This is a genomic window from Streptomyces sp. NPDC050416 (assembly GCF_044458845.1).
Classification (GTDB): Bacteria; Actinomycetota; Actinomycetes; order Streptomycetales; family Streptomycetaceae; genus Streptomyces.
Map to the genome: position 1 here is coordinate 165,138 of NZ_JBITII010000012.1, position 55,613 is coordinate 220,750.

53 protein-coding genes, 4 pseudogenes and 1 riboswitch (1 of these 58 only partly in view) are annotated in these 55,613 nt (G+C 71.8%); of the genes and pseudogenes, 29 read left to right on the forward strand and 28 right to left on the reverse strand.

The window, feature by feature from the left end; genetic code table 11:
* Positions 1–760: the final stretch of a diguanylate cyclase CdgB gene (cdgB, locus tag ACIBL4_RS32210; protein ID WP_399415298.1), read on the forward strand. 902 nt of this gene lie to the left of the window's left edge; the window shows 760 of its 1,662 coding nt (coding positions 903–1,662); its start codon lies beyond the left edge, outside the window; it ends in the stop codon at positions 758–760.
* 119 nt (positions 761–879) lie between these two features.
* Positions 880–1,824 carry a CBM35 domain-containing protein gene (locus ACIBL4_RS32215; RefSeq protein ID WP_399415299.1) on the forward strand — a complete coding sequence of 315 codons (945 nt, stop codon included), beginning with the start codon at positions 880–882 and terminating at the stop codon, positions 1,822–1,824.
* Positions 1,825–1,908: 84 nt separating this feature from the next.
* Here ACIBL4_RS32215 and ACIBL4_RS32220 read toward each other — a convergent pair whose 3' ends face one another.
* From ACIBL4_RS32220 to ACIBL4_RS32235, 4 genes are all read right to left on the reverse strand, one after another.
* Positions 1,909–2,289: a hypothetical protein gene (locus ACIBL4_RS32220; protein WP_399415300.1), complete on the reverse strand. Its 381-nt coding sequence runs from the start codon at positions 2,287–2,289 to the stop codon at positions 1,909–1,911.
* Positions 2,290–2,381: 92 nt separating this feature from the next.
* Positions 2,382–3,311 (reverse strand): 1-phosphofructokinase family hexose kinase, encoded by a 930-nt coding sequence (locus ACIBL4_RS32225; protein WP_399415301.1) that lies wholly within the window; start codon positions 3,309–3,311, stop codon positions 2,382–2,384.
* A gap of 123 nt (positions 3,312–3,434) precedes the next feature.
* The gene (gene nagA / locus ACIBL4_RS32230) at positions 3,435–4,646 is read right to left on the reverse strand and encodes an N-acetylglucosamine-6-phosphate deacetylase (protein ID WP_399415302.1); all 1,212 of its coding nucleotides are present in this window, start codon (positions 4,644–4,646) and stop codon (positions 3,435–3,437) included.
* Positions 4,646–5,587, reverse strand: a complete 942-nt coding sequence (locus tag ACIBL4_RS32235; protein WP_399415303.1) for an ROK family protein — start codon at positions 5,585–5,587, stop codon at positions 4,646–4,648. The genes nagA and ACIBL4_RS32235 overlap by 1 nt, the downstream gene beginning before the upstream one ends.
* Before the next feature lie 132 nt (positions 5,588–5,719).
* On the opposite strand from ACIBL4_RS32235, the gene ACIBL4_RS32240 reads away from it, so the two are divergent.
* Positions 5,720–6,973, forward strand: a complete 1,254-nt coding sequence (locus ACIBL4_RS32240; RefSeq protein WP_399415304.1) for an ABC transporter substrate-binding protein — start codon at positions 5,720–5,722, stop codon at positions 6,971–6,973.
* A gap of 35 nt (positions 6,974–7,008) precedes the next feature.
* Positions 7,009–7,254, forward strand: a complete 246-nt coding sequence (locus ACIBL4_RS32245) for a DUF3263 domain-containing protein (protein WP_399415305.1) — start codon at positions 7,009–7,011, stop codon at positions 7,252–7,254.
* A 360-nt stretch (positions 7,255–7,614) separates the two neighbouring features.
* On the opposite strand, the gene otsB is transcribed toward ACIBL4_RS32245, so the two are convergent.
* The 3 genes from otsB to ACIBL4_RS32260 form a co-directional block, all read right to left on the reverse strand.
* Positions 7,615–8,469 carry a trehalose-phosphatase gene (otsB, locus tag ACIBL4_RS32250; RefSeq protein WP_399415306.1) on the reverse strand — a complete coding sequence of 285 codons (855 nt, stop codon included), beginning with the start codon at positions 8,467–8,469 and terminating at the stop codon, positions 7,615–7,617.
* Positions 8,470–8,476: 7 nt separating this feature from the next.
* On the reverse strand, positions 8,477–9,865 hold the full coding sequence (locus tag ACIBL4_RS32255) for a trehalose-6-phosphate synthase (RefSeq protein WP_399415307.1): 1,389 nt from the start codon (positions 9,863–9,865) through the stop codon (positions 8,477–8,479).
* Between the two features lie 73 nt (positions 9,866–9,938).
* Positions 9,939–10,883: a glucosyl-3-phosphoglycerate synthase gene (locus ACIBL4_RS32260; protein WP_399415308.1), complete on the reverse strand. Its 945-nt coding sequence runs from the start codon at positions 10,881–10,883 to the stop codon at positions 9,939–9,941.
* A 155-nt stretch (positions 10,884–11,038) separates the two neighbouring features.
* Positions 11,039–11,193: riboswitch (SAM riboswitch) on the forward strand.
* 15 nt (positions 11,194–11,208) lie between these two features.
* Between ACIBL4_RS32260 and thrC the strand changes: the two genes are divergently transcribed.
* The 6 genes from thrC to ACIBL4_RS32290 all read left to right on the forward strand — a co-directional run bounded on the left by thrC (position 11,209) and on the right by ACIBL4_RS32290 (position 18,647).
* Positions 11,209–12,495: a threonine synthase gene (gene thrC, locus ACIBL4_RS32265; RefSeq protein WP_399415309.1), complete on the forward strand. Its 1,287-nt coding sequence runs from the start codon at positions 11,209–11,211 to the stop codon at positions 12,493–12,495.
* A gap of 110 nt (positions 12,496–12,605) precedes the next feature.
* Positions 12,606–12,881, forward strand: coding sequence for a ubiquitin-like small modifier protein 1 (locus ACIBL4_RS32270; RefSeq protein ID WP_010035955.1), 276 nt, complete (start codon positions 12,606–12,608; stop codon positions 12,879–12,881).
* 447 nt (positions 12,882–13,328) lie between these two features.
* Positions 13,329–13,532 carry a cold-shock protein gene (locus tag ACIBL4_RS32275; protein ID WP_010035953.1) on the forward strand — a complete coding sequence of 68 codons (204 nt, stop codon included), beginning with the start codon at positions 13,329–13,331 and terminating at the stop codon, positions 13,530–13,532.
* A 543-nt stretch (positions 13,533–14,075) separates the two neighbouring features.
* Positions 14,076–15,698, forward strand: a complete 1,623-nt coding sequence (gene groL / locus ACIBL4_RS32280; protein WP_356926237.1) for a chaperonin GroEL — start codon at positions 14,076–14,078, stop codon at positions 15,696–15,698.
* Between the two features lie 183 nt (positions 15,699–15,881).
* Positions 15,882–17,009: an NADH:flavin oxidoreductase gene (locus ACIBL4_RS32285; protein ID WP_399415310.1), complete on the forward strand. Its 1,128-nt coding sequence runs from the start codon at positions 15,882–15,884 to the stop codon at positions 17,007–17,009.
* Between the two features lie 87 nt (positions 17,010–17,096).
* Complete coding sequence (locus tag ACIBL4_RS32290; RefSeq protein WP_399415311.1) at positions 17,097–18,647, forward strand: carboxylesterase/lipase family protein; 1,551 nt, start codon at positions 17,097–17,099, stop codon at positions 18,645–18,647.
* Position 18,648: 1 nt separating this feature from the next.
* Here ACIBL4_RS32290 and ACIBL4_RS32295 read toward each other — a convergent pair whose 3' ends face one another.
* The 5 genes and pseudogenes from ACIBL4_RS32295 to ACIBL4_RS32315 all read right to left on the reverse strand — a co-directional run bounded on the left by ACIBL4_RS32295 (position 18,649) and on the right by ACIBL4_RS32315 (position 22,068).
* The gene (locus ACIBL4_RS32295) at positions 18,649–19,218 is read right to left on the reverse strand and encodes a hypothetical protein (RefSeq protein WP_306965910.1); all 570 of its coding nucleotides are present in this window, start codon (positions 19,216–19,218) and stop codon (positions 18,649–18,651) included.
* A gap of 14 nt (positions 19,219–19,232) precedes the next feature.
* Complete coding sequence (locus tag ACIBL4_RS32300; protein WP_399415312.1) at positions 19,233–19,913, reverse strand: Uma2 family endonuclease; 681 nt, start codon at positions 19,911–19,913, stop codon at positions 19,233–19,235.
* A gap of 59 nt (positions 19,914–19,972) precedes the next feature.
* The gene (locus ACIBL4_RS32305; RefSeq protein ID WP_399415313.1) at positions 19,973–20,824 is read right to left on the reverse strand and encodes a hypothetical protein; all 852 of its coding nucleotides are present in this window, start codon (positions 20,822–20,824) and stop codon (positions 19,973–19,975) included.
* Positions 20,825–21,033: 209 nt separating this feature from the next.
* Positions 21,034–21,246 carry a DUF397 domain-containing protein gene (locus ACIBL4_RS32310; protein WP_399415314.1) on the reverse strand — a complete coding sequence of 71 codons (213 nt, stop codon included), beginning with the start codon at positions 21,244–21,246 and terminating at the stop codon, positions 21,034–21,036.
* Positions 21,230–22,068 (reverse strand): annotated as a pseudogene (locus ACIBL4_RS32315) (helix-turn-helix domain-containing protein). Before ACIBL4_RS32315 ends, ACIBL4_RS32310 begins: the two are co-directional and overlap by 17 nt.
* A gap of 114 nt (positions 22,069–22,182) precedes the next feature.
* On the opposite strand from ACIBL4_RS32315, the gene ACIBL4_RS32320 reads away from it, so the two are divergent.
* Positions 22,183–22,344, forward strand: coding sequence for a hypothetical protein (locus ACIBL4_RS32320; RefSeq protein WP_399415464.1), 162 nt, complete (start codon positions 22,183–22,185; stop codon positions 22,342–22,344).
* A gap of 217 nt (positions 22,345–22,561) precedes the next feature.
* On the forward strand, positions 22,562–24,601 hold the full coding sequence (locus tag ACIBL4_RS32325; protein WP_399415315.1) for a hypothetical protein: 2,040 nt from the start codon (positions 22,562–22,564) through the stop codon (positions 24,599–24,601).
* 10 nt (positions 24,602–24,611) lie between these two features.
* On the opposite strand, the gene murQ is transcribed toward ACIBL4_RS32325, so the two are convergent.
* Entirely contained in the window at positions 24,612–25,553 is a 942-nt protein-coding gene (gene murQ, locus ACIBL4_RS32330) for an N-acetylmuramic acid 6-phosphate etherase (protein WP_399415316.1), read from the reverse strand.
* Positions 25,554–25,599: 46 nt separating this feature from the next.
* Positions 25,600–26,502: a MurR/RpiR family transcriptional regulator gene (locus ACIBL4_RS32335; RefSeq protein ID WP_086848209.1), complete on the reverse strand. Its 903-nt coding sequence runs from the start codon at positions 26,500–26,502 to the stop codon at positions 25,600–25,602.
* A gap of 55 nt (positions 26,503–26,557) precedes the next feature.
* Here ACIBL4_RS32335 and ACIBL4_RS32340 point away from each other — a divergent pair, with 55 nt between their 5' ends.
* Both ACIBL4_RS32340 and ACIBL4_RS32345 read left to right on the forward strand, forming a co-directional pair.
* Positions 26,558–26,941 (forward strand): hypothetical protein, encoded by a 384-nt coding sequence (locus tag ACIBL4_RS32340; RefSeq protein ID WP_399415317.1) that lies wholly within the window; start codon positions 26,558–26,560, stop codon positions 26,939–26,941.
* Positions 26,938–27,225: a DUF4031 domain-containing protein gene (locus tag ACIBL4_RS32345; RefSeq protein WP_399415318.1), complete on the forward strand. Its 288-nt coding sequence runs from the start codon at positions 26,938–26,940 to the stop codon at positions 27,223–27,225. The genes ACIBL4_RS32340 and ACIBL4_RS32345 overlap by 4 nt, the downstream gene beginning before the upstream one ends.
* On the opposite strand, the gene ACIBL4_RS32350 is transcribed toward ACIBL4_RS32345, so the two are convergent.
* Together ACIBL4_RS32350 and ACIBL4_RS32355 are read right to left on the reverse strand one after the other, a co-directional pair.
* Positions 27,198–28,250, reverse strand: a complete 1,053-nt coding sequence (locus ACIBL4_RS32350; protein WP_399415459.1) for a GNAT family N-acetyltransferase — start codon at positions 28,248–28,250, stop codon at positions 27,198–27,200. The genes ACIBL4_RS32345 and ACIBL4_RS32350 overlap by 28 nt on opposite strands.
* A gap of 34 nt (positions 28,251–28,284) precedes the next feature.
* Positions 28,285–28,947 (reverse strand): hypothetical protein, encoded by a 663-nt coding sequence (locus ACIBL4_RS32355; protein ID WP_399415319.1) that lies wholly within the window; start codon positions 28,945–28,947, stop codon positions 28,285–28,287.
* Positions 28,948–28,994: 47 nt separating this feature from the next.
* On the opposite strand from ACIBL4_RS32355, the gene ACIBL4_RS32360 reads away from it, so the two are divergent.
* The 4 genes from ACIBL4_RS32360 (at position 28,995) to ACIBL4_RS32375 (ending at position 33,000) form a co-directional block, all read left to right on the forward strand.
* Positions 28,995–29,672, forward strand: coding sequence for a maleylpyruvate isomerase family mycothiol-dependent enzyme (locus ACIBL4_RS32360; protein WP_399415320.1), 678 nt, complete (start codon positions 28,995–28,997; stop codon positions 29,670–29,672).
* A 146-nt stretch (positions 29,673–29,818) separates the two neighbouring features.
* Complete coding sequence (locus ACIBL4_RS32365; RefSeq protein WP_399415321.1) at positions 29,819–30,511, forward strand: copper homeostasis protein CutC; 693 nt, start codon at positions 29,819–29,821, stop codon at positions 30,509–30,511.
* 127 nt (positions 30,512–30,638) lie between these two features.
* Positions 30,639–32,177, forward strand: a complete 1,539-nt coding sequence (locus tag ACIBL4_RS32370; protein WP_399415322.1) for a BTAD domain-containing putative transcriptional regulator — start codon at positions 30,639–30,641, stop codon at positions 32,175–32,177.
* Between the two features lie 82 nt (positions 32,178–32,259).
* The gene (locus ACIBL4_RS32375; RefSeq protein WP_399415323.1) at positions 32,260–33,000 is read left to right on the forward strand and encodes an SDR family NAD(P)-dependent oxidoreductase; all 741 of its coding nucleotides are present in this window, start codon (positions 32,260–32,262) and stop codon (positions 32,998–33,000) included.
* Positions 33,001–33,079: 79 nt separating this feature from the next.
* On the opposite strand, the gene ACIBL4_RS32380 is transcribed toward ACIBL4_RS32375, so the two are convergent.
* The gene (locus tag ACIBL4_RS32380; protein WP_399415324.1) at positions 33,080–35,134 is read right to left on the reverse strand and encodes a HelD family protein; all 2,055 of its coding nucleotides are present in this window, start codon (positions 35,132–35,134) and stop codon (positions 33,080–33,082) included.
* Positions 35,135–35,429: 295 nt separating this feature from the next.
* Between ACIBL4_RS32380 and ACIBL4_RS32385 the strand changes: the two genes are divergently transcribed.
* Positions 35,430–35,618 carry a hypothetical protein gene (locus ACIBL4_RS32385; protein ID WP_307175948.1) on the forward strand — a complete coding sequence of 63 codons (189 nt, stop codon included), beginning with the start codon at positions 35,430–35,432 and terminating at the stop codon, positions 35,616–35,618.
* A 14-nt stretch (positions 35,619–35,632) separates the two neighbouring features.
* Here the strand turns inward: ACIBL4_RS32385 and ACIBL4_RS32390 are convergent, their stop codons facing one another.
* Positions 35,633–37,276: a DNA repair helicase XPB gene (locus tag ACIBL4_RS32390; protein ID WP_399415325.1), complete on the reverse strand. Its 1,644-nt coding sequence runs from the start codon at positions 37,274–37,276 to the stop codon at positions 35,633–35,635.
* A gap of 131 nt (positions 37,277–37,407) precedes the next feature.
* Between ACIBL4_RS32390 and ACIBL4_RS32395 the strand changes: the two are divergent.
* Together ACIBL4_RS32395 and ACIBL4_RS32400 are read left to right on the forward strand one after the other, a co-directional pair.
* A pseudogene (locus tag ACIBL4_RS32395) lies at positions 37,408–38,349 on the forward strand (TIGR00645 family protein); the annotation flags it as partial.
* A 112-nt stretch (positions 38,350–38,461) separates the two neighbouring features.
* A pseudogene (locus ACIBL4_RS32400) lies at positions 38,462–38,596 on the forward strand (ATP-binding protein); the annotation flags it as partial.
* 325 nt (positions 38,597–38,921) lie between these two features.
* On the opposite strand, the gene ACIBL4_RS32405 reads toward ACIBL4_RS32400, so the two are convergent.
* On the reverse strand, positions 38,922–39,053 hold the full coding sequence (locus ACIBL4_RS32405) for a hypothetical protein (protein ID WP_356926258.1): 132 nt from the start codon (positions 39,051–39,053) through the stop codon (positions 38,922–38,924).
* 176 nt (positions 39,054–39,229) lie between these two features.
* Positions 39,230–41,764, reverse strand: coding sequence for a helicase-associated domain-containing protein (locus ACIBL4_RS32410; RefSeq protein WP_399415326.1), 2,535 nt, complete (start codon positions 41,762–41,764; stop codon positions 39,230–39,232).
* Between the two features lie 153 nt (positions 41,765–41,917).
* On the opposite strand from ACIBL4_RS32410, the gene ACIBL4_RS32415 reads away from it, so the two are divergent.
* Positions 41,918–42,940, forward strand: a complete 1,023-nt coding sequence (locus ACIBL4_RS32415; protein ID WP_399415327.1) for a hypothetical protein — start codon at positions 41,918–41,920, stop codon at positions 42,938–42,940.
* A 59-nt stretch (positions 42,941–42,999) separates the two neighbouring features.
* Positions 43,000–43,641 (forward strand): HAD family hydrolase, encoded by a 642-nt coding sequence (locus tag ACIBL4_RS32420; protein WP_399415328.1) that lies wholly within the window; start codon positions 43,000–43,002, stop codon positions 43,639–43,641.
* On the opposite strand, the gene ACIBL4_RS32425 is transcribed toward ACIBL4_RS32420, so the two are convergent.
* A complete protein-coding gene (locus ACIBL4_RS32425; RefSeq protein WP_399415329.1) occupies positions 43,620–43,868 on the reverse strand; it encodes a hypothetical protein in 249 nt (82 codons plus the stop codon). The genes ACIBL4_RS32420 and ACIBL4_RS32425 overlap by 22 nt on opposite strands.
* Before the next feature lie 163 nt (positions 43,869–44,031).
* Here ACIBL4_RS32425 and ACIBL4_RS32430 point away from each other — a divergent pair, with 163 nt between their 5' ends.
* A complete protein-coding gene (locus tag ACIBL4_RS32430) occupies positions 44,032–44,415 on the forward strand; it encodes a cold-shock protein (RefSeq protein ID WP_010035896.1) in 384 nt (127 codons plus the stop codon).
* Positions 44,416–44,438: 23 nt separating this feature from the next.
* On the opposite strand, the gene ACIBL4_RS32435 is transcribed toward ACIBL4_RS32430, so the two are convergent.
* From ACIBL4_RS32435 to ACIBL4_RS32450, 4 genes are all read right to left on the reverse strand, one after another.
* On the reverse strand, positions 44,439–45,287 hold the full coding sequence (locus tag ACIBL4_RS32435) for a 1,4-dihydroxy-6-naphthoate synthase (RefSeq protein ID WP_399415330.1): 849 nt from the start codon (positions 45,285–45,287) through the stop codon (positions 44,439–44,441).
* Positions 45,277–46,026 carry a futalosine hydrolase gene (locus tag ACIBL4_RS32440; RefSeq protein WP_399415331.1) on the reverse strand — a complete coding sequence of 250 codons (750 nt, stop codon included), beginning with the start codon at positions 46,024–46,026 and terminating at the stop codon, positions 45,277–45,279. The genes ACIBL4_RS32435 and ACIBL4_RS32440 overlap by 11 nt, the downstream gene beginning before the upstream one ends.
* 23 nt (positions 46,027–46,049) lie before the next feature.
* On the reverse strand, positions 46,050–46,523 hold the full coding sequence (locus ACIBL4_RS32445; protein WP_356926263.1) for a DUF2771 domain-containing protein: 474 nt from the start codon (positions 46,521–46,523) through the stop codon (positions 46,050–46,052).
* Between the two features lie 129 nt (positions 46,524–46,652).
* Positions 46,653–48,086 carry an MFS transporter gene (locus ACIBL4_RS32450; protein ID WP_399415332.1) on the reverse strand — a complete coding sequence of 478 codons (1,434 nt, stop codon included), beginning with the start codon at positions 48,084–48,086 and terminating at the stop codon, positions 46,653–46,655.
* Positions 48,087–48,368: 282 nt separating this feature from the next.
* Here ACIBL4_RS32450 and ACIBL4_RS32455 point away from each other — a divergent pair, with 282 nt between their 5' ends.
* Entirely contained in the window at positions 48,369–49,283 is a 915-nt protein-coding gene (locus ACIBL4_RS32455) for a DUF3027 domain-containing protein (protein WP_399415333.1), read from the forward strand.
* 144 nt (positions 49,284–49,427) lie between these two features.
* Here the strand turns inward: ACIBL4_RS32455 and ACIBL4_RS32460 are convergent, their stop codons facing one another.
* The 3 genes and pseudogenes from ACIBL4_RS32460 to ACIBL4_RS32470 form a co-directional block, all read right to left on the reverse strand.
* Positions 49,428–49,589, reverse strand: a complete 162-nt coding sequence (locus ACIBL4_RS32460; RefSeq protein ID WP_399415334.1) for a hypothetical protein — start codon at positions 49,587–49,589, stop codon at positions 49,428–49,430.
* A complete protein-coding gene (locus ACIBL4_RS32465) occupies positions 49,589–49,816 on the reverse strand; it encodes a hypothetical protein (RefSeq protein ID WP_399415335.1) in 228 nt (75 codons plus the stop codon). Before ACIBL4_RS32465 ends, ACIBL4_RS32460 begins: the two co-directional genes overlap by 1 nt.
* Positions 49,817–49,833: 17 nt before the next feature.
* Positions 49,834–50,148, reverse strand: a pseudogene (locus tag ACIBL4_RS32470) (helix-turn-helix domain-containing protein); the annotation flags it as partial.
* Positions 50,149–50,261: 113 nt separating this feature from the next.
* On the opposite strand from ACIBL4_RS32470, the gene ACIBL4_RS32475 reads away from it, so the two are divergent.
* From ACIBL4_RS32475 to ACIBL4_RS32490, 4 genes are all read left to right on the forward strand, one after another.
* On the forward strand, positions 50,262–51,137 hold the full coding sequence (locus ACIBL4_RS32475) for a helix-turn-helix domain-containing protein (protein WP_399415336.1): 876 nt from the start codon (positions 50,262–50,264) through the stop codon (positions 51,135–51,137).
* Complete coding sequence (locus tag ACIBL4_RS32480; RefSeq protein ID WP_399415337.1) at positions 51,134–51,325, forward strand: DUF397 domain-containing protein; 192 nt, start codon at positions 51,134–51,136, stop codon at positions 51,323–51,325. Before ACIBL4_RS32475 ends, ACIBL4_RS32480 begins: the two co-directional genes overlap by 4 nt.
* A 60-nt stretch (positions 51,326–51,385) precedes the next feature.
* Positions 51,386–54,532, forward strand: a complete 3,147-nt coding sequence (locus ACIBL4_RS32485; protein ID WP_399415338.1) for a sacsin N-terminal ATP-binding-like domain-containing protein — start codon at positions 51,386–51,388, stop codon at positions 54,530–54,532.
* A gap of 173 nt (positions 54,533–54,705) precedes the next feature.
* Positions 54,706–55,572, forward strand: a complete 867-nt coding sequence (locus ACIBL4_RS32490) for a calcium-binding protein (RefSeq protein WP_399415339.1) — start codon at positions 54,706–54,708, stop codon at positions 55,570–55,572.
* The last annotated feature ends 41 nt before the right edge of the window (positions 55,573–55,613 follow it).

Consider the following 55,613-nt stretch of genomic DNA (forward strand, 5'->3'; position numbering starts at 1 on the left):
GGTCAGCCTGCGCAACAGCGTGGTCGCGGACGCCGCCGACGGCCCGCGCTTCCTCCTCACCCACGTCGAGGACATCGAGGAGCGCAAGCGCCGCGAGCTCCAGCTCGCCCACCGCGCCTCCCACGACTCGCTCACGGGTCTGCCGAACTCCGCCGAGCTGCGCTCCCGCCTGTCCGCACGGCTGTGCCAGCGCGCCGCGCCGTCGCACCCCGGCATCGTCGAGTCCCACGACGCGGCCTTCGGCCACCCCGCGTTCGACGCGATCGGCCACGCCTTCGACGCCGGGCCGAGCACCGAGCCGTTCGACGCCTACGACCACCATGTGCACACCGTCGCCCCGGACGGCGACCGCGACGACGGCACCAAGGGCCTCGCCGTCCTCTTCTGCGACCTCGACGGCTTCAAGTCGATCAACGACCGGTTCGGGCACAACGCGGGTGACGCGGTTCTCATCGAGGTCGCCCGCCGGCTCAGCAACGGCGTCCGCGACGGCGACACCGTCGCCCGGCTCGGTGGTGACGAATTCGTCATCCTCGCCGACGGACTCGGCCGCGCCGACGCGCAGGACCTCGCGGTCCGTCTGCGGAACGAGATCATCCAGCCCATCCGCGCCGAGGGGCGGGCCGTCCGGGTCGGCGCCAGCTTCGGCATCGGATGGGCACACTGTGGAATGACGGCGGACGAAGTGTTGAAATCCGCTGACGAGCGGATGTACGTCGAGAAACGATCTCGTCCCAAACAACACAGACGCGCGGGCTGAGCCCCAGGTCAGCGAGTGGATGCGGTCTGAGTCACCCGTTTGGGTCACTGGGAGCGGGTAGGCTCGCGTTCTCACGACCCGTACCGCATTGCACTGCACCTGACTGAGGAGACCAAGGGATGACGCCCGGCAACAACGGCGCGAGCACGCCCGAGGACGACGACCCGTTCGGCTATCTCTACGCCGACGGGCAGGCCAACGGGGCCCAGCCGCCGTCCGGGGGATACGGCTACCCGAACTCGGTCAACCGGGTGCGGGCGGTCGGCACACGCCAGTACGGCCAGCAGCCGCAGGCGAGCCAGACCGTACCGTACGGCCAGGTCCCGCAGCAGAGCGCTCCCGGCCGGCCGAACGCGCACTACGCGGCACCCGAGACGCTGCCCGGCGGCGCGCCCACCGCACAGCAGCAGGTGCCGGGCGGCGGTGGCGGCGGCCGGGGTGGCCGCGGCCCCAACACCAAGGGCCTGCTGATCGGCGCGATCGCGGTGGTCGCCGCGGTCGTCATCGGCATCGGCGTGGCCATGCTGGGCGGCGACAAGGACAAGGACGACGCGTCCGACAAGACGGGCCCGGCCCCGACCCAGTCCGAGGAGTCGAAGCCGAGCCCTTCGACCAGCAAGGCCGGAGCGGCCAAGCAGGATCTCCCGGAGACCGACGCCAAGGCCCTGCGGCTCAGCCCCGGCATGACGACGGCGTCCGATTTCAAGGGCGCGAAGGCCGCCGGCGGGGTCTATGTGACGGGCTTCAACCAGGTCGGTGCCAAGGTGACCTGGACGGTCGACGGTATCGAGAAGGCCGGCAGCTACCGGCTCAACGTGCGCTACGGCGTCCCCGGCACGGACGCCGACGCGACTGTGGTGGTCAACGGCAAGGCCAGCACCCGACCCCTGGACATGAGCAACTTCGGTAACTCGCCCAAGGGCGACTGGGAGCACGGCTGGAAGGAGACCTGGGTCATCGTGAACCTGACCAAAGGCACCAACACCATCGAGCTCGCCTGCAACCAGGGCAACAAGTGCGACGCGGTGCTCGACCAGTTCTCCCTGGCCCCGCCCAAGGGCTGACACGACCGGCGCCTCACCGCGGCGGCCGTCCTCCCGCACGACGCGGGAGGACGGCCGCCGTCGTTCTGGCGCGACGGGCTCAGGTCACTCGACCCGGCCCCACTCCAGGCAGCGCGTCGCCGCGTAGCGCTTCTTGCCGCCCCAGTTCACCTCGTGCCAGCGGTTCTCGGTGGGCGAGCTGCTGGTGCACTTGTAGTTGCCGCCGTCCACCGCGCTGCACCCGGCGACCCAGCACTTCACGATCTTCCCCTTCTTGAGGGTGCCGACCTTCCGCGACGTGGTGCTGGGCTTCTCGCGGATGCTGACGTCCCTGACGTCACTCCAGCCACCGCCCCAGTCCTGCGCGCCCGCCGGGCCCGCGACGACCGAGGCGGCTGTCGGAGCGGCCGTGGCCGCCGAGTTCATGGTGGCGACGAGACCCACGGAGGCGATGCCGGCCATGGCAAGCCTTGCGATCTTGTTCAACGGTTGTTCCCCCAACAAGAGGTCGATCTTGGTCGCTTGTGATCCTAGGTGATAAAGGGCGGTACAACTAAGCGATTTCGAGCGGGTGTTCGTCAGGCCGCCGACGCCTCGCCGGTCACCGCCACCCTCCCCAGCAGCTCCTCGTACACCCCCCGGTCGAACTCCCCGGCCACCGGTGCTGCCACCGTCGCCGCCGACAGGGCCACCGCCCGGGCCAGGCGGTCCGGCCAGGGGAGGTGTTCGACCAGGCCCGACAGCAGGCCCGCCACCACCGAGTCGCCCGCGCCTGTCGGGTTGCCTCGGACCGAGGTCGGTGGGGTGGCTCGCCAGCGGCCGTCGCGGGTGGCGGCGAGGAGGCCTTCCGGGCCCAGGGACGCCACGACCGCGGCCGCGCCCCGGCGGCGGGCGTCCTGCGTGGCGCGCAGGGGCTCGTGGGAGCCGGTGAGTTCCGCCAGTTCGTCGGCGTTCGGCTTGATGATGTCCGGGCGGGCCGCGACGCCCCGGCGCAGGGCCTCACCGCTCGTGTCCAGAAGGACCGGGACACCGGCGGCACGGGCCGTACGGACCAGGCCGGCGTACGCACCGACCGGCACGCCCGGGGGCAGGCTGCCGCACAGGGCCACCGCCGAGGCGGACGGCAGCAGGTCCTCGTAGGCCTCCTGGAAGGCCGACCACTCGGCGGGCGTGACCGTCGGGCCCGGTTCGTTGAGCTGCGTCGTGTCGCCGGTCTGGGAGTCGACCACGGCTATCGTGCGGCGGGTGGCGCCCGAGACCGGGACCAGCGCGTCCACCACGCCCGGCACCGCCCCGAGCAGGTCCTGCACGATCCGTCCCGTCGCCCCGCCCGTGAAACCGGTCACCGTCACCTCGTGCCCGAGCGCGGCGAGCACCCGGGCGACGTTGACGCCCTTGCCGCCGGGGCGTTCCGTCACCTCGGAGACGCGGTGGGAGGCGTGCGGCCTGAGGGACCGGACGCGGTAGGTGATGTCGAGAGCGGTGTTCAGTGTGACCGTGAGGATCACCTGGGCCGACCTCCCCCGAGAATGCGCTTGCCGCCGTGAACGTTCAGGTAGTCCGATCATGCCAAAGAGACGGCGGTCGGCCCAGTCCTGGAGTCGGCCACCGTCTCCCTGCCGCGGGCCGGATCAGCGCAGTTGGGGACCGACCACCCATTCGCCGCGGCGCATTACGCCCTTGAGGTCGTAGTCCGCGTCCAGAAGCACCAGATCCGCGTCCTTGCCGGGCTCCAGGGAGCCGATCCGGTCGTCCATGCCGAGGAGCCGGGCCGGGGTGGCCGACAGGGCCGTCACCGCGTCCTCGACGGAGAGGCCGTCGACCGTCACCGCCCGCTTGAAGGCGCGGTCCAGGGTGAGGGTCGAGCCGGCGATCGTGCCGTCCGCCAGCAGGCGGGCCACGCCGTCCGCGACCTCCACCTCCAGCGGGCCCAGCCAGTAGCGTCCGTCGCCGAAACCGGCCGCGTCCATCGCGTCCGTGATGAACGCCACCCGGTCCGCGCCCGCGCGGTGGAACGCCAGCCGGAGTGCGGCGGGGTGCAGATGCGTGCCGTCGTCGATCAACTCGACCGTGATCCTGTCGTCCTCCAGGAGCGCGGCGATCGGGCCGGGAGAGCGGTGGCCGAGCGGCGGCATCGCGTTGAACAGGTGGGTGGCGACCGTCGCGCCCGCGTCGATGGCCTCGACCGTCTGCTCGTAGGTCGCGTCGGTGTGGCCGATCGCCGCGATCACGCCCTGTTCGGCCAGGAGGCGTACGGAGTCGATGCCGCCGGGCAGCTCGGTGGCCAGCGTGACCATCGTCGCCCTGCCCCGGGCCGCGTCGATCAGCTTGCGGACCTCCGCCGGGTCCGGATCGCGCAGCAGCGCCTCGGAGTGCGCGCCCTTGCGGCAGGGGGAGATGAACGGGCCCTCGAAGTGGATGCCGGCGATCTCGCCCTGCTCGGCCAGCTCGCTCAGCAGGCCCGCGCGCTGGGTGAGGAAGTCCATGTCGCCGGTGACGGTCGAGGCGACCAGGGTGGTCGTGCCGTGCAGGCGGTGGGTGTGGATGCCCTTGAGGATGTCCTCGACCGAGCCGGAGGTGAAGGAGGCTCCGCCGCCGCCGTGGTTGTGGATGTCGATGAACCCGGGGATGACGTAGTGGCCGGTTACGTCGATGACCTGGGCGTTTTCGGGTGCCACTGCCGTGATGCGGGTGCCGTCGATGGTCACCTGGCCGTTTTCGACGGTTCCTGTGGGGAGGACGACGGTTGCGCCGGTGAGGACCGTGGGGCGTCCGGCCGTTGCGGGGTGCGGGTGTTTTGTGGCTGGTCGCGCAGTTCCCCGCGCCCCTGGGGGCGTTGCCATCAGGTGGTTACCTCCGAACGGTCGGTCGACAGCAGAAGATCCCAGGCCAGCAGGCCCGCCCCCAGACAACCGGCGCCGTCCCCCAGCGCCGCGGGGACGATCGACGGCTGCTTCTGGAAGGTGATGCGGTGACGGACGGCTTCCCGCAGCGGTGTGAACAGGGTTTCCCCCGCCTCCGCCAGCCCGCCGCCGATGATCAGGGTGCGGGGATCCAGCAGAGTCAGGGCCGTGACCAGGCCGTCGGCCAACGCGTCCACGGCGTCCTGCCAGACCGCCCGAGCTCTCGGATCGCCCGACTCGACGGCCTTCGCGCAGTGCGCCGCGTCCGCGTCCGGGGCGCCGGAGGCCGTCGCCCAGGCCTCGGTCACCGCCGCCGCCGACGCGAAGCGCTCCAGGCAGCCGTGCTGGCCGCAGGGGCACGGGGTCCCGCCGGGGCGTACGACGATGTGGCCGATCTCGCCCGCGAAGCCGTGCGCGCCCGCCTCGACCCGGCCGTCGACGCCGATGGCGCCCGCGATGCCGGTGCCCAGCGCGACGAACAGGAACCGGTCCGCGCCCCGGCCCGCGCCGATCCGGCCCTCGGCGAGGCCGCCGGTGCGCACGTCGTGGCCGAGGGCGACGGGGATGCCCAGCCGCTGCGCCAGCAGGTCGCGCAGGGGGACGTCACGCCAGCCGAGGTTCGCCGCGTAGGCGGCGACGCCCCGCGCCTCGTCGACGATGCCGGGGACGGCCACGCCGGCGGCCGACGCGGGCGTGCCGAAGTGCTCGGCGCCGTAAGCGCGCAGCTCGGCGGCGAAGTCGAGGATGCCCGCGACCACGGCGTCCGGTCCGTGCTCGCGTCGGGTGGGGCGGCGGGCCCGGTGCAGCAGCTCGCCCTGGGGACCGGCCAGAGCGGCCTTCATCCCGGTGCCGCCCACGTCGAGGGCGATGACATGTCTCACGTGGACAGTGTGACCCGGGGACCCGCAAGAGGTCTAGTCCACTCACGTGGTGTAGACCTTGTTCCGATTATCGAAAGCTTTCGTCGGCGGTCACGCCAGGGTTGGGGAAGAACAGCGGTGCAGCGGCGGTGGATGGCAGGAACGATCGCGGTGGTGTCCGCACTGGGCATGACGGCGGTCCTCGGCGGCTGTGGCGTGACGGGCGGTTCGGCCGACGTCACCCTGAAGCTGGTCGCCGCCGACTACGGAGACAGTGCGGCCAACAGCTCCAAGAAGTACTGGGACGAGCTCGTCGAGGAGTACGAGGCCGACCACCCCGGCGTCAAGATCGACGTCAGCGTCTACTCCTGGAACGACGTCGACCGCAAGGTCAGGGAGATGGTCGCCGCCGGTGACCCGCCGGACATGGCGCAGATCGGCGCGTATGCCGACTACGCGGCGCAGAACCAGCTCTACAAGGCCGACGACCTGCTCTCCATACCCGTGCAGGCCGACTTCGTCGGGCAGCTGGCCTCCGCGGGACAGGTCAAGGGCGTGCAGTACGGCATGCCGTTCGCCTCCTCCACCCGCGTGCTCTTCTACAACAAGACGCTCTTCGCCAAGGCCGGCATCACCCCGCCCAAGACCTGGGACGACCTGGCCGACGACGCCGAGGCGCTCAAGGACGAGGGCGTGAAGTACCCCTACGCGCTGCCCCTCGGTCCGGAGGAGGCGCAGGCCGAGACCCTGCAGTGGATGCTCAGCGGCGGGGGCGGCTACACCGACAGCGTCGACAGCTACGGCATCGACTCCCCGGAGAACATCGACACCTTCTCCTGGCTGAAGAACGAACTGGTCGCCAAGAACCTGACCGGGCCGGTCGCGCCCGGCGAGCTGAACCGGGCCGCCGCGTTCGCCGCCTTCGCCAAGGGCGAGGTCGGCATGCTCAACGGCCACCCCTCCCTGATGAAGATCGCCGCCAAGCACGGCGTCGAGTACGGCATGGTGCCGACCCCGGGCAAGGAGGGGCCGAGCAAGTCCACGCTCGGTGTCGCCGACTGGATGACGGCCTTCCGGAAGAACGGCCACCGCGACCAGGTCGGCGACTTCCTCGACTTCGTCTACAGCGAGAAGAACGTGCTGGCCTTCTCCCGCGAGTACGACCTGCTGCCGGTCACCAGCTCCGCGTCCCAGGCCATGGCCGACTCCGGCCGGGACCGGCACCTCAAGCCGTTCCTGGAGGAGCTGGTGGCCTCCGAGCTCTACCCGGTCGGCAAGACCTCCTGGGCCGATGTCAGCGCCGAGGTGAAGAAGCAGATCGGCAAGGCCGTCGCGCCCACGGGGAGCCCCTCGGGCGTCCTCGGCCACCTCCAGGCGGCGGCGACCCGGGCGGAGAGCGCGGAGTAGACCCGCTGTCGGTGGCGGGCGTTACGGTGCCTGGCATGGAAGAGGACACGGGTGACGAGCGGCTCGGGCGCAGGGAGCGGGACATCCTGGCGCTCGAACGCCGTGGTTTCTCCGGGCCCGGCGCGAAGGAACGGGCCGTACGGGAGGAGCTGGGCCTCGCCCCGGTGCGCTACTACCAGCTCCTCAACGCCCTGCTGGACGACCCCCGGGCCTTGGCCCACGACCCGGTGACGGTCAACCGGCTGCGGCGGATCCGGGAGAGGCGCCGGGCAGAGCGTTAGGCCCGTCTGACACATTCCCGCCTGCTCCGCGGCGTCTGGCACGCACGCTCGCCGCGTTGCCGAACCGCCCACGTGGCTCCTCCCGAACGCTCGGACAACCTCGCGCGGGGGGACCCCCACCGAGGCGCTCCGGCGCCTTGCGATCGCACGCACCAGACGCCGCGGAGCCCGCCCTTCGGGCTGACGACGGGAATGCGCCAGACAGGCCCGGGACGCGTCATCCTCCCGAACGCTCGGACAACCTCGCGCGGGGGGACCCCCACCGAGGCGCTCCGGCGCCTTGCGATCGCACGCACCAGACGCCGCGGAGCCCGCCCTTCGGGCTGACGACGGGAATGCGCCAGACAGGCCCGGGACGCGTCAGCCGAGCCGATCCGCCAGTTCGCGCAGCAGGCGTACGACGCCCTCCGGGCCGTCCACCACCACGTCCGCCCGTTCCCTCAGCTCGGTCACCTCGTCGCTGCCGCTGCACACCAGCAGGCCCGGGGTGCCGTCCGAGCGGAGCGTGTCGACGGCCGCGTAGGCGGGCAGGTCGCCCAGGTCGTCGCCGGCGAAGAGGACGGACCCGGCGCCGATCTCCCGGGCGAACCCGGTGAGGGCGGCGCCCTTGTCCATGCCGGGCGGGCGCAGTTCGAGGACCATGCGGCCGGGCTCCACGATCAGGCCGTGGCGGCCGGCCAGGCCGGCGAGCGGATCGCGCAGGGAGTCCAGCGTGGCCTGCGGGTCGGCGGCCCGGCGGGTGTGCACCGCCACGGACCGGCCCTTGTCCTCGATCCAGGTCCCCTGCGACGCGCCGAACCGTTCGAGGAGCTCGGGCAGCTCGGTGCGTACGGCGGCCACGCCCGGATGCGGCTCGGGGGCGCCGATCTCGCCGGTGCGGGCGTCCCAGCGTTCGGCGCCGTAGTGGCCGAGGACCACGAGGTGCTCCAGCCCCGGAACGTCCGCGAAGCCGCCGTTGCGCACCGCGACCTCGGCCGGCCGCCCGGTGATCACCGCCACGGCCGCCACCTTCGGCGCGAGCGCGGCCAGCGCGGGGACGGCCTCCGGGTGGGCCCGGGCCTGTTCGGGGTCGGCCACGATCGGCGCGAGCGTCCCGTCGAAGTCGAGGCCGATCAGCGCCCGGCCGGGGCGGTCGAGGAGGGCGTCCAGACCCTCCTGGCCGGCCTTCGTCGTGGGAGGGGGCAGCGGCTGCGACGCCGGCGTGATGCTGCTCATCCGTCGCTCAGCCCCTCAACGCGTCGAGCTGGTCCAGGAACCACTGCGCCGGCGGCAGCGCGGTCGCCGCCGCTGCCAGCCGCTTGCTGCGCTCGGCCCGCTCCTCCGGGCGCATCGACAGCGCCTCGTGCAGGGCCGCCGCCGTCCCCGTCACGTCGTACGGGTTCACCACGATCGCGTCCTCGCCCAGCTCCTCGAACGCCCCCGCCTCCCGCGACAGCACCAGGGCGCAGCCCTCGTCGGAGACGACCGGGACCTCCTTGGCGACGAGGTTCATGCCGTCCCGGATGGGGTTGACGAGTGCCACGTCGGCCAGCCGGTACGCGGCCAGGGAGCGGGCGAAGTCGTCCTTGAGGTTGAGGACGACCGGGGTCCACCCCGGCGTGCCGAACTCGGCGTTGATCTCCTCCGAGAGCCGCCGCACCTCGGCCGTGTACTCCCGGTACACCGCGAGGTCCTGGCGCGAGGGATACGCGAAGGCCACGTGCACCACGCGCTCGCGCCACTCGGCGTGGGTCTGAAGCAGCCGGCGGTAGGCCAGCAGGCCGCGCACGATGTTCTTCGACAGCTCCGTGCGGTCGACCCGGACGATGGTGCGGCGGCCCTCGCCGATCTCCTCCCGGAGCGCGGCCATCCGCTCCTCGACGTCCTGCTCGTGCGACCGCTTCCGCAGGAAGTCCGCGTCGGCCCCGAGCCCGTGCACACCGATCCGCGTGCCGCCGAGCCCGCCGGCGAACTGCTCGGCGCACGCGGTGAACGCGTCCGCCCAGCGGTGCGTGAGGAAACCCAGCCGGTCCGCGCCCAGCATGCCGCGCAGCACCTGCCCGGCCACGTCGTCCGGCAGCATCCGGAAGTACTCGGGCGGCGCCCACGGCGTGTGCGAGAAGTGGCCGATCCTCAGGTCCGGGCGCAGCTCGCGGAGCATGCCCGGGACCAGCGTCAGGTGGTAGTCCTGCACCACGACCGCCGCGCCCTGCGCCGCCTCCTCGGCCAGCGCCTCGGCGAACGCCCGGTTGTACGTCTCGTAGGACGCCCACTGGCGCCGGAACTCCGCGTCGAAGACCGGCTCCAGCGGCGTCTGGTAGATCATGTGGTGCACGAACCACAGCACCGAGTTGGCGATGCCGTTGTACGCGTCCGCGTGCACGTCGGCCGGGATGTCCAGCATCCGCACGCCGTCCTCGCCGACGCCCCGCCGGACCGCCTCCCGGTCGCCGTCGGACAGCGCCGAGCACACCCACAGCGCGTCCGCGTCCGAGCCGATCGCGGACAGCCCCGAGACCAGCCCGCCGCCACCCCGCTTGGCGTTCAGCGAACCGTCATCGCCCACCGCGTACGAGACCGGACCGCGGTTGGACGCCACCAGCACCTGTGCAGCACCGTACGTCGAAGCCATACGCCTCAACCTAGCCCGGCCCGGAAACGCTCAAACGTGCGGCCCCGCCCCACCCGGCCGAAAACGACCCCGGTCAGGCCGCTCTCCTCGCCTGGTACTCGGCGATCTCCACCATCGGCGGACGCTCCTCGGTGTCCACGGAGTAGGTGCGCGGCTCGAAGCCGTCGCCGCCCCGCTCGAACTGTGTCAGGGACGGCCGGATCAGATGCCCGCGGGCCAGCCGCAGCTGGGCCGTGCGGTAGATCGCGGCGGCCATCCGGCCCAGCGCCTGCCCGTCCTGGTGCCGGTGCTTGCGCACCCCGACGTCCACCTGGGCGAGGGCGTCCAGGCCCACCAGGTGCAGCGCGTCGACCAGCATGCCCAGCTCGACGCCGTACCCGACGGGGAAGGGCAGCTGCTCCAGCAGCGAGCGGCGGGCCGCGTACTCGCCGCCGAGCGGCTGCACGAACCCGGCCAGCTGCGGCCAGTGCATGTTGAGCAGCGGGCGGGCCATCAGCTCCGTGACCCGGCCGCCCTGCCCGGCCGCCCCGCCGAGGGGACGGTCGTACATGCCCTTCACCAGGGCGACGTCCGGGTCGGTGAGCAGCGGGCCCACGATCCCGGAGACGAAGTCGGACGAGAAGTCCCTCAGGTCCGCGTCGATGAAGCAGACGATGTCCCCGCGCGTGACGAGCAGCGAGCGCCACAGCACCTCGCCCTTGCCCGGAACGGCGGGGATCCGCGGGATGATCTCGTCGCGGTGCACCACCGTCGCGCCCGCGGCGGCGGCCACCTCCGACGTGCGGTCGGTCGACCCCGAGTCGACGACGACCAGCTCGTCGACGAGCGGGACCTGCCGCATCAGGTCGTGACGGATGATCGCGGCGATGTCACCGACCGTCTCCTCCTCGTTGAGCGCGGGCAGCACCACACTCACCGTCTGGCCTGTGCGCTGCTTGGCGGCCAGGATCTGGTGGAGCGGACGATCGGTCGCTGACCAGGACCGGGTGCTCAGCCAGCGCTCGACTTCTTCCAGCACCGTGGCGGCTCCTCTGCGTACTCTCGGCGGGACGGACTGTGACCCATCTCGCGGTTCGGACGACTATCTCAACTGTCCTGGTCGTCGGTTACAGTCTTGAACAACGCGGATGACCATCGCATGTCCGGGGTCGTCCGTTGTTTACAACCGAATACAGCTCATCCAGAGGGGCAGAGGGATACGGCCCGATGAAGCCCCGGCAACCCTCCAGCCGATACTCGTAGGTCACTGTCGACCGCTCCGCGAGGCTCCGGCTCGGGAAGGTGCCAAATCCGTCTCACGGCGAGATGCGTCGTGAGGAAGATGAGGAAGGGCCTCGCCTCACATGGCTGTGCAGACTGTTGCAAGCACCACCGACTCCACCGTAGACCTCGGCCCCGCCGCCGCCCTGAGCTGCCGCGAGTGCGGTCACCGCGTACCCCTCGGTCCGGTCTTCGCGTGCGAGGAGTGTTTCGGCCCGCTGGAGATCGCCTACGACTTCTCGGCCTACGGCACCGAGGAACTCCGCAAGCGGATCGAAGCGGGACCCGCGAACATCTGGCGCTACGCCCCGCTGCTGCCGGTCCCGGCCGACGTGGCGACCAAGCCGAACATCAACCCGGGCTGGACCCAGCTCGTCAAGGCCGACAACCTCGCGCGCGAGCTGGGCGTCGAGGCGGGCAAGCTCTTCATCAAGGACGACTCCGGCAACCCGACGCACTCCTTCAAGGACCGGGTCGTCGCCCAGGCCCTGGAGGCCGCCCGCGCCTTCGGCTTCACCACGCTGTCCTGCTCCTCCACCGGCAACCTCGCCGGCGCCGTCGGCGCCGCGGCGGCCCGCGCCGGCTTCCGCTCCTGCGTGTTCATCCCGCACGACCTGGAGCAGGGCAAGGTCGTCATGGCCGCGATCTACGGCGGCGAGCTCGTCGGCATCCAGGGCAACTACGACGACGTGAACCGCTTCTGCTCCGAGCTGATCGGCGACCCGGCCGGCGAGGGCTGGGGCTTCGTCAACGTCAACCTGCGGCCGTACTACGCGGAGGGCTCCAAGACCCTGGCGTACGAGATCTGCGAGCAGCTCGGCTGGCAGCTGCCGGACCAGATCGTGGTGCCGATCGCCTCCGGCTCGCAGCTCACGAAGATCGACAAGGGCCTGCAGGAGCTGATCAAGCTCGGGCTGGTCGAGGACAAGCCGTACAAGATCTTCGGCGCGCAGGCCGAGGGCTGCTCTCCGGTGTCGACGGCGTACAAGGCCGGCCACGACGTCGTCCGCCCCCAGAAGCCGGACACCATCGCCAAGTCGCTGGCGATCGGCAACCCGGCGGACGGGCCGTACGTGCTGGATATTGCGCGGCGGACGGGCGGTGCGGTGGAGGACGTCAACGACGAGCAGGTCGTTGACGCGATCAAGATTCTCGCCCGGACCGAGGGCATCTTCGCGGAGACCGCCGGTGGTGTGACCGTGGGTGTGGCGAAGAAGCTGATCGAGAACGGGGTGCTCGACCCGTCGAAGACGACCGTGGTGCTGAACACGGGGGATGGTCTGAAGACGCTGGATGCGGTGGCCGGGACCGGGCTTACCGCGACCATTCGTCCCAACCTGGATTCGTTCCGTGAGGCTGGGCTCGTCTGATCGTTGTCTGCTGCGGGCCGGTGGGGGCTGGTCGCGCCCACGCGGCGGAGCCGCGCATCGATACAGCCCCGCGCCCCTAGGCTCGCTACCCAACCGGAGGTTTTGAAGTCATGAGCGTCACCGTTCGTATCCCCACCATCCTGCGTACCTACACCGGCGGGCAGGCCGAGGTCGCCGCCGAGGGGGCGACCCTCGGCGAGGTCATCGCCGATCTCGAGAAGAACCACACCGGGATCGCCGCCCGGGTGCTGGACGACCAGGGCAAGCTGCGCCGGTTCGTCAACGTGTACGTCAACGACGACGACGTGCGGTTCGAGCAGGGGCTGGAGACGGCGACGCCGGACGGTGCCGGGGTGTCGATCATTCCCGCCGTCGCGGGTGGCTGAACCGGTCGACCGGCTTGATTATTACCTTCGGTAACGGCGGTCACTGAGAGTTCATCGAATTGCCCCCTCCGTAAGAGAAACGGAGGGGGCAATTCTGTGTGATTGAGCGCGGTACAGTTGGGGAACGCACCGCCGATCTCCTGATCGGGAGCCCTTAATTCCTGCCGCGCGCCCGACAAGATGTAGCCAAAGTGTGTGCGTCTTTCGCGGCTTTTGTTCCTTTTGTGTGGCCCGACTTGCCCTGAAGTCTGGCGAATTCTCCCCACATTCCGGATCCTGCGCGTCCAGAATTCTCGTCCGATTGACCTGTTGCAGACGGCAGTTGGACAGATACATTCAGCCGCGGTCGACGCGTTCCGGCGCACGCCCCCAACCGTGGGGGGTGAGGTCTGACCCGGGTCCGCGAAGTGTGGATCTGTGCAAGGGCCAGTAATAGGGGAGTTAGGCATGGCTCAGGGCACCGTCAAGTGGTTCAACGCGGAGAAGGGGTACGGCTTCATCGCGGTCGACGGTGGTGCGGATGTTTTCGTCCACTACAGCGCGATCCAGATGGACGGCTACCGCACCCTGGAGGAGGGCCAGCGGGTCGAGTTCGAGATCTCGCAGGGCCAGAAGGGACCGCAGGCCGACATGGTTCGCGTCTCTGCCTGAACGCGCACCACGACCAAGCGCAAGCGACCGGTCTTCTCTGAAGGGCCCGCACCCCACGGGGTGCGGGCCCTTCGGCCTGCCTGCTCGGGGGCCGGCGCCCGGGGTGACGGGATCGCCGGGCGACCGCTCGTCGAAACCGCCGCGCCCGAACGCGCCTCGGCGCCCGCCCGGTGCCGGGCGCGGGGGTTCTCCCTCCGGACTCGCTCGCGTCGTCGGTCGCGTCTCGCCGTCGCGGGCCGGGGGTCAGGCATTTCTCTGCTCGCCCGGTCCGCCGCGGCGCTCCCGTGGCCTGCGGGCCGAGCCGGATGCGCTCTGTTCGCCGGAGGCTGAGCGCCCGCTCGAACCGTGGGAGTCGCTTGCACTCGCCATGCCCGAGTGCTAATCATTGCGTTAGCACTCTGAAGGTGAGAGTGACAACGTAAGGACCGGGTCGGTGAGGCCCGCAGGCTGGGTGGGAAGGAACCACGAGGCCGGCGAGCCGTCCGTCGCGGGCGCGGGCGCGGTCCGAAGTAATCACCCCCAGTCCTGGAGGGACCACTTCACATGGCCAAGATCATCGCGTTCGACGAGGAGGCGCGGCGCGGCCTCGAGCGCGGCATGAACCAGCTCGCGGACGCCGTCAAGGTGACGCTCGGCCCCAAGGGCCGCAACGTCGTCCTCGAGAAGAAGTGGGGCGCCCCCACGATCACCAACGATGGTGTGTCCATCGCCAAGGAGATCGAACTCGAGGACCCGTACGAGAAGATCGGCGCCGAGCTGGTCAAGGAAGTCGCCAAGAAGACGGACGACGTCGCCGGTGACGGTACGACCACCGCGACCGTTCTCGCCCAGGCCCTGGTCAAGGAAGGCCTGCGCAACGTAGCCGCCGGTGCCAACCCGATGGCCCTCAAGCGCGGCATCGAGCGCGCCGTCGAGGCCGTCTCCGCCGCCCTGCTGGAGCAGGCGAAGGACGTCGAGACCAAGGAGCAGATCGCCTCCACGGCCTCCATCTCCGCCGCCGACACCCAGATCGGCGAGCTCATCGCCGAGGCCATGGACAAGGTCGGCAAGGAAGGCGTCATCACCGTCGAGGAGTCCCAGACCTTCGGTCTGGAGCTGGAGCTCACCGAGGGTATGCGCTTCGACAAGGGCTACATCTCGGCGTACTTCGCCACCGACATGGAGCGTATGGAGGCCGTCCTCGACGACCCGTACATCCTGATCGCCAACTCGAAGATCAGCAACGTCAAGGACCTGCTGCCGCTCCTCGAGAAGGTCATGCAGTCCGGCAAGCCGCTGCTGATCATCGCCGAGGACGTCGAGGGCGAGGCCCTGTCGACCCTGGTCGTCAACAAGATCCGCGGCACCTTCAAGTCCGTCGCCGTCAAGGCCCCGGGCTTCGGCGACCGCCGCAAGGCGATGCTGCAGGACATCGGCATCCTCACCGGCGGCGAGGTGATCTCCGAGGAGGTCGGCCTCAAGCTGGAGAACGCCACGATCGACCTCCTGGGCAAGGCCCGCAAGGTCGTCATCACCAAGGACGAGACCACCATCGTCGACGGTGCCGGCTCCGCCGAGCAGGTCCAGGGCCGGGTCAACCAGATCCGCGCCGAGATCGAGAACAGCGACTCGGACTACGACCGCGAGAAGCTGCAGGAGCGCCTGGCGAAGCTGGCCGGCGGCGTGGCCGTCATCAAGGCCGGTGCCGCCACCGAGGTGGAGCTCAAGGAGCGCAAGCACCGCATCGAGGACGCCGTGCGCAACGCCAAGGCGGCCGTCGAGGAGGGCATCGTCGCCGGTGGTGGCGTGGCCCTGCTGCAGGCCTCCTCGGTCTTCGAGAAGCTGGAGCTCGAGGGTGACGAGCTGACCGGCGCCAACGCCGTGAAGCTGGCGCTGGAGGCCCCGCTCAAGCAGATCGCCGTCAACGGTGGTCTCGAGGGCGGCGTCATCGTCGAGAAGGTGCGCAACCTGCCCGTCGGCCACGGTCTGAACGCCGCGACCGGTGAGTACGTCGACATGATCGCCGAGGGCATCATCGACCCGGCGAAGGTGACCCGTTCCGCGCTGCAGAACGCCGCCTCCATCGCCGCGCTGTTCCTCACCACCGAGGCCGTCATCGCCGACAAGCCGGAGAAGGCCGCCGCGCCCGCCGGCGGCGGCATGCCGGGCGGTGACATGGACTTCTGATCGACCTGGTCGATCAACGTCCTTGCCGAGGGCGGCACTTCCTGTTCGTCAGACAGGGAGTGCCGCCCTCCGGCGTGTCCGGGGTCACAGCGCGGGCGGGATGGCGTGGGCGGGGCGGGTGGTTGAAGCGTACGTCGCATGCGTATGCACATACTGTCCGGTATCCGAAGAGGAGCACCCCACGTGACCGTCGACGCCTCCGCCGCCTCCCGCGCCGCCGAAATCCTGTCCCGGCCCGTATCGCTGGGCGGCCTGACCGTCCCGAACCGGATCGCGATGGCGCCGATGACCCGCATGTTCTCCCCGGGCGGCGTCCCCGGCGACGACGTCGTCTCGTACTACTCCCGCCGCGCCGCCGCCGGAGTCGGCCTGATCGTCACCGAGGGCACCTACGTCGGCCACGAGTCGGCAGGGCAGAGCGACCGCGTGCCGCGGTTCCACGGCGAGGAGCAGCTCGCGGGCTGGGCGAAGGTCGCCGAGGCGGTGCACGCCGCGGGCGGCACGATCGTGCCGCAGCTGTGGCACATCGGCATGGTCCGCAACCAGGGCGAGCCGCCGGTCGCGGACGCTCCGGCCGTCGGCCCCTCCGGTCTGCGCATCGGCGCGACCGAGCCCACCGGCAAGGCCATGACCCAGGCCGACATCGACGCCGTCATCGGCGCGTTCGCCGAGGCCGCGGCCGCCGCCGAGCGCATCGGCTTCGACGGCGTGGAGATCCACGGCGCCCACGGCTACCTGCTCGACCAGTTCTTCTGGGAGGGCACCAACCGCCGCACCGACGCCTATGGTGGCGACCCGGTCGCCCGTGCCAGGTTCTCGGCGGAGATCGTCGCGGCCGTCCGCGAGACCGTCTCGGCCGACTTCCCCGTCATCTTCCGCTACTCGCAGTGGAAGCAGGACGCCTACGACGCCCGCCTCGCCGAGACGCCCGAGGAGCTGGAGGCCATCCTGACCCCGCTCGCCGCGGCCGGGGTGGACGTCTTCCACGCCTCCACCCGCCGCTACTGGGTGCCCGAGTTCGACGACTCGGACCTCAACCTGGCCGGCTGGACCAAGAAGCTCACCGGCAAGCCCGCCATCACCGTCGGCTCGGTCGGTCTGAACGGCGACTTCATCAAGGCCTTCCAGGGCGAGGGCGCCGAGATCGGCGACCTCGACAACCTCCTGGACCGCTTCGAGCGCGACGAGTTCGACATGGTCGCCGTCGGCCGTGCCCTGCTCCAGGACCCGGAGTGGGCGCGGAAGGTCCTGTCCGGCCGCTTCGAGGAGCTGGCGCCGTACGACCCGGCGGCGCTGAAGACGCTCAGCTGAGCCCGGAGCCTGTGCCTCTGGATCTCCTTGCGTCAGTCAAGGACGCTGACTGAGCGCCTGTTCACCGGCACTCGTGAGGAGATCCAGATGACGACGACGGAGCCCCGCCCGGCGACCGACGCCCCCCGGCCCGCACCGGTGGTGCGCACCACCGCCGGTGCGGTACGCGGCCGCAGGGAGGAGGGCCTGGCCGTCTACCGCGGCATCCCCTTCGCCGCGCCCCCCGTGGGCGAGGCCCGTTTCATGGCACCGCGGCCCGCCCATGCCTGGGACGGCGTACGGGACACGTACGCCTTCGGCCCGCCGCCCCCGCAGGACCTCGGCAACCTCGGCGGCCCGGGGCTGATCGACGTGCCCGAGGGCGACGAGTGGCTCACCGTCAACGTCTGGACCCCCGAACCCGACCCGGGCGGCCGCCGCCCGGTGATGGTGTGGATCTACGGCGGCGCCTACAAGCTCGGCCACGCCGGCAGCCCCGGCTACGACGCCCGGCGCATCGCGGCCGACGGCGACGTGGTGGTCGTGTCGCTCAACTACCGCGTGGGCATGGAGGGTTTCGCGTTTATCGAGGGCGCTCCCGCCAACCGCGGCCTGCTCGACCAGGTGGCCGCGCTGGAGTGGGTCCGGGACAACATCGAGGCGTTCGGCGGCGACCCCGGCCAGGTCACGGTCTTCGGCGAGTCGGCGGGCGCGGGTTCGATCGCCTCGCTGCTCGCCATGCCGGGGGCGGCGGGCCTGTTCCGGCGGGCGATCGCGCAGAGCGTGCCGGGGACGTTCTTCTCGGACGCGCTGGCCCGTGACATCGGCGCCGCTCTCGCCGCCGAGGTGGGGCTGCGCCCCACGGTCGCCGACCTGGCGGCCATCGCCCCGCGCGAACTGACCGCCGCGGGCGAGTCGCTGAGCGCCAAGATGGCCGGGTACACCGACCGCTGGGGCCAGGCGGCGCCGACGGTGACGCCCTTCTCGCCGGTCGTCGACGGCGAGGTCCTGCCGGCCATGCCCTGGCAGGCGCTGGCGGCCGGCGCGGCGAAGGACGTCGACCTGCTCGTCGGCCACAACCGCGACGAGTACCGCCTCTTCGTCGCCATGGCGGGACAACTGGGCCGGATACCCGAGGAGCGGGCGACGGCGGCCCTCCGCCTTTTCGCCCCCGGCCCCGACGGCGAGCAGGCCTACCGCTCGGCCTTCCCCGACGCGGGCCCCGGCGAGCTCTACGAGCGCGTCCAGACGGACTGGCTGTTCAACATGCCCTCCCTGCACCTGGCCGAGGCGCAGCACGCGGGCGGCGGACGCGCGCACGTCTACGAGCTGACCTGGCCGGCCCCGGGCAGCGGCGGTGCGCTGGGCGCCTGCCACGGCCTGGACATCCCCCTGCTCTTCGGCACGTTCGGGGCGGACCTCGGGCTTCTGCTGTTCGGGGGCACGGAGCCGTCCGCCGAGGCCCTGGCCCTGTCGTCCCGCTTCCGCTCGTCGTGGACGGCGTTCGCGAGGTCGGGAGACCCGGGCTGGCCGGCGTACGAGGAGACGGAGCGGCTGGTGCAGGTGCTGGACGCGGAGCCGGTGGTGCGGGTGTACCCGGAGGAGGCCTCGCGGCGCCTGTGGGAGAGCCACGACTTCTCCGCCCTGCCCCTCCTGTGAGCTACAGGTTGCCCATGGGCTCGATGTCGACCCTGACCGGCGTCCCCCACACGCGCAGCACCTCGTAGTCGGTGAACTCGTGCACCAGCCGGTACGCCATGGCGGCCCGGGGAGCCTTGCGCTGGGCGGCGATGTACAGCTCGGCCTCGCGGCGGTCCCGGCGCGGGGTGCCGCACAGCTGCCAGGTCTGGCCGTTCCACAGCTCCGGCAGCCAGCGCTGCTGGGGCTGGGGGCGGTCACCGCTCACGCCGTAGCGGGACTGGACCGGCTCGGTGGGCCGGTGCTGCGGGGCGGGACCGTTGAACTCCGCGCGGCGGGCGGCCCGGCGCCGGGTCTCGCACAGCAGGCACAGGTCGGGGGCGGCCTCGTCGACCGGGCCGTTCGGATGCTCGGGGCAGCGCGTGCTGGGTGCCGCGTTCGAGACGCTCTCCTCCAGCAGGTCCAGGGCGCGCTTCAGATCCGCCTTGACCTCGTGCAGCTTGGCGTCCGGGGTGTCGGAGGTGAGGACTTCCCCGTGCTCACCGAGGAGACGGAGGGCACGGCCTAGGGCGGTGAGCTGGGCGTGGTTCATGGTGTCCATTGTCGTCAGTCGGCGTAGTCCTTGAGCTTCTCGGTGTCCAGGGTGATGTTCACGGGGGCGGGGAGCTCGACGGTGGCGCCCCAGGGGTACGGCGAGATCTGCTGGTAGCGGCCGTCCTGCGGCTCGCTGAAGACCGTGAGGGTGTGATTGTCGCGGTCGATGAGGAGATAGACGGGGATGTCGGCCGCCGCGTAGCCGACGGGCTTGTCGATGCGGTCGCGTTGGTCGGTGTCGCGGTCGTGGGAAGTGATCTCCACGGCCATCAGGGCACCGTCGGGGTCGGACCACTCGCCGTCGCCTCGGAAGTGGTCCACTGGCACCAGAGTTCCGTCCGTGCGAGCGCGGCCCTTGCGGTAGGCCTCGGCCTTGACGCCGGACTCGGGAACGAGGTCCAGGTCAGGCCGGTGCTGCATGCACTGGCGCAGCAGCCACATGAAGATCGAGCGGTGGTTGCCGTCCGGCACAGCTTTGACCTCTACCTTTCCATTGATGTACTCAAGCCGCACCGTCTCGGGCGCTACCGCGGCAAGCTCCTCGAACTCGTCCACGTCGAGCGGGCCGTGCCGGATGCACAGGCGCCCGCCCAGGAACTCCAGCCTGTTCCGGATCTCCCTCGGAGCCCTGCTCACGAGTTCGTCGAAGTCCTCGACATCCATCTGCGGGCGGTCGGTCGTGTCTCGGGTCATGGCGTCGCCTCCTTCCCTCCATCGTGCCCCGGGCTGGTGGCGTCGGACCGTAGGAGCCGTCATGTGGATGCCTTCTCTCGGCGTCGTTGGGACATCGCGGCGCGAATCTGGGCCGCGCGGTCGTGAACCGTGGGGGCGGACAGGGGTGCAGGGGGTTGCGCGGGCGCGCGTTCGCCCCGGCAGGCGCTGCAACGCCCCCCTGGTAGGGACTCCGGACGTCCCGGGGCGCCGCAGTTCGCGCACTCCAGGACCCGAAGGGGCGGACGCGGGGTGGGTGGAGATGGGAGTTTGCTGGTCAGGCGCCTGCGGACCAGGGCGGCGGGGTGGTGGATGGGGGTCGGCAGGCCGGCCGTGAGTGCGCGCAGTACGTCCTCCTCCGAGGCGCCCCGCTCGAACCACTCCGTCACCAGCGGGGAGAGCGTCGCGCAGTCGGCCTGGGAGAGGGACAGGACGGGCGCCGTGCGGCCGAGGGCGGCCAGGAGGATGTGGGCGCGGGAGCGGGTGGGGCGCGCTGCCTGCTTCGGTACGTCGCCGCGGGTGAAGGCCGCCCACCAGTCGTCATCCCGGGCGGTACGGGTGAACCACGTTCGGGTGATCCAGCGGGAGCTGCCGTCGTCGGCCGTCACGCACTCCCGGCCCCGGCGCAGGTGGCCCGCCTGCTGGATGCGGTTGAGGGCGGTGCCGAGCGCGCACTGTCCGTACGGGAGCTGTTTGGCCAGCGTCTTCACGGAGATGTCCGCGCCGTCGGGCAGCCGGTCGAGGTAGGCGGCGATGGCGGCTTCGCGGGGTGGGAGGTGTGCGAAGTCGTGCTTCGTGCTGGGGAGTTGGTCGGGGGCGGAGCGCTTGCCGTAACCCGGGTTCGCCATTGGGTGCGCGGACGGGGAGGCAGTACTAAGCTGGGCGTCAGCCATGGGATCGAACTTGTCCTTCGATCTATGTGGTCAAGCCCCCGCAGGTGTTGGTAGCACCTGGCGGGGGCTGTTGCGTATGCAGGCACGTTAGAGGCCTGTCACCGTCCGTGGCAAGCCGAACGCGTCAAGTCAACACGCGGGGTGGGAGGGCGGGTTGAGGCCCTCTACCCGTTCCTTGAAAAGAGAGCTCGAAGCCCGGGTCCCGAAGCTCAGGCCGTCTCGTCCTTGAGGTTCGCGACGAACGCGGCCCAGGCCGTGGCCCGGAACACGAGCTTCGGGCCTTCGGGGTTCTTGGAGTCGCGGACGGGTGCGACGGTGGGGAAGTCGTGGGTGACTTCCAGGCAGTTGCCGCCGTCGCCGCCGCTGTAGCTGGACTTGTGCCAGGTGGCCGCGCTCAAGTTGTACTCAGTGATGCTCCTCATGGGCGTAATCCTGCGTCATCGCCTCGATGAGGGCCAGAGACTTCTCGGGGGAGAGTGCGCAGGCCGTGAGCAGTTCGTAGGTGAACCTCTGGTGCTTCACGATGGCCGGGTCGTCCTCCAGCCGCCCGGTGCCGACCCCTTCGAAGTAGACCAACGGCGGGGCGTCCTCGAAGTCCATCAGCTTGATGGCTCCCTGCATCGCCGCATGCGCTCCCGCATCGAAGGGCAGCACCTGCACCATGACCCGGCCCCGGCGGGCCAGGCCGACGACGTGGCGCAGCCCCTCTGCCATCACTCAGGCCCGCCAGTCACTCGACGCAGGGCAGCCTCGTCAACCACCGCCCACAACAACGGTTCTGTTGGATCGTCGAGGATCCGCGCGCGCTCCACCCGCGCGGCTACCAACTTCTCGATGGTCTCCTCCGGTGCGGTCGGCTGATAGGCGCGGCACACCGCTCGGGCGTAGGCGGGGGTCTGGAGCAGTCCGGGAATCAGAAGCGGCGTGTGCTCCCGGATCGCCGTCGCTTGCGCCTCCGCCTCCGCCGCCTCCGAGAAGTGCTCCGGATACTTCGACTTCGCCGCCGCCACACAGTTCCGCTGAAAGAAGTCGTCCGTCCCCAGCACCTCGTCCAGCAGCCGCGCGTACTCCCGCTGCATCCTGCGCGTCCCCGCCTCCAACTGCCCGATGAACGACCCGCTCACGAACAGCCGCTGTCCGAGTTCCTCCTGGCTGAGGCCGGCCTTCTCGCGGGCGTGGCGGAGTTCGGCGCCCAGGAGGGCTCGCGGAGAGGAGGACGGGTCGAGGTCTCTGGATCCGGGCATGGGCAACTCCCTGTCGTACACATCGGGTTGTTGGGTCGCCGTATCTGGCCAGGTTAGAGGCGGCTCGGACACGCTGTGTGGTGAATCACAAACTCAGCGTGGAGGTAGGGAAAGGTGCGTTCGACCGAAGAGATCGTGGAGTCGCTGCGGGACGCGCTCGCCGGAGTGGGCGTCGTGCTGCCGTCGCTGGGCGTCGACCCGGTGACCGGAGCGAGCGACGAGCCGTTCGCCCTGTCGATCTGGGGCGGTGCAACGTACGGACGGCCGAGCACCTGACCGACGTACTGCGCTCGCTGCCCGCGCGGGAGACGCTGCGGGCTCGCGTGAGGCAGGTCAACCGGGAGCCGAAGTCACGGTGAAGTACTGGTGACCGGCGGGCGTACAACCATTTAACCCCAATCGCCGTCGAACTGGCGTATCGCGCGTACAGCGGCGTACGCCCCACCGCACGCCATCCCGGAAGACACATCCTTTTCTCAGAGGGATCCTGTTCATGACGTTCCGTTGGCTGTGCGGTGTCCTGCGCGTGCGCGGGAAGACCGATCTGTTCCTCGTCCTCCTCCTCGCCGCCGGTTTCGCCGCCCTGCCCGTCTTCGCGTTGCTGCCGTCGCTGTGGGGCTTCGCGGCGGCCTCGGCCGTGACTTACGTCGCGGACGAGGTGCTGCACGCGCGGGCCCCCTCCTTCGTGCGGCGGCTGGCCGCCTTGCAGCTGACGCGCACGATGCGGTTCACCGTGCGGACGGTGATGCTGCTCGCCCTGGCCGACCGTATGAACGCGTCGGACGCGGTGCTGGTGACCGCCCTGGCGGTGTTCAGCGCCCACTTCGCGCTGGTGACGCTGTACACGGCGGTGCATCACGCCATCCGGCGGCGGCGCACGCTCCCCGTGGTGGTGCGCAACCTCGACATGAGCGGGGCGGGCATCCCCGAGGCCCCGCCCGCCTTCCTCTACCGGCGCTTCCTGCGCAAGCTGCTGCACCTGGACCTGCCGGCCCACGCCGGACTGCTCGCCGCGCTCGCGGCGGGGGCGTGGCAGCCCGCCGTCGCCGGTTTCGCGCTGACCGCCGGGCTCACGGTGGCCGCCGTACTGGCGTTGCTGGGGCAGCTGCGCCGGGCCCGCCGGACGCCGTCCGACGACCAGGTGATCGCCGAGGTCAACCGGCAACTCGCCGGATACCGGCCGGAGGTGGCGCTGTACTTCAGCTTCGCGTCCGTGTCCCGGGACTTCATGTACCAGGTCAACATGTGGATCGAGACGCTGGAACAGCTGGACCGGCGGCCGCTGATCATCCTGCGGGAGCGGGCCTCGTTCCGCTACCTGAGCCGTACGTCGATCCCGGTCCTGTGCGTACCGAAGGCCGACGACGTGGCGCAGCTGGAACTGCCCGAGCTCCGGGTCGTCCTCTACCCCGGCAACGCGGGCAAGAACGTGCACATGCTGCGGGTCGCCGAGGCCAAGCACGTCTTCATCGGGCATGGCGACAGCGACAAGCTCGCCAGCAGCAACCGGGTGAGCAAGGTGTACGACGAGATCTGGGTCGCCGGGCGGGCCGGGCGGGACCGCTACCAGCGGGTGCGGCACGCCATCGACGACGGGGCGATCGTCGAGGTGGGCCGTCCGCAGCTGTCGTCGATCCGGCTGCACGCGGACCATGTGCCCGGGCCGCTGCCGACCGTCCTGTACGCGCCGACCTGGGAAGGCTGGAGCGACGACGACTGCCACACGTCCCTGATCCCGATGGGCGTGACGCTGGTGGAGAAGCTGCTCACGGAGAACGTGCGGGTCCTCTACAAGCCGCACCCTCTCACCGGCAAGCGCTCCCGCGCCGCGGCCGAAGCCGACCGGGCCATCAGGGAGTTGCTGCGCGCCGACAACGAGTGGCGGGACGCCGAGGGGCGGGACGGTGACCGGGGTGAGGCCGCGATCGCCGCCGCCCGGCCGCGGCTCGCGGAGATCCAGGCCCGGCTCGGCGAGCTGTCGGGACAGCTCCGCGGCGACGACGCGCAGCAGACCCGCGAGGCGCGCGTCCCGGACCGGAGCGGCGAGGCCGAGTGGCACGAGCTGCGGGCCGAGTGGCACCGGATCTTCTGGGAGAGCCGGGGCGCCGTCCGGCACCACGTGATCGTCAAGCAACTGCCCACGCTGTACGAGTGCTTCAACCAGGCCGACATGCTCATCAGCGACGTGTCGTCCGTGGTCGCGGACTTCGTGGCGAGCCTCAAGCCGTACGTGCTGACCAACGCGGACGACCTGCCCGACGCGGAGTTCCGGGCCGCCTACACCACCGCCGGGGGTGCCTACCTCCTCGACCGCCAGTGCGTGCGGCTGCCGGAGATCCTCCGAGCGGTCCGCGCACCGCTGCACGACCCGATGGCACCCGAGCGCCGCGTCCTCAAGGAGTACGTCCTGGGCCCGGACCACCCCACCTCGACGGAGCGGTTCGACGCGGCCGTCAACGCCCTGGCCGGCAAGGCGGCGGCGGAGCACGAGCAGTGGCGCGGCGACGGGCCGCGGGTCGCTGTGGGGCTCTAGGGGCGTCTGCCTAGGAGGTGCCCGCCGCCGCTGCCAGGGCCGCCCGCAAGTGGCCGTCGGACTCCGCCAGCAGGCGGGCCGCCGTGGGGCCGTCCACGTCGGCCAGGAGGGTCAGGATCGCGTTCTTCACCTCGCCGTCCGTGGCGGCCAGCGCCCGTTCGATCTCCTCGTCCGCGGCGCCGGTGGCGAGGGCGACGATGCGGTGGGAGCGGGCGCGGAGCTTGTCGTTCGAGGCGCGGAGGTCGACCATCAGGTTCCCGTAGGTCTTGCCCAGGCGGATCATCGTGATCGTCGAGAGCATGTTGAGGACGAGCTTCTGTGCCGTGCCGGCCTTCAGGCGGGTGGAGCCCGTGAGGAGTTCGGGGCCGACGACGATCTCGATGCCGTGCTCGGCGGCGGCCCCGAGCGGGCTGCCCGGGTTGCAGGCCAGGCCGATGGTGAGGGAGCCGCGGGCGCGGGCGTGTTCGACCGCGCCGATCGCGTACGGGGTGCGGCCGGAGGCCGAGATGCCGACCACCGTGTCGTCCGGGGTCAGGCCGAGGGGCTCCAGGTCGGCACGGGCCAGTTCCCGGGAGTCCTCCGCGCCCTCGACCGAGGTGACCACGGCCTGCGGGCCGCCCGCGATCAGCCCGACGACCCGGGAGGGGTCGGTGTTGAAGGTGGGCGGGCACTCGGAGGCGTCCAGGACGCCCAGCCGGCCCGCCGTGCCGGCCCCCGCGTAGACCAGGCGGCCGCCCCGGGCCATCCGCTCGGCCAGGGCGTCGATCGCGGCGGCGATCTCAGGCAGCCGGGCCGCGACCGCCCCGGCCACGGTCGCGTCCTCGCCGTTCATCAGTCGCGCGATGTCGAGGGTGGGCAGCCGGTCGATGCCGGCCAGCTCCGGCCGGAACGCCTCGGTGGTCAGGGACTCCAGCTCGGCTCTGAGACCACGGGGGTTGGAGGTGGAGGTCATGGACGGCTCTTTCCGTGTCTTTCCGGTGCTGGGCGGGGCGGCTGCCTCAGGAACGATGCCGGTGGGCCAACGCCTCGTACGACGCCGAGAGCGCCGGCGCCGCCGTCTCGTACGTCCGCTGCGCCACCCCCACGAACAGGCAGTCCACCACAAGAAGCTGTCCGGTCCGGGACGACATGGCCGCGGGACGCAGCTCGCTCTCCCGGGCTGTGGACGTGGTGAGGACGTGGTCGGCGTACTGGGAGACCGGGCCGTCCGGGCGGCCGGTGATCGCCACCGTCGTCGCCCCGCGCTCGAAGGCGACCCGCAGCGGCTCGATGACGTCCCCCGTCGACCCGGAGTGCGTGATGGCGATCGCCACGTCGCCCGCGCGCAGTTGGACGGCGTTGGTGACGGCCAGGTGCGGGTCGCTGTGCGCGTGCGCGACCAGCCCTATGCGCAGCAGTTTCTGCGTGAGGTCCTGGGCGACCAGGCCGGACGCCCCGACGCCGTACACGTCCGTGCGGCGGGCACCGGTCAGCGCGGTGACGGCCGCGCCCAGTTGGACGGTGTCGAGGCCGGCGGCGGTGTCGGCGAGGGTCTGCTGCTCGTCGTAGGCGAGCTTCGCGACCACGTCGGCGATCGGGTCGTCGACCGCGATGTCCGTCGTGATGGCGGGGGCGCGGCCGGACTGCTGCTGCGCGGCGAGACCGGCCAGGGCCAGGCGCAGGTCCCGGTAACCCGGATAGCCCAGCAGCCGGGCGGTGCGTACGACGGTCGCCTCGCTGGTGCCCGTGAGCTCGGCGAGACCGGTGACCGTGAGGGCCGCGCAGCCGGCCGGATCGCCCGCGACGGCCTCGGCGACGCGCTGCATGGAACGCGTCATCGACGGGCCCAGCGTGCGGACCTTGGCCGCGAGGGCGGCGGGCGCCGGCGGGGTGCCGAAACTTTCCTTCACTCTTGAGGTCACCTCTGAAAGATATTTTCGGCTCGGCGTCACGGTCAAGAGTGCGCACAATGGGGGCATGGACCCCATCAGCCCCCTGGAGCAGGCACTGCACGCCGCGCGCGCCCTGGTGTTCGCCGACCTCGTCGCGGGACGCGTCGCCGAAGCGGACGTCGTCTCCCTGGTCGAGGAGTCCGTCGTGCAGCGGCGCTGGTGGGTCGAGCAGTGGCCGGAGGGCGCGCAGTACGTCGCCGGCCTGGTCGCGCAGGACGTGCAGGACGCCCTGCTGGAGCGCTACGGCCGCTGGCCGCTGTGCCCGGTGTGCAGCACCGGCGAGCCGCACGCGCTGGACGTGCAACCGGAGTTGGGGCCCGACCCGCACTGGGTGTGCGGCGAGGCGGGCGTGAAGGTCGCGGCGGTCGGGTCGCTGGGCGAGGCGCTCGGCGGAGCGGCGTCCTCGTGACCGTCTACATCGACCCGCCGACCTGGCCCGGCCACGGCCGCATGTGGTCCCACCTGGTCAGCGACGTCTCGTACGAGGAACTGCACGCCTTCGCCGAACGCCTCGGCGTGCCCCGCCGGGCCTTCGAGCGCGATCACTACGACATCCCCGCCCAGCGGTACGCGGACGTCGTGGCGGCCGGGGCCGTGGAGGTCAGCAGCCGCGAGGTGGTGCGGCTGCTGCACGCGGCGGGGCTGCGGCGGCCCAAGGGGCGGGCTCAGTCGCGGGGTTCCCGCAGTTCGTAGGTGACCTGCTCGGTGTCCTCCGCGACGGCCTCGAACCCGGCCCGGGCGAGGATGTTGTGCGAGGGCGTGTTGTCCCGCTCGACGTTCGCGACGACCGTGTGCACCTCGTCCCGGGACAGCGCCCACGCCGACAGCGCGCGCAGCGCCTCGGTGGCGTAACCGTGGCCACGGGCCGCCTCGACCAGGTCGTAGCCGACCTCCACCCGCCCCGACTCGTCCGGCACGCTGTGGAAGCCCATGGCGCCGAGCGCGCGGCCGTCCTCCCGGCGGACCAGGACGTACATGCCCCACTCGGGCCGGTGGACGCCGTCCTCGTACTGCTTGAACACCAGCCCGGAGCCGACCCGGGTGCCCTCGATCGGGCCGCCGTCGAGCCACTCGAAGCCGCCGTCGCCGACCGTGGCGAGGTCGCTCGCCACCGCCGGGGTGACGCCTTGGAGGGTGAGCCGGTCGGTGGGGATCACCAGGTTGTTGCTCCACCGCCACGCGGTGACCGGCTCCCGGCCGGGCAGGTCGCCCCGGCCGGTGGCCCACAGCAGGGTCCGCCAGGGGGTGGGGCCGGGCTGGACGTGCGGGAAGATCCGGGTGAGGACGAAGTCGCACAGCTCGGGGGCCGGTTCGTACGCCACGCCCAGGCCCTCGGCCACGTCGTGGGTGTGCAGCAGCACCTCGGCCACGCCCATCGCGGCGAACCCCTCACGGTTCGCGCTGCGGAACGGATACGGATGGAAGGCCCGGACCTCGCGCGGGGTGGTGCGGATCGTGGCGGCGAACAGGGCGCCCGTCGTGCGGATCACCCGCAGCGCACCCGCGTTGTCCGTGCCCTCCTCCAGCGAGATCTCGAACGGCGTCCACGCCTCCTGCTCGCGCCCCGCCAGCTGCCCCGCGTACGCGATGAGATTCTCGGCGATGTGCACCGCCGTCTCCCGGCAGCTCCACTCCAGCCGCCCGGCGCGCACCGCCTCCCAGTCCCGGTCGGTGACCGCCCCCAGCAGGCCCACGCACTCGTCGACGGCCTGCTCCACCTGTTCCGCGCCCGTTGTCCACATGCCGGGCAGGCTACGAGGCGTCGCCGGGCGGAAGCGACAGCATTTCCAGCTCGGCGGTGAGGTTGTAGCGGGCCGTGGCCTCCCACTTCGACGCCCCGTACGGCGTCCTGAACAGCCTCGGCAGGTCGAGGAGTTGGCGCAGGATCGCGGCGCGGCCCGTGCGGAAGGCCTCGTTCGGGACGAAGTGGTACTCCTCGCGGACGGCGGCGGTGTAGGCGGCGTACGCCGACGGGGGCGAGGCGAGGACCGCCAGGTCGGCGTCGCACAGCACCTGGCCGTCGGGGTCGTCGTCGGCGGGGTCGTGGCCGACGGTGAGGCGGACCAGGCGGGCCACCTCGGCGGTCCTGGCGGCGGACACGCCGGCCTCGGGCAGGGCGCGCTCGGCGAGACGCGCGGAGCGTTCCTCGTTCTCGGAGCGCTCGGGGAGGTAGACGGCGTCGTGGAACCAGGCGGCCAGCCGGACCACGTCCGGGTCGTGCGCGTACTTCTCCAGTACGTCGATGTGGTCCAGGACCGCCGCGAGGTGCGTCACCGTGTGGTAGCGGCGCTGCGGCTCCTGCCAGCGCCCGAGCAGGTCGTCGGCGTACGGGACCGGGTCCGGGCCGGCGGCCGGGCCCCGGGCCGCTTCCAGCGTGCGGACGAAGCGGGCGCGGAGGGCGTCGATATCGGCCATGGGGGCATTCTCCCGCTCGGCGGGGCAGGGGACCTAGCGTGGGTCCCATGACGACTCCTGCTGATGTGCACGACGTACGGGACCCGGAGCAACCCGGGAGGCTGCTCGCGATCGAGCGTGACGCGCTGATCCCGCTGTTGCGGGCCAGGACCGAGGAGGACTTCGCGCTGCCCGTGGGGGCGTGTCCGGGCTGGTCGGTGCGGTCGGTGCTGGCGCACTGCTCGGCCGCGCTCACCCGGGTGGTGGAGAACCGGTTCGAGGAGGGCGTGTTCTCGCCCGAGTCGAACGACCGGGACATCGCCGAGCGGGGCGGCTGGAGCAACGCCCGGGTGGTCGACGAGCTGGAGCGCGGGATGACCGAGGCCGGGCCGGTGATCGCCGGGGCGGGCGGGAAGCTGGACGCTCTCGCGCTGGGGGAGTGGGTGCACGCCGGGGACGTGCGCGACGCCTTCGGCGAGCCCGGGGCGTACGGCGGGGCCGGGCTGCCGGACGCGCTGGCGCTGCTCGCCCGGATCACCCGGGAGCGGGGGCATGTGCCGCTGCACGCCGACCTGGACGACCTGGACGAACCCCTGCGGCTCGGGGAGAGCGGCGGGGAGCGGCCCCCGGGCCGTTTCATCGGGGACGGGCCGACCCTGGTGCGGCTGTACACGGGGCGGCCGGTCGACGGGGCCGAGTTCGAGCTGGTCGGGGTGGAGGCGAAGGACCTGAACATCTTCGGCTGAGCCAGGCCCCGGGGCGTGGAACGCGGCGGAAGCGGGCAGCGTAGTCTTGATTGGACTAGACCTGTATGGGCTAGACCTGTCCTGGCTGGACCTGTCTGGACCAGATCCGCTGTCGTACGCCGACGCCATGCCGACGAAGGGGCCCCATGAGCAAGCGTGCAGTCCTGGAGGTGATCGCCCTCGGCGTCGAGGACGCGGTCGCCGCCCAGGCCGGAGGCGCGGACCGGCTGGAGCTGGTCACCGACATGGCGGCCGACGGGCTCACCCCGTCGGCCGCCACCGTCGGCGGGATCCGCCGGGCCGTCGACATCTCCCTGCGGGTGATGCTGCGGCTCGCCGACGGCTTCGCGGCGGGGGATGTCGACCGGCTGGTGCGGGTGGCGGCGGAGTTGCGGGAGGCCGGGGCCGAGGAGTTCGTGCTCGGGTTCCTCGACGCGGACGGCGCAGTGGACCTGGCTGCGGTGGAGCGGGTCGTCGGCGTGCTGGACGGCTGTCCCTGGACCTTCCACCGGGCCATCGACCGGGCCGCCGACCGGGACGCCCTGCGCAAGCAGCTGGACGGGATGCCCGGGCTGGACACGTACCTGACGGCCGGGTCGGCGGACGGGGTCGACGACGGGCTTTCCGTACTGCTCGCGGAGGCGGCCCGGCAGGGGGAGCCGGGGTACGAGCAGCGTCTCCTGGTGGGGGGCGGGCTGCGGCTCGACCACGTGCCGACGCTGCTGACGGCCGGGGTCGACGGCTTCCACGTCGGCGGGGCGGCCCGGCCGGAAGGCTGGGAGGCACCGGTGTCGGCGGATGCGGTCGCGCGGTGGCGTGCCGCTCTGGACTCCGTCTGAACGCCCCCGGGCCGCACCCGCGGGTGCCGGTGACCCCGCGTGCGGCGGGAGTTGAGCTTCAGGGTGCCTTCCATCGGTCGCCTCTGTACGGGGAAGCAGGGGATGTGCCCGTGCGTTGTGCCGTTGCATGAGCCTGCGCTTCTCACTGATGGGTCCGGTACGAGCCTGGCGCGACGAAGAGGAGATCGAACTGGGGCCGCGCCAGCAGCGGGCGGTGCTGGCGGCGTTGCTGCTGAACAACGGCATCCGGCTGAGCAACGACCAGTTGATCGGCATGGTCTGGGACGACCCGACGCCGAGCGCGGTGATGGCGTTGCGGACGTACGTGTACAAGATCCGCAAGACGCTTCCGGAGCTGAACCTGAAGTCCAGGGACGGCGGGTACACGGTCCGCGCCGAGATCGTCGACGACTGCCGCGGCGAGCCCTTGGAAGGCCTCCGGAGCGCCTACTTCGACGCGCAACGCGTGCGGCTCGGCGACTACCGTCTCAAGGGGCTGGAGGACTGCCTCGAACGCGAGCTCGACGTGCTGGAGCTGCAGAAGCATGTCGCCGCCTTCCCGCTCAGGGAACGACCGCGCGCCCTCCTGATGCGCGCGCTCTACCTGGAGGGCAGGCAGGGGGAAGCACTTGACCACTTCCACCAGGCGCGCGCACTCCTCAACGAGGAGCTCGGCCTCGACCCAGGGCCGGAGCTGCGCAAGGTCCACGCGCAGATCCTCAACGGCGACCTCGCCCCGCCGCGCAGGCCGGAGCAGCTGCTGCCGGATCTGATCGACTTCACCGGCCGTGCCGAGGAGATCGCGCAGGCTCTCCGGACGTTGCCGGGCACCGTGGGCATCACCGGTATGCGGGGCAGCGGCAAGACCGTGCTGGCCACCCGGATCGGCCACCTCGTCAGGGGCCGCTTCCCGGACGGGCAGATCTTCGTCAGGGGCGGGGACGTCGCCGACGAGCTGTTGCGCGCGATCGGCGTGGAGAACCCCGTCGGCGACAAAGCCGCACTGTGGCGGGAGAAGGCACGCGGCAAGCGGTTCCTGGTAGTGATCGACGACGTGCAGGACGCGGCGGCCGTACGCGATCTCGCCACGCCCGGCTCGGCGATGATTCTCACGAGCGTCCGCCGGTTGAACGAGCTGCCGGGGGTGACCTGGCTGAAGATCGCCGGGCTGACCGAGCGGGATGCACGGGAGTTCTTCCGCAAGGCCCTCGGCCCGGTGCGCGCGGACGCGGAACCCGAGCAGGCCGGGGTGCTGCTGGAACGCCTTTCGCGACTGCCGGGCCCGATCAGGGTGATCGGCGGCAGGCTCAGCTCGCGTCCTCACTGGACGATCGAGATGGCCCTGCTGCAGATGCAGCGGGATAGCACGCTCGACGGCGTGATCCCGTCCGACTGCGCCGCGATGCTGGCCCCGTTGATCGCGGCCGAGGAGCGGCTGAGTGATCCGGAACGGCGCATGCTCATGTGCTTCGCGCGCCAGGACGCCGAGGTGATCGACAGTCACAAGACGGCGGAAATGTCCGGGGCCGACCCCGGTGAGATCGAGCTGGTGCTGGAGTCACTCGCGGGCGTGCACCTGATCGAGCCGCTCGTACTCGGCCGCTACCGGATGCCGCAGTTCGTGCGCCTTTACTTCGGGCGGCGCACAGCGGCCCTGACCGCCTGATTCCTTTCGAAGCCCTCGACCTGACCAGGCCGTATATCCGGAAATTATGCTCTGACGATCTGACCCGGCCAGGTTTGCAGACATGTCAACCAACGAACTTCAGGGCAAGAAGGCACTCGTCACCGGCGCCACGTCGGGTATCGGCCGCGCGATCGCGGTCAAGCTCGCGGAGGCGGGTGCCACCGTCTACGTGACGGGGCGCAGGGCCGAGCTCGGCAAGGAGACCGTCGAGCTGATCGAGCAGGCGGGCGGGACCGGGCACTTCGTCGTCGCGGACGTCGCGAAGATCGACGACGTCCGCGGGCTCGCCGAGGAGGTCGGCGAGGTGGACGTGCTGGTGAACAACGCAGGCATCTTCCCGTTCTCGCCGACCCCCGAGCAGTCGCTCGACAGCTACGAGCAGGTGTTCGACATCAACGTTCGTGCGTCCTACTTCCTGACAGCCGCGCTCGCGCCGGCCATGGTGGCCAAGAAGAAGGGGGCGATCGTCAACGTGTCGTCGGTCGCCGCGCAGATCGGCACCCCGGTCGGCTCCGTCTACAACGCCTCCAAGGCCGCGATGGACGCGCTGACCCGGTCGTGGGCCGTCGAGTTCGGCGCGGCGGGCGTTCGCGTCAACTCTGTGGCACCCGGCCCGATCCGGACCGACATGGCCGTCGACACGGTGGGAGAGATGTTCGAGGCGTTCAGCCAGAACACACCGCTCACCCGCGCCGGCGAGCCTGAGGAGATCGCCGAGGCCGTGGTGTTCCTGGCTTCCGACAAGGCCAGCTACATCACCGGCGCGGTGCTCACCGCAGACGGCGGCTTGGTCGCGACCTGAGGCAGGAGCGACTGCGTGGCGCTGACGGGCCTCGCGCGGGCATCACCGTCAGTGATGCCCGTCGTGCAAGGCCGGCGCTTCAGCGAAGGGGCGTTGACGCCAACTGCGGCGGCAGCCCGGCCGCGTGCGTCACCGTCAGTCCCGACACCGCTCGCGTCAGCGCCACGTACAGGCGCCGCAGGCCCGTGCGTTCGTCCGGCTCGCCGTCGACCACCGCCCGGGGCTCGTCCAGGACGACGTAGTCGTACTCCATGCCCTTCGCGAGCGACGCCGGGACCAGGGTCAGGCGGGTCTCCCGGGTCGTCTCCTCGCCGGGGCCGAGATACGGGATCCCGGCCTCCGTCAGGGCCGCCGCCAGCTCCGGGATCCGGGCGTCCGCCGCGATCAGGCCCGTCGAGCCCTCGTGGCGCAGCGACGCGCGGCAGGCGTCGACCACGTCGGCGGCGCCGGTGACCTCCCGGACCTCGAAGTGGCCCGGGTTGTCGCGGATCGAGACCACGGGGGTGAGCCCCGGGGCGATGTACGGCAGCAGCCGGGACGCGTAGGTGATGACGTCCGTCGGCACGCGGAAACCGGCCGTCAGCTCCTCCACCACCGCGTCCGGCTTGCCCAGGTGGGCCAGCGCCTCCTGCCAGCTCCGGGTCGCCCATGGCGTGGTGCCCTGCGCCAGGTCGCCGAGGACGGTCGCACTGCCGGTCGTGCAGCGGCGGCCGACCGCCCGGTACTGCATGGGGGAGAGGTCCTGCGCCTCGTCGAGGACGACATGGCCGAGGGAGTGCGTGCGCTGGATCAGGTCGGTGGCCTCGTCGATGAGGACGGCGTCGGCGGCCGACCACTTGGCGGACCTGACGCTGCGCGCCGGTTTCGCCCAGAGGATCGCCTTCCGTTCGTCCTCGTCGAGGATGCCCTCCGCGTGCTCGGCGAGGAACTCCGCGTCCGTCAGCAGGCGCAGCACCAGCTTCGCCGGGTCGACGGCCGGCCAGACCGCCTTGACGGCCGCCTTGACCGCGCTGTTGCGGGCCACCGCGTCCTGCACCCGGTCGTCCGGCGCCTCGCCCGACCGCTCCATCTGCACCAGCACGGCGTGCGCGATGCGCTGCGGCAGGGCCTCGCGGGCGGCGCCGTAGCGGATGTCGCGGTCGAGCAACTCGCGGACGATCTCCTCCAGTTCGTACGCCGCCACGCGCCAGCGGCGGGAACCGCGCACGACCACGACCGGCTCGGTGGGCACCGTGACGTGCGCGTAGAGGGCCCTGCGCAGCACCCGCGCCATGCGGGCGTCGCCCTTGACGACCGCGGCCCTCGCGTCGTCCGTCCCCTTGATCTCCCCATGCGCCACCAGGTCCTCGACGGTGGCCTGCTGCACCGTCAACTCGCCCAGCGCGGGCAGCACTTGCTCGATGTAGTGCAGGAAGGAACGGTTCGGTCCGATGACGAGCGTGCCGGTGCGGGCCAGGCGCTCGCGGTGGGCGTAGAGGAGGTAGGCGACCCGGTGCAGGCCGACGGCGGTCTTCCCGGTGCCCGGGCCGCCCTGCACGCACACCGTGCCGGAGAGCCCCGACCGGACGATCTCGTCCTGCTCGGGCTGGATCGTCGCGACGATGTCCCGCATCGGGCCGACGCGGGGCCGCTCGATCTCCTGCTGGAGCAGCTTGCTGGTGCCCGCCGCCTCGGCCGGGTCCGACAGGTGCTCGTCCTCGTACGCCGTGAGGTCGCCGCCCGTGTAGCCGAAGCGGCGACGCAGCGCGATGTCCATCGGGTCCTTCTTCGAGGCCCGGTAGAACGGCTGGGAGACCGGGGCGCGCCAGTCGATGACCATCGGGTCGCCGTCCTGGTCGTGCACATGCCGCCGCCCGATGTAGAAGCGCTCGCCCTCGGCACCTTCGGCCTCCTCGGCGCCGGGCGCGTGCAGATAGTCGAGCCGCCCGAAGAACAGCGGGGTGTCGCTGAGGTCGGCCAGGGCCTTGATGCGCTCCTCGATCTGGTGCGCCAGCACCTCCGCGTTGACCCAGTTCGCGGTGACGTCGCGGATGTCGAGGGCCTCGACGCCCTCACGCATGGCACGCAGGGCGGAACGGGACGCGGCGAGGTGGGAGCGCTCACGGGAGAGCGGGTCGTCGACGGGCGTGGACAAGGGGGTGCCTCCGGAGGACCTGCTGAGAGATGGCGGTGAGATGCCGGCCGGTTTCCGTCCGGTCGGCGGCGCTCCGTGAGGGAGGCGGGCAAGAGCGGAGATCTTAGAGGGGCGGAGGAGCCGGCCGCCAACGGTTTTCTCGCCCGCGCTTTCCCGTCTCCTGGGTCTCGTCCCCTAGGGGACGAGGTCCTCCTCCCTCAGGGGCCGGCGTCGGTCCGCAGGCGTACGGGCGGAGCACGGGGGTTCGGTCCTCAGGCCGACGCGGACTTTACGTACGGAAACGCACCATGGAGACATGAGCGCAGCAACCATCTCCCCCGCCCCGGCACCGGGCCGCCCGCCCGGCGCCACCGCCGTGGCCGGCAGCCACCGGCACCGCCTCGGCGATGCCCTGCGTGCCGTCAAGGTGTTCGCGGGCGCCGCCTTCGACGTGATCATCCTCGGCCAGTACGGCGAGGAAGTGGGCGTGGTCCGCCGCAAGTGAGCGGCCCGCCCGCCTCAGCTCTCCGCGAGCAGCTCGTCCGCGTCCATGATCCGGTACGCGTACCCCTGCTCCGCCAGGAAGCGCTGGCGGTGCGCGGCGAAGTCCTGGTCGAGGGTGTCCCGGGCGACCACGGAGTAGAAGTGCGCCTGGTGTCCGTCGGACTTCGGCCGGAGCACCCGGCCCAGCCGCTGGGCCTCCTCCTGGCGCGACCCGAACGTGCCGGACACCTGGATCGCGACCGTCGCCTCCGGCAGGTCGATCGAGAAGTTCGCGACCTTGGACACGACCAGCACGCTGATCTCGCCCTGCCGGAACGCGTCGAACAGCTTCTCCCGCTGCGCGTTCGACGTCTCGCCCTTGATCACGGGCGCTCGGAGGTGCTCACCCAGCTCGTCGAGCTGGTCGATGTACTGGCCGATGACGAGGATCTGCTGCCCGGCGAAACGGCGGACGATCGCCTCCGTGACCTTCCGCTTGGTGTCGGTCGTCGCGCAGAAGCGGTACTTCTCCTCCGCCTCGGCCGTGGCGTACGCGAGCCGCTCCGCGTCCGTCAGATTGACCCGGACCTCCACACAGTCGGCGGGCGCGATGTAGCCCTGCGCCTCGATCTCCTTCCAGGGCGCGTCGAACCGCTTGGGCCCGATCAGGGAGAACACATCCGACTCGCGCCCGTCCTCACGCACCAGCGTGGCCGTGAGGCCCAGCCGCCGCCGCGCCTGGAGATCCGCCGTGAACTTGAACACCGGCGCCGGCAGCAGGTGCACCTCGTCGTAGACGATCAGGCCCCAGTCCCGGGAGTCGAACAGCTCCAGGTGCGGATAGACGCCCTTCCGCCTGGTCGTCAGGACCTGGTAGGTGGCGATCGTGACGGGCCGGATCTCCTTCTTCGTCCCGCTGTACTCGCCGATCTCGTCCTCGGTCAGCGACGTCCGCTTCACCAGCTCGTGCTTCCACTGCCGGGCGGAGACCGTGTTCGTGACGAGGATCAGGGTCGTGGACTTCGCCTGCGCCATCGACCCGGCGCCGACCAGCGTCTTGCCCGCACCACAGGGCAGGACGACCACGCCCGACCCGCCGTGCCAGAAGTTCTCCACGGCCTGCTTCTGGTACGGCCTCAGCGCCCAGCCGTCCTCGGCCAGCTCGATCGGGTGTGCCTCGCCGTCGACGTACCCGGCGAGGTCCTCGGCCGGCCAGCCCAGCTTCAGCAGCGTCTGCTTGATCTGCCCCCGCTCGGAGGGGTGCACGGCGACCGTGTCCGGGTCGATGCGGGTGCCGACCAGCGGCGCGATCCGCTTCGACTTCAGGACCTCCTCCAGCACCGGACGGTCGGTGGTCGTCAGGACCAGCCCGTGCGCCGGGTGCTTGGACAGCGTGAGCCGCCCGTAGCGGTCCATCGTCTCGGCGATGTCGACCAGCAGCGCGTGCGGCACCGGGTAGCGGCTGTACTGCACGAGCGCGTCCACGACCTGCTCGGCGTCATGGCCCGCAGCCCGGGCGTTCCACAGGCCCAGCGGGGTCACCCGGTAGGTGTGGATGTGCTCCGGCGCCCGCTCCAGCTCCGCGAACGGGGCGATGGCCCGACGGCATTCACCGGCCTGCTCGTGGTCGACTTCCAGGAGCAGGGTCTTGTCGGACTGGACGATCAGCGGACCATTCACGCGTGGCACCCTTTCCCACGGCCGGACGGCTCGGACGGCTCGAACGACTCGGCCAAACGTCCAGTGTGCCTGATCGTCGCCGTCCCGAGGGTGTGATCTGCGCGGGACCGGACCGGCTCCGGTCCTACAGAATGCCTTTTCATCCCAACGTGTGGTGTGAATTCAGTTTTTTCCACGGCGGCCCCGAAGAATGGCGAACCGTGCGGAACCCAACGACCACCACCCGCGGATACGCCCTGTTCGCCACCCGCTGGCTCCAGGCCCCGCTGTACTTCGGGCTGGTGGCCGCCCAGGGCGTCTACGTCTACAAGTTCTTCAAGGAGCTGTGGACCTTAATCGTGATGTGCGTGAGCGGTCACGCCACCGAGACGTACGTGATGCTCGCGGTCCTCAAGCTGGTCGACGTCGTCATGATCGCCAACCTGCTGATCATGGTGATCGTCGGCGGCTACGAGACCTTCGTCTCGCGCATCGGCCTCCAGGGCCACCGTGACCAGCCCGAATGGCTCTCGCACGTCAACTCCAACGTACTGAAGGTCAAGCTCGCCACGGCGATCGTGGGCATCTCCTCCGTGCATCTGCTGCAGATGTTCGTGGACGTCCACCACACCTCCCACCACGCCCTGCTGTGGGGGACGGTGATCCACATGGCGTTCACCTTCTCGGCGGCGATCCTCGCGTACATGTCGGGCCCGATGGCGGCACAGTCGAACCGCGGACACGGGGACCGCGGGCATGCGGACCGTTCCCCGGCCGGCCGGGCCTCCGCCCAGCCCGGGACATCGCAGTCATCGGAATCGCAGTCATCGGCACCGCAACCCTCGGCATCGAGGCCCGAGGCCCCGGCCGTCACCCCCGCCCTGCCCCGGCAGCCCGCTCCCGACGCGGACGCCGAGGCCCGGATCCGTGCGGCCGGGTTCCCGGTCCGCAAGCTGCTGGAGGACTTCGACCCGGAGCACCCCCGGGGCTTCGACCGGGAGGCACTGGCCCGGCTCGGCAAGGCCGAGTTCGTCGCCGCCCGGCGCAACGTGGTGCTCGTCGGCCCGCCCGGCACCGGCAAGACGCACCTCGCCATCGGCCTCGGCGTGCGCGCCTGCCAGGCCGGGCACCGGGTGCTGTTCGCGACCGCCGCCGTGGGCCGCCCGGCTCTCCGACGCCCGGGCCGCCGGCCGGCTCGACGCGGAGCTGGCCGCCCTCGACGAGTACCCCCTGCTCCTCGTCGACGAGGTCGGCTACACGCCCTTCGACGCGGCGACCGCCGGACTGTTCTTCCGCCTGGTCGCCCACCGCTACGAGCGTGCCTCGCTGATCGTGACCGGCGACCGCCCGCTCGGCCGCTGGGACGAGGTCTTCGGCGGCGCCTCCACCGCGGCGATGGTGGGCAGACCGACGTTCTGGATCAGCGGTCCCTCGATGCCGATGGCCTCGGAGACCAGGGGCTCGGTGCCCGCGGCAGGCAGGGGCAGCGGCAGTGCGGGGGCAGCGGCGGCACAGGTCGTGAGCACGCCCATTAGGGCGACGGCGCACAGCGCGGCGGCGGGGAGCTTTTCACGCATGGGGCGACAGGGCCTTTCACGAACCGGGAGACAGGGGACACCCACCGCGGGCCGGCCCAGGGACACCAGAGCCGGCCCGACAAGGCGGATCAGATCTGCGGTGTCTCGAGGACGAGCCCGGCGACATCGATGCTCACCGCGGCGGCCGGAGTGGCCAGCCCGCCGAACGTCATCAGGGCGGCGGTGGCCAGGACGGCGGCGAATCGACGGACAGCGCGCATGCTGGGACTTCCTTTCGGCAAGGACTCACAGGACACCCGGTGGCTGCCCCTACGCGCACGGCGGAATGCGGCACGCCCGGCAAGGTCCCTCAAGCGTGGGAAATCCCCGGCGTGGCGTGCACGAACGCCGGCGTGCACCCGAACGGGTGAGACCTGACCGGAGCAGCCCCCGCGGCTCAGCCCGCGTCGTCGGCGAGTTCCGCGACCCCGGTGATCCGGTGCAGCGGGTACGTACGGACCTCGTCCGCCGTGTGGTCGTACGCCGTGACGAAGCCGCCCTCGACGCGGATCGGGGCGATGACCCGCTGGCTGGCGGCGCCCTCGGCGTTGACGTAGCCGATCCACAGGGCCTCGCCGGTCAGGACGGCGGCCTGCATGGTGGCGAGGGTCTCGGCGGAACCGGTGCGGGGCAGTTCGCCGTTGACCTCGGGAGCCGTGCCGGGCTTGCGGGGGGTGGTGGAGGCGAGGTCGCCGGCCCGGATGGCGCGCAGCGCCGCCGCGAGGAGCGTCTCGTCGGGGACCGGCGGGCCTTCCGGCACCGGCTCGGGTGCCGTACGGGGCGGGGTACGGTGCGCGTGCGCGCGGGTGATCAGCACATCGCCCTCGGCGGACTCGGCGGCCGGCGCGAAGCCCATCGCCCGCAGCCCCTCCAGCAGCCCCGCCGGGTCGGTCTGCGCGGCCAGCACGGTCGGGGCGAGCCGGCGCAGCCCCAGGGCACCGGCCCGCTTGTCGGCGAGGATCTCGCCCAGCACCGCGTCGTCGTCGCAGCGGACGTAGGCGGAGGCGGCGCCCACGCGCAGATGGCCGTGCCTGCGGGCCACGTCGTCGATCAGGTACGTCAGCGGCTGCGGCACCGGCGTACGGGAGTGCTCGGCGAGGAAGGCGTGCAGGTCCGAGGCGCTCCGCCCGGCGTCGAGGGCACGCCGCACCGAGCCGGGCGTGAACCGGTAGACGGTGGCCCCGCCCTTGGACTCGACGTCCGCCAGCACGCCCAGCATGTCGGCGAGCGGCCGCCGCAGGGGCCCGGGCGCCACCGCCGTCAGGTCGGCCTGGAGCAGCACGTGGTCCAGCGGCTCGGGCAGCAGCGGCGTGAGCAGCCGTGCCGCGGCGGCGGAGGCGACGGCCTGTTCGGCGGGGGAGAGGGTGGGGACCTGCGTGGGGCGGTGGTGCACCGGGAGCTTGTCGCCCGGCCCGGAGGGCTCCGCTTCCGGGCTCTTCGCGGGAGCGGCGGGCGCCCCCAGCAGGGCCCGGCCATGGGCCGACAGCGCACCCCTGCCCGTCACGCCCAGCAGTTCCGCCTCGGACAGGGCCCACTGGGCGAGCCGGCTGCGGAGATCGCCCTCTTGCTGGGCACCGCGCAGCGGGCGCTCCCAGCGCAGCCGGGCCAGCACCGACTCGGCGACCGGCGCGGCGCCCTCCGGCAGCCCGGCCAGCAGCGCCAGCACCCGGTGCCGCACCTCGGGCGCCGCCGAACGGTCCAGGCCCGGCCCGAGCGCCGACAACGTACGGTCCTTCGCGTCCCGGCCGCCCACCAGCCCGGCCGTGCGGGTCGCCGGGAGCCATGCCGTGACCAGGCGCGACCAGCGCTCGGCGGCGGGCCGTTCCCGCCACTCGTCGTACGCCGGGGTCGCCGCGTACCGCTCGTCGGCCTCCCCGTCCGGGGCGATCAGGCCCGCCGCGTACGCCAGCTCCACCCAGAACGCGGCGACCGGCTCGGGCACGTCGAGGGCGACGGCGGTCCGCTTCAGGTCCCGCACGCTGAGCCCGCCGGCCCGCAGCACCGCCGGCCCGCCCTCGTCCCAGTCCTTCAGCAGCTCCTCGACGGTCGCGAGGGCGGTGTACGCCTGCCCGGCCGCGGTGCTGTCCACAACCTGTGGACGGTGAACGGCGGCGGCCTCGACCGCCGGCGGCACCGGCTCGGGCGTCCGGTGCGCTAGCCCCCGCCGCAGATGCAGCGCGACCTCGCGCGGCAGCACGACCGTGCCGGGCGCCGTCGGCAACAGCAGCCCCCGGTCCAGCAGCCAGCGCAGCCGGGGCGCCGGATCGGCCGTGACCTGCCCGTACGGCGGCCCCCACACCAGCCGCTCCAGCACCTCGAGGGAGTCGGCCGGGGCCTTCGCGAGCAGCGCGGCCATCCGGCGCCGGTCCGTGAACAGCTCGGTCAGGGACGTCACCGCGGAGACCGAGTCATGGGTCGAGGGCAGTCCGGCGGCCGTGACGATCTCCTGGATGCGCCCCGGGGACATCCCGGCGGTGGCCTCCTGGACCGTCGGGCCGAGCCCCGTCGGCGAGGGGTGCTGCGGCGAGGGGGCCAGCAGCTCACGGGCCGTGCGGACCAGCCGCAGCCGGTCGTCGCCGCCCCAGACCAGGGCCTGCTCGCGCAGGACGCCCAGGGCGTGCGGCAGGGCCCGGGCGACGGCCGGGTCGGCGTCGTCCCCGGCCATGAGTCCGAGCAGTTCGTCATACGTCGCCGGATCCGCCGCCACGGCCAGCGCCTCCGCCGTCTGGAGCGTGAACCGGTCCAGCCGCTCCAGGGCCCGCACGACCGAGGCCCGGGTGCCGGCGCGGGTCGCGAGCTGCGTGAGGTCGGTGGGGACGGGCGTGATGAGATCCGGACGGCTGCGCAGGAGCGCGCCCAGCGAGACGTCGTCCCGCCCGCGGAGCGCTTCCGCGAGGGAACGGGGGGCCGAAGGCCTGTCCTCGGTGCTCATCCGGTCCACGGTAGCGGGTCGCCTCCGGCGGCCGGGGCGACCGTGCGCGGGCGGGCGGGGCCGGTGCCGGACGGGCTTGTGGGTCCCCTGCTCGGACTCGCGGTACCGTCGACCGACGGCGTCAGCCAACGCACACGCCCCGGAGGGGACTTCGTGGGGATTGAGAGCGACCAGGTCGTTTACGAGTATCTGAGCCGCGTCGGCGACGTGGCCCAGCAGCGGCAGTTGTCGTCGGCCACGCGCATGCGTCTGGTCGCGGACCTGCGCAACGAGATCGACAAGCGCCGCGCGAAGGCCACCGTCGACTCGCCCGCCGCCGTCCGCCGCATCCTGTCCCGCCTCGGCAGCCCCGACGAGATCGTGGCGGCGGCCGCGGACGGCACGGGCGCGGGAGGCGGCGGTACGACACAGAGCGCCCCGGCCGCCGTGCCCGTACAGCGCGAGGTCCGCGAGCCGCAGGAGACGGGCGAGCGGCCGAAGGGGGTCCTGCGGCGCGTCGTACCGCGTCCCCGCCCGGCCCGGCCCGCCGAGGAGTCACACCCCGCCGCCGGGGGCGCGGCCCCGCCGCACCTGGCCGCCGGGCACGAGCTCGGGGACAGCGCCGTCCAGCCGGACTGGTGGCGGGTGGACAGCAGCCCGTTCGGCGTCGGCGACGAAGTGCCGGGCTTCGTGGGCGGCGTGGAGCTGCCGGACCTGCTGAGGCAGCCGAAGCCGAGGAAGCCGGACCTGGGGAAGCCGGCGGTCGGCGAGGAGACGGCTGCGGCCGTCGAGGTGGCCGGGGAGCCGGAGGAGACGGCGGGCAAGGCGACCCGCCGGCGTCTGCCGCGCCTGCCCGCGGGCGGCTGGAGCAACCCGCTCCTCCTCATCGCCGCCGGTCTGCTCGTCGCGGGCGCCGTGCTCGGCAACTGGTTCGTGCTGATCCTGGGCTGGCTCATCGCCTACGCCTCACGCCGCCTGTCCCCGGCGGAGACGAAGTGGGCGGTGGTGATCCTCCCCAGCCTCTCCGTCGCGGCCGGGATCCTCTGGCTGTGGGGCCGGACGAACGACCGCTGGAGCACCCCGATCGCCGATGGCCACATGAGCGACGCGGTGGCCGAGACCTGGCCGTGGGTGGTCAGGGGCGCGGCGGTGGCCTCGGCACTGTTCCTGGTCTGGCGCTCACAGCGCTCTCGTTAGGCCCTGTCGGGCCTGGCCGGTCACGGGGTGACGTCTGCGGTTCACACCCCCTGGGCACAATGGCCCATATGGCCTTCATGACCCCGCCCGCGCTCACCGTCGGCTTCGACCTCGACATGACCCTCATCGACTCCCGCCCCGGCATCCGGGCCTGCTATCAGGAGCTGTCCGAGCGGACGGGGACGTACATCGACGCCGATCTGGCGGTCACGCGGCTCGGGCCGCCGCTGGCCGAGGAGCTGATCAACTGGTTCCCGGCCGACGAGGTCGAGACCGTGGCGGACGTCTACCGGGAGATGTACCCGGCCATCGCGATCGCCGCGACCCCCGCGCTGCCCGGCGCGCGGGAGGCCATCGCGGCCGTACGGGAGGCCGGCGGACGCGCGATAGTCGTCACGGCCAAGTACGAGCCCAACGCCAAGCTGCACCTGGCCCACCTCGGCATCGAGCCCGATGCCGTCATCGGCGACCTGTGGGCCGAACAGAAGGCGGAGGCGCTGCGCGAGCACGACGCGGGTGTCTACGTCGGCGACCACGTCGGGGACGTGCGCGGCGCCCGGACGGCCGGCGCGCTGTCGGTCGCGGTGGCCACCGGCCCCTGCCCCGCGGAGGAACTGCGCACGGCGGGCGCGGACGTCGTCCTCACCGACCTGACGGAATTCCCCGGGTGGTTTTCGGACTACCGTCCCGCACGCGCCTGACGCCGACCGGCCGCCACGGAACGCAGTACTCCCGCGCCGGCGATCAGGAATCCGACCGCCATGAGCATGCTCAGGCCGAACATGTACGTCGGAAAGGGCGTCGTCCCCAGGAACAGCGGGGCGACCGTGACCAGTGTGGCCACGGCGCCGATGAAGAAGACGATGGCACCGGCACGGACCAGACGGTCACCGGGAGCGGCGGAATTCGTTTGGGTTTTGTCACGCACCCGACCAGGGTAGTTCCCAGCGCGAAGGAACAACCGGGTGACGTCTTGTCACCGGCCTGAAGAGCATTAGCCTTGGTACCGGCGGGTCGTACGACCCGCCCGAGTGCTATCAAGAGCCGTTTCCAGAAGCAGTTTTCCGACGAGTACGAGGACGAGGACAGACGTGCCTACCGGCAAGGTCAAGTGGTTCAACAGCGAGAAGGGCTTCGGCTTCCTCTCCCGCGACGACGGCGGTGACGTCTTCGTCCATTCCTCGGTCCTCCCCGCCGGAGTCGAGACGCTCAAGCCGGGACAGCGGGTGGAGTTCGGTGTCGTCGCCGGACAGCGCGGCGACCAGGCGCTGTCCCTGACGATTCTGGACCCGACCCCCTCGGTCGCGGCCGCGACCCGCAAGAAGCCGGACGAGCTCGCCTCCATCGTCCAGGACCTGACGACGCTCCTGGAGAACATCACGCCGATGCTGGAGCGGGGCCGCTACCCCGAGAAGACCGCCGGCAAGAAGATCGCGGGCCTGCTGCGCGCGGTCGCCGACCAATTGGACGTGTAGACCGGCTTGGACGCGTAGACCGCTTACGGGAATCGCAGTGCGTTCGGGCCGAGGGGCGGCACCAGTCCCTCGGCCGCAGCGCGTGTCAGCAGCCCGCGTACGGCGGCGTAACCGTCCTCGCCGAGGTCGGCGGTGAACTCGTTGACGTACAGCCCGATGTGCTGGTCGGCGACGGCCGGGTCCATCTCCTGGGCGTGCTCCATGACGTACGGCCGGGAGGCCTCGGGGTCGTCCCAGGCGGCGCGTACGGACGTCCGGATGGAGTCGGCCAGCAGCCGCAGCTTCTGCTCGCCCAGCGACCGCTTGGCGATGATCGCGCCCAGCGGGATCGGCAGCCCGGTGGTGTTCTCCCAGTGCTCGCCCATGTCGGCGAGCTTGTGCAGGCCGTAGTTCCGGTACGTGAAGCGCGCCTCGTGGATGACGAGCCCCGCGTCGACCTTCCCGTCCCGTACGGCCGGCATGATCTCGTGGAACGGCATGACGACGATCTCGCCGACCCCGTCGCCCAGCGTGTCCGCGGCCCACAGCCGGAACAGCAGATAGGCGGTGGACTTCTCACTGGGCACGGCGACCGTGCGGCCGGTGAGGTCGACGTCCGGCTCCCGCGTCAGCACCAGCGGCCCGCACCCCCGCCCCAGCGCACCCCCGCACGGCAGCAGGGCGTACTCGTCGAGGACGTAGGGCAGCACGGCGTACGACACCTTCAGCACGTCGAAGTCGCCGCGCTCGGCCATGCCGTTGGTGATGTCGATGTCGGCGAAGGTCACGTCGAAGGCGGGGGCGCCGGGGACGCGGCCGTGGGCCAGGGCGTCGAAGACGAAGGTGTCGTTCGGGCAGGGGGAGTAGGCGATCTTCAGCTGCTCACTGGTCATGCCGGTTCCAACTCTCCAGTACGGGCACGAGCTTCCCGAAGCCCTCGGTGAGGGCCGCGAGGGCGTCCGGGATACGCCAGGCGGCGCGGTCGCGCGGCCCGACGGGGTTGGAGATCGCCCGCACCTCCAGCACGGGCACCCCGTGCAGGGCAGCGGCCTCGGCCACCCCGAAGCCCTCCATGGCCTCGGCGAGGGCGGTGGGGTGACGTTTCCGGAGCGCGGCGGCCCGCTCGGCGGTCCCGGTCACGGTGGACACGGTGAGCACGGCCCCGCTCCGCGCCCCGACGGCGTCGCGGACCAGCCGTACGAGGTCCGCGGGCGGCTGATGCCGAACGCTCCCGAACCCGAGCTCGGTGACCGACACGAACCCGTCGGGCGTCTCGGCCCCCAGATCGGCCGCGACGATCTCATCGGCGACGACGAGCGATCCCACGCGCGCCTCGGGCAGAAACCCCCCACCGATCCCAGCGGAAACGACCAGGTCATAGGGCGTTCCCTGCAGGGCGGCAGCGGCAAGCACGGACCCGGTGGCCGCCCCGGCGAGCCCGGGCCCGACCCCAACGACGACAACGTCGATACCGCTGCCGCTGCTACCGCCGTGGGCAGTCGTTCCGCTGGGGCGGAACGGGTGGGCACGGCCTGCAGCGCCGAGCACCTCACCATCGGACCCCGACGGCAACGCCCCCACGGCAGCAACCACCGCGTCCCGCTCAACAGAAACGGCGGTGACGACAAGCACCCTGCCCAGCCCAGCGGCAGCGCCTACGCGTTCTTCTCCAGCTTGAAGTTCCACAGCCCCGACGCGTCCTTGTCGCCCTCCTTGATGGACACCAGCGTCGAGTCGCCCTGCGCCCCGTACTGCGCGTTGAAGAACACGCTGCCCGGAATGGTGCGGTACGTCTTCGTGCTGGAGTCGGTCAGCGGCTGACCGTTCATCAGGATCGTCCAGCCCTCGTCCGCGATCTCCGGGTCGACCCCGAAGCGCACGGTCTCGTCAGGGTCGACGGAGATGCTCTTGATGCCCTTGGCCTTCAGGCACTGGTTGAGATCGGACGGCTTCAGGGCATCGCCCTCGCCGCCACACGTGGCCTCGGAGTTCACCGAATCCTGGCCCACGGTGACCGTGGCCATCGGAGTCGGCTTGTCACAGGCCGAGAGGACGAGCAGTCCGGCGGACACGACGCCGGCGGCGGCGACGGCGCGGCGGCGTCGCACAGCGGATTGCAACCTGGTCATGGGCGAAGGCTATCTGGCCCACCGGCCGGACCGCCCACGCGGGGTACGGCGTGCCCGTCCGGCTAGCCGAGCGCAGCCGTACCCGTACGCCGAGCGCAGCCGTACCCCTACGCCACGCGCGGCCGACCCCTACGCCACGCGCGGCCGTGCCGCACCCCCGTGCCGGGCCGAGGAGATCAGCCCCCGTACGGTCGTCAGCCACCCCGTGCCGACGATCGCGGCGCCCACCGCCAGCCCCAGCGTGCCGTTGAGCGGCATCACGATGCCGACCGCCCCGCCCAGCACCCAGGCCATCTGCAGGAGCGTCTCGGAGCGCGCGAAGGCCGACGTGCGGACCAGTTCGGGCACGTCCCGCTGGATCAGCGCGTCGAGCGACAGCTTGGCCAGGGCCTGCGCGAAACCGGCGATCGCGGCCAGGCCCGCCACCAGGACCGCGCCGAAGAACAACGCGGCCGTGATCGCCGCGCCCATCACGCACGCCACGACCGTCACGATGATGATCTCCGGCGCCCGGGACCGGAGCCATGCCCCCACGGCCGTACCGAGCGCGTTGCCGACGCCCGCCGACACGCCCACTATCCCCAGGGAGACGGCGGCGCTCTGACCGGACATCGGGTGCTCGCGCAGCAGGAAGGCGAGGAAGAAGATCAGGAAGCCCGTGAGGCAGCGGATGGCGGCGTTGGCGGCCAGGGCGTGGGTGACGGCCGGGCCGACCGTGCGCAGCCCGGGGCGCTTGACGGGACGGCGGTGCGGCCCGTGCAGGTGCTCCTCGTCTGCGGCCAGCAGCGCGGTGTCCTCGCCCTTGGCGGAGTCGACCTTCGGCGGCAGCGTGAACGACAGGAACGTCCCTGCCACGAAGATCACGAAGGCGCCGTAGAGCGGCCAGCGCGGTCCGACCTGCTGGAGTCCGGCTCCGATCGGCGCGGCGATGCCGGTGGCGAGGAGCCCGCCGAGGGTCACGCGCGAGTTGGCCTTCACCAGGGAGAAGCCGGGCGGCAGCAGCCGGGGCACGACGGCGCTTCTGACCACCCCGTACGCCTTCGACGCGACGAGGACGCCGAGCGCCGCCGGATACAGCTGGATGCTGCCGCTGACGACCGCGCCGGACAGGATCAGCGCGAGCAGAGCCCGGGCCAGCATCGCCCCGGCCATCGCGGCCCGGCGGCCGTGCGGGAGGCGGTCGAGGAGCGGGCCGACCACCGGCGCGAGGAGGGTGAAGGGCGCCATGGTGATGGCGAGGTACAGCGCGACACGGCCGCGGGCCTCGTCGGTCGGTACGGAGAAGAACACCGTCGACGCGAGGGCGACGGTGATCATCACATCCCCGGCGCCGTTCACACCGTGCAGCTCGATCAGCTTGCCGAGGCCGGACTCGCCGGCGCCGTGCGCGTGGGTGGCCTTGCGGATGCCGCGGGCGGTCCCGGTGAACGGGAGGTGCAGGGCACGGCCGACCGCGCGGAGGGAGCCGCCCGGACGGCCCGGCCCGCTCAGTCGTCTGCTTCCCTTGACCCCTTTCGACCCACCGGTACCGGTGGCGCCCTGGGGCGTCCTCGCGGCTGCCACGACGTCATAGTGCCCCGAGATGGCAGTGGGTAGTGCCATTACCGCTTGTATAGGGCCTGTGGGGTGACTGTCCGGGTTGCGGGGACCCGGTCGGCACGGTGGTCCGGGGCGTCGGTCAGGACCGTCGGTGTACGCGAAGTGGGGCGGAAGGGTAGCGTGCGTATCTCAGCCATCCCGCAAAATGGATGAAGGACGTCGACGCGGTCCCCTGGTCCGCTCCGTCCGCCCCCTGCGCTGGGAGTGGCGCACACGTGAGACGGCGTATGGAGAGAAGCGATACCTGTGAGCGCAGCGACAACGCGAAGCCGCACCCCTGACCGTCTGTGCGCCGAGGCCGTCGACCTCGCCCGCGCCGCAGCCGAGGAGGCCGCGGCACCAGGAATCGTCGGCGAGCACGTGGAGCTGGTCTCCGAAGGGGATCGCGTCGTCACGCACTTCTTCGAGTGCAAGGAGCTCGGGTACCGGGGCTGGCGCTGGGCCGTGACGGTGGCCCGGGCGTCCCGGGCGAAGATCGTCACGGTGGACGAGGCGGTGCTGCTGCCCGGGCCGGACGCGGTGCTCGCGCCCGAGTGGGTGCCGTGGAGCGAGCGGCTGCGCCCCGGCGACATGGGTCCGGGCGACCTGCTGCCCACGGACGCCGAGGACCTTCGCCTTGAGCCCGGCTGGACCGGCGAGGACGAACCGCCGCCGAACTCCGTCGTCTCCGACGAGATGGCGGCCCTGGCGGAGGCCGAGGACGCGGAGGTCACGGCGGGGCCCCTGGCCGTCCCCGCCCGCGGTTCGATCGCGGCGGTGGCCGAGGAACTCGGCGTGCGCCGTGCCCGGGTGCTGTCCCGCTACGGCCTGCACATCGCCGCCGACCGCTGGGAGGAAGCCTTCGGTCCCAAGACCCCGATGGCGCAGGCGGCCCCCGCCGCCTGCGTGAGCTGCGGCTTCCTGCTCCGCATCGGGGGCTCCCTGGGCCAGGCCTTCGGCGTGTGCGCCAACGAGTTCTCCCCGGCCGACGGCCGCGTCGTCTCCCTGGCCTACGGCTGCGGCGGCCACTCCGAGGCGGCGGTCATGCCGAAGCCGCCACAGCCGGCCCCGCCGGTCATCGACGAGACCCGCGTGGACCCGTTCCCCCTCCGCCCGGCCTCGGACTCGGGCTCGGTGCCGGTGACGGCGGACGAGGACACGGAGGAACTGGGCCACTCGTAGGCGTGTCCCCGCCCGGCCGTCGAACGGACTCGGACTACTCGTCCGTGAAGATGTCGTCGGCTGAGAGGGCCGTGGCGGCACGGCAGAGCCAGCGGGCTGAGCGTGTCGAGGTCATCACAGCCGGTGATGCGGGCGCGGGCCTCGTCAGGTACGTCGATGCCGCGGGCCGCCAGGACGGTCAGAACGTCTTTGGCGGCCCGCCAGGACGGTCAGAACGTCTTTGGCGGCCCGCCGCATCTCACCTTCGGCCCGCCCTTCGTCGCGGATTTCTTCCGCGATGAACGACTTGTAGAAGGAGAGTTCCACTATTCGTCCGCGAAGATCTCTTCGGCGGTCGGGGCGGTGGCGGAGCGGATGAGCCACTGGTCCAGAACTTCGGAGTCGTCGCAGCTTGTGATCCGCTCGCGGACCTGGTCGGGGACGTGGATGCCGCGCGCTTCCAGGACGGTCAGCACGTCTTTGGCCGCACGTCGCATCTCACCCTCTGCGCGGATTTCCTCTGAGATGTACGACTTGTAGAAGGACAGGTCCACGGCCACCAGGGTGCGGCGGTACGGCAGTCGCGGCAGTGGCCGGGTCCGGGGGCGCGGAAGGCGCGGTCGCAGCCGTCGCAGGTCTGGAATGGGTGCCGGGCGATCGGCGGGGGTGCGGGTGTGCGGAACGGGGGCGGTGGCGGTAGTTGGGCTGTGAGGCGGTGGGCCAGGAGGGCGGCCGGGCGGCGTGGGCCTTCGGGTGGCAGGTCGGTGGTCAGGGCGTCTCGTACGGCCGTGGGGGTGACGTCGCGCTCCAGCCAGGCGGCGACGCCGGGGGCGAGGTGGGCGGTGTCGCAGGCGGAGAGGAGCAAACGGGCGTCGTGGCGGCGGAGGTGGGGTTTGGTGAGGTTCTTTCACCGTTGTGCTTCTTGGGAAGACCGCCCGCGGCACCGGAGCGCGGGCGGTCGGGTTCCGGTGGCGCGGCGGTACGAAGGAGGGGTACGGCATGACGGTCGAGGTGGAGGCGGGGCGGCTCAGGACCGAGGCGGATGAGCCGGGGTGGGAGGTGGATCCCGACGACGAGTGGGGCGTCGCGGTCATCGCCACCGTCGGGCGGCAGCTCAAGCTGCGGCGGGAGGCGGTGGGGATCCGGGCCGCCGAGTTCGGGACGGCCGTCGGGTGCGGCGAGGACATGGTCTACAAGATCGAGGGCGGGAAGCGGATCCCTCGCCAGGAGTATCTGGTCAAGGCCGACGAGGTGTTGGGCGCGGGTGGGCTCATCGCGGCGACGTGGGAGGACGTCAGGAAGGTCCGGTATCCGAAGAAGGTGCGGGACTTGGCGCAGATGGAGGCCAAAGCGGTCGAGCTTCAGCTCTACGACCCGCTGAGCATCCACGGCCTGTTGCAGACGCCGGAGTACGCACGGGGGCTGCTCCTGATGCGGCGTCCGGCGTACACCGAGGAGGAGGTGGAGCGGTTCATCGCGGCGCGCGTGGCCCGCAAGGCCGTCTTCGAACGGGATCCGGCGCCCGAGATCAGCTTCGTCCTGGAGGAGTGGACGCTGCGGCGCCCCCTGGGAGGCAGGGCGGTGTTGCGCCGCCTGCTGGAACACCTGCTTGAGGCGGGGCAGTTGCGGAACGTCGAGCTTCAGGTGATGCCGATGGAGCGCGAGGAGCACGCCGGTGTGGACGGTGGCATCGAGGTGCTGAAGTTCGAGGACGGTTCGGCGGTGGGTCGTTCGCCAGTGGTGGCCAACGGCAGGCCGGTCTCCGAGCCGAGGCAGCTCCGTATCCTGGAACTGCGGTACGGCATCATCCGGGCGCAGGCTCTCACTCCACGTGAGTCGACGGCCTTCATCGAGCAACTGCTGGGGGAAACATGATCCGCAACATAGATCTGGTGTGGTTCAAGAGCAGCTACAGCAGTGGCAGCGAGGGCGACTCCTGCGTGGAGATCGCCACCACCCCCGCCACCGTCCACATCCGCGACTCCAAGCAGACCGAAGGTCCCCGGCTCGCCGTCACCTCCGCCGCATGGGCGGATTTCGTGACGTTCGCCTCCGGGAGCTGAACCGGGGCCGGACGGCGCGCGCAGCCCCGCGTCCCAGGCGGTACCTTCGTCCTCTCGTCGATGAGGAGAAGGAACGTGAGCAGCAAGTTCGTGCGGCCCGCCGCCGAGGGTGCCGATCCGTTCGGTACGGCACGTCTGCGGCGTGGCGTGCTGGACGCGTGGGCCACCAGCCCCGCCCGGTTCCGTGAGGACGCCAACGCCGAGGAGGATCTCGTCCTCGGCGGGTACCGGGACCGGCTCGTCGTCGAGCTCGCGCAGAACGCCGCCGACGCGGCGGCCCGGGCGGGCGTGCCGGGGCGGTTGCGGCTCACCCTGCGGGACGGGGTTCTCGTCGCCGCCAACACCGGCGCCCCGCTGGACGCGGCCGGGGTCGAGTCGCTGTCCACGCTGCGCGCGTCCGCGAAGCGGGAGACCCACGAGCAGGCCGTCGGACGGTTCGGCGTCGGGTTCGCCGCCGTCCTCGCCGTGACCGACGAGCCCGCCGTCGTCGGCCGGCACGGCGGCGTGCGGTGGTCGCTGGCCGAGGCCCGTGAGCTGGCCGCCGAGACCGCCCGGCACAGCCCCGGCCTCGGGGACGAGGTCCGGCGGCGCGACGGTCACGTACCGCTGCTGCGGCTGCCGTTCGCCGCCGAGGGCACCGCCCCCGACCCGTACGACACCGCCGTCATCCTGCCGCTGCGGGACGCGGCCGCCGCCGACCTCGCGGAGCGCCTGCTGCGGGCGGTCGACGACGCGCTCCTGCTCACCCTCGCCGGTCTCGAAGAGGTCGTCGTCGAGATCGACGGCGAGAGCCCCCGGACGATCTCCCGCCGCACCGACGGCCCCTTCACCGTCGTCGACGACTCCGGCGACGGCGTCACCTACTGGCGCACCGCCGCCGCCCACGGCCCTCTCACCCCCGAGCTGCTCACCGGCCGCCCCGTCGAGGAGCGGCTGCGCCCCCACTGGTCGGTCACCTGGGCCGTGCCCGTGGACTCCGACGGCAGCCCGGCCCGGCCCCGCACCAGCCCGGTCGTGCACGCCCCCACCCCCAGCGACGAGCCGCTCGGCGTCCCCGCCCTGCTCATCGCCTCGTTCCCGCTGGACTCGACCCGCCGGCACGCCGCCCCCGGCCCGCTGACCGACTTCCTGATCCAGCGCGCGGCCGACTCCTACGCCGGACTCCTCGACGAGTGGCGGCCGGTGACGGCGGGGCTCATCGACCTCGTGCCCGGGCCGCTCGGCAAGGGCGAGCTGGACGGCGCCCTGCGCCGGGCGATCCTGGAGCGGCTGCCGCGCACGTCGTTCCTGCCGCCCGCCGTCGAGCGCCGCGAGCACGACGGCGACGAGCTGCCCGAGTCGCTGCGGCCCCGGGACGCCGAGGTCGTCGAGGGCGCGGGCGGGGACACGGTGCGGGTGCTCGCCGAGGTGCTGCCCACGCTGCTGCCCGCAGGTCTCGAACGCCGGGCGGAGCTGCGTACCCTGGGCGTCGCCCGGGTGCCGCTGACCGACGCGATCGACCGGCTGGCCGGGCTGGAGAAGGAGCCCGGCTGGTGGCGTCGGCTCTACGACAGCCTGGCCGGGGTCGACCCGGACCGGCTGTCGGGCCTGCCGGTGCCGCTCGCGGACGGCCGTACGACGATCGGGCCCCGGCAGGTGCTGCTGCCCAGCCCCGACGCCACCGGGATCGACCCGGAGACCCTGGCCCGACTCGGACTGAAGGTCGCCCACCCGGACGCCGCGCACCCGATCCTGGAGAAGCTGGGCGCCCTGCCCGCGACCCCGCGCGCCGTGCTCACCACCCCGCAGGTCAGGGCCGCCGTCGCCGCCTCGCTCGACGACGAGGGCGGCGCGCTGTGGGAGGAGGACACCCTCGACGCGGAGGAACTGGCCGACACCGTACTCGCGTTGGTGCGGGACGCCGGCCTGGAGCCCGGTGACGAGCCCTGGCTCGGCGCGCTCGCCCTGCCCGACGAGGACGGCGAACCAGCCCCCGCCTGTGAACTCGTCTTCCCCGGCGGCCCGTTCGCCCAGGTCATGCGCGAGGGCGAACTGGCCGCGGTGGACGCCGAGCTGGCCTCGAAGTGGGGCGAGCAGCCGCTGGCGGCCTGCGGGGTGCTGGTGAACTTCGCGCTCGTCCGTGCCACCGACGTCGTCCTCGACCCCGACGAACTGGAGCCGCGCGAGGGCGACTTCGCCGAGCCCGACGACCCGGGCCTGCTGGACGCGGTCGACGTGTGGGCGGAGGACATCCTCGACCGTTTCCCGGACAGCCCGGTGCCGCCGGTCGCCACCGAGATCGTCGCCGTACGGGATCTGGACCTGGTCGACGAGGACAAGTGGTCCCAGGCCCTGTCCCTGCTGTCGCAGCCGCCCCTGCGGGACGCGATCGTGCAGCCCGTGCGCGTCCTGCTGCCGGACGGCACGCACGAGGTCGTACGGCCGCACACGGCGTGGTGGCTGCGCGGGAACCCGGTGCTCGACGGCCGCCGCCCGGCCGGTCTGCGGTCCGCCGGCGGCGACCCGCTGCTGCGCGGCCTGTACGAGGAGGCCGACGCGACCGGCTTCGATGACGAGCAGGTGCTGCGGGCCCTGGGCGTGCGGACGTCGGTCGCCGCGCTGCTGGACGAGCCGGGCGGCGCCGCCGAGCTCCTCGACCGGCTCGCCGACCCGGAGCGCGAGGTGACGGACGCCCAACTGCACGCGCTGTACGGGGCGCTGGCCGAGCTGGACCCGGAGCAGGTGACCCTGCCGGACGAGCTGCGTGCCGTCATCGACGGCCGGGTGGAGGTCGTGGACGCGGCCGACGCCGTGGTGTGCGACTCACCGGATCTGCTGCCCTTCACGGCGGGCGTCCCGCTGCTGCCGGTGCGCCCGTCCCGGGCCGCCGAACTGGCCGAACTCTTCCAGGTGCGGCGCCTGAGCGAGTCGGTCACCGGGCAGGTCACCTCCGAGGGCACCGAACACGACGTCCCGGACTCCGTCCGCGTCCTGCTCGGCCCCCGCACCCCGTCCTCCTACATCGAGCACGAGGAACTCGTCGTCGACGGCGTGGAGATCGACTGGCGGCTCACCGACGACGGTGTCCTGCACGCCGCCACCCTGGAGGGCGTCGCCGCGGGGCTCGCCTGGGCGGCGGGGCAGTGGCCGCGGCGGTTCGAGGTGGCGGCGCTGCTGGAGGATCCGTCGCGGACGGAGGAACTGGCGCGGGACCGGTGGTTCGACTGAAGCGCGCGGTGGCGTTTGGCTGTTCGGTGAAAATCTCCGCACAAATTTTTCACCTGTCGTACAACCATGCGCTTGGTTCGTGGATCTGATCACCTGAGTCAACAGACTCCACGATCACTTGGGCCCCAGGAGCCGACGACGAGCGCCGGGGCCCCTCTCCACCTGGAGAACGCATGCGTATCCGAGCCACTGTGGCCGCCGTCACCGGTGCCCTGGCCCTCTCCGCCCTGGCCGTCCCCGCCGCGCAGGCGGACGACCACATGCCGAACCTGGCCTCGATGGTCCCCTCCACCTCGAAGGCCACGCCGTTCGCGGCCGCCGGCCCGACGGACGAGGGCGAGGGCGACACGAAGATCACGAGCGTGACCGTCAACGGCGGCAAGAACATCGTCGTCGGCACGACCGTCAAGAAGTCCTTCACCGTCTCCGTGACGGCCACCGACCCGGAGGGCATCTACGACGCCTACCCCGTCCTGTGGCACGGCACGAACCCGGACAACGCCGACGGGGCGCTCGTCCCGGAGAGCCTGGACCAGGAGTTCGTCGGCGACTGCGCCAACTCCAGTGCCACCACCGCCACCTGCAAGGTGACGATCGTCGCCGACCCGGCCGTGGACCTCTACAGCAACATCCTGGCCGGCACCTGGAAGGTGTGGGTCGGCGCGGTCGGCAACGACGGTGACTACATCATCCGCGACGCCTACAAGACCGCCAAGGTCCAGCGTGCCTCGAAGCTGACGGTCAACGCCTCCCCGGAGCCGGTGGCCAAGGGCAAGACCATCACCGTCACCGGCAAGCTGTCCCGGGCCAACTGGGAGGACCACAAGTACCACGGCTACACCAACCAGCCGGTGAAGCTCCAGTTCCGCACGAAGGGGTCCGACACCTACTCCACGGTGAAGACCATCACCTCCAACAGCACGGGTGAGCTGAAGACCACCGTCAAGGCCGCCACCGACGGCTACTTCCGCTACTCCTTCGCGGGCACGACGACCACCCCGGCCGTCAACGCCACGGGTGACTTCGTCGACGTGCGCTAACACCGTCCCGCACGACACAGACGACACCGCCGGCCCCGGAA

Bases quoted from the DNA above. Each gene is read 5' to 3' on its own strand.
- ACIBL4_RS32255 (WP_399415307.1), bottom strand. From the start codon at position 9,865: ATGGCTTCGACGTACGGTGCTGCACAGGTGCTGGTGGCGTCCAACCGC.
- ACIBL4_RS32245 (WP_399415305.1), top strand. From the start codon at position 7,009: ATGGAAGAGGACACGGGTGACGAGCGGCTCGGGCGCAGGGAGCGGGAC.
- ACIBL4_RS32485 (WP_399415338.1), top strand. From the start codon at position 51,386: ATGAGGAGAAGGAACGTGAGCAGCAAGTTCGTGCGGCCCGCCGCCGAG.
- ACIBL4_RS32290 (WP_399415311.1), top strand. From the start codon at position 17,097: ATGACGACGACGGAGCCCCGCCCGGCGACCGACGCCCCCCGGCCCGCA.
- groL (WP_356926237.1), top strand. From the start codon at position 14,076: ATGGCCAAGATCATCGCGTTCGACGAGGAGGCGCGGCGCGGCCTCGAG.
- ACIBL4_RS32365 (WP_399415321.1), top strand. From the start codon at position 29,819: ATGAGCAAGCGTGCAGTCCTGGAGGTGATCGCCCTCGGCGTCGAGGAC.
- ACIBL4_RS32420 (WP_399415328.1), top strand. From the start codon at position 43,000: ATGGCCCATATGGCCTTCATGACCCCGCCCGCGCTCACCGTCGGCTTC.
- ACIBL4_RS32435 (WP_399415330.1), bottom strand. From the start codon at position 45,287: ATGACCAGTGAGCAGCTGAAGATCGCCTACTCCCCCTGCCCGAACGAC.
- ACIBL4_RS32410 (WP_399415326.1), bottom strand. From the start codon at position 41,764: ATGAGCACCGAGGACAGGCCTTCGGCCCCCCGTTCCCTCGCGGAAGCG.
- ACIBL4_RS32325 (WP_399415315.1), top strand. From the start codon at position 22,562: ATGACGTTCCGTTGGCTGTGCGGTGTCCTGCGCGTGCGCGGGAAGACC.
- ACIBL4_RS32475 (WP_399415336.1), top strand. From the start codon at position 50,262: ATGACGGTCGAGGTGGAGGCGGGGCGGCTCAGGACCGAGGCGGATGAG.
- ACIBL4_RS32300 (WP_399415312.1), bottom strand. From the start codon at position 19,913: ATGACCCGAGACACGACCGACCGCCCGCAGATGGATGTCGAGGACTTC.
- ACIBL4_RS32480 (WP_399415337.1), top strand. From the start codon at position 51,134: ATGATCCGCAACATAGATCTGGTGTGGTTCAAGAGCAGCTACAGCAGT.
- thrC (WP_399415309.1), top strand. From the start codon at position 11,209: ATGGCTGTGCAGACTGTTGCAAGCACCACCGACTCCACCGTAGACCTC.
- ACIBL4_RS32275 (WP_010035953.1), top strand. From the start codon at position 13,329: ATGGCTCAGGGCACCGTCAAGTGGTTCAACGCGGAGAAGGGGTACGGC.
- ACIBL4_RS32355 (WP_399415319.1), bottom strand. From the start codon at position 28,947: ATGGCCGATATCGACGCCCTCCGCGCCCGCTTCGTCCGCACGCTGGAA.
- murQ (WP_399415316.1), bottom strand. From the start codon at position 25,553: ATGACCTCCACCTCCAACCCCCGTGGTCTCAGAGCCGAGCTGGAGTCC.
- ACIBL4_RS32310 (WP_399415314.1), bottom strand. From the start codon at position 21,246: ATGAGGAGCATCACTGAGTACAACTTGAGCGCGGCCACCTGGCACAAG.
- nagA (WP_399415302.1), bottom strand. From the start codon at position 4,646: ATGGCAACGCCCCCAGGGGCGCGGGGAACTGCGCGACCAGCCACAAAA.
- ACIBL4_RS32490 (WP_399415339.1), top strand. From the start codon at position 54,706: ATGCGTATCCGAGCCACTGTGGCCGCCGTCACCGGTGCCCTGGCCCTC.
- ACIBL4_RS32385 (WP_307175948.1), top strand. From the start codon at position 35,430: ATGAGCGCAGCAACCATCTCCCCCGCCCCGGCACCGGGCCGCCCGCCC.
- ACIBL4_RS32340 (WP_399415317.1), top strand. From the start codon at position 26,558: ATGGACCCCATCAGCCCCCTGGAGCAGGCACTGCACGCCGCGCGCGCC.
- ACIBL4_RS32375 (WP_399415323.1), top strand. From the start codon at position 32,260: ATGTCAACCAACGAACTTCAGGGCAAGAAGGCACTCGTCACCGGCGCC.
- ACIBL4_RS32370 (WP_399415322.1), top strand. From the start codon at position 30,639: ATGAGCCTGCGCTTCTCACTGATGGGTCCGGTACGAGCCTGGCGCGAC.
- otsB (WP_399415306.1), bottom strand. From the start codon at position 8,469: ATGAGCAGCATCACGCCGGCGTCGCAGCCGCTGCCCCCTCCCACGACG.
- ACIBL4_RS32240 (WP_399415304.1), top strand. From the start codon at position 5,720: ATGGCAGGAACGATCGCGGTGGTGTCCGCACTGGGCATGACGGCGGTC.
- ACIBL4_RS32360 (WP_399415320.1), top strand. From the start codon at position 28,995: ATGACGACTCCTGCTGATGTGCACGACGTACGGGACCCGGAGCAACCC.
- ACIBL4_RS32445 (WP_356926263.1), bottom strand. From the start codon at position 46,523: ATGACCAGGTTGCAATCCGCTGTGCGACGCCGCCGCGCCGTCGCCGCC.
- ACIBL4_RS32405 (WP_356926258.1), bottom strand. From the start codon at position 39,053: ATGCGCGCTGTCCGTCGATTCGCCGCCGTCCTGGCCACCGCCGCCCTG.
- ACIBL4_RS32270 (WP_010035955.1), top strand. From the start codon at position 12,606: ATGAGCGTCACCGTTCGTATCCCCACCATCCTGCGTACCTACACCGGC.
- ACIBL4_RS32295 (WP_306965910.1), bottom strand. From the start codon at position 19,218: ATGAACCACGCCCAGCTCACCGCCCTAGGCCGTGCCCTCCGTCTCCTC.
- ACIBL4_RS32305 (WP_399415313.1), bottom strand. From the start codon at position 20,824: ATGGCTGACGCCCAGCTTAGTACTGCCTCCCCGTCCGCGCACCCAATG.
- ACIBL4_RS32215 (WP_399415299.1), top strand. From the start codon at position 880: ATGACGCCCGGCAACAACGGCGCGAGCACGCCCGAGGACGACGACCCG.